Source organism: Streptomyces sp. HUAS MS02 (genome assembly GCF_055702265.1).
Window position 1 is genome coordinate 4,781,861 of the sequence record NZ_CM146747.1, and the last position, 55,606, is coordinate 4,837,466.

Annotated in this window: 51 protein-coding genes and 1 pseudogene (2 of these 52 cut by a window edge); 27 read left to right on the plus strand and 25 right to left on the minus strand. The window is 71.7% G+C overall.

Annotation, left to right across the window (positions count from 1 at the left end; genetic code table 11):
* The 3 genes from ACZ9QC_RS20470 to ACZ9QC_RS20480 all read left to right on the plus strand — a co-directional run.
* Window positions 1-1,698, plus strand: partial view of an SdrD B-like domain-containing protein gene (locus ACZ9QC_RS20470; protein WP_472921457.1) — the 3' portion only. 963 nt of this gene lie to the left of the window's left edge; 1,698 of the gene's 2,661 nt are visible here — the last part of the coding sequence; the start codon falls outside the window, past its left edge; the stop codon is at window positions 1,696-1,698.
* Window positions 1,699-1,877: 179 nt separating this feature from the next.
* Window positions 1,878-2,678 carry a L,D-transpeptidase family protein gene (locus ACZ9QC_RS20475; protein ID WP_472921458.1) on the plus strand — a complete coding sequence of 267 codons (801 nt, stop codon included), beginning with the start codon at window positions 1,878-1,880 and terminating at the stop codon, window positions 2,676-2,678.
* Window positions 2,679-3,195: 517 nt separating this feature from the next.
* Window positions 3,196-3,708, plus strand: a complete 513-nt coding sequence (locus tag ACZ9QC_RS20480; protein ID WP_472921459.1) for a DUF3515 family protein — start codon at window positions 3,196-3,198, stop codon at window positions 3,706-3,708.
* Between the two features lie 20 nt (window positions 3,709-3,728).
* Here ACZ9QC_RS20480 and ACZ9QC_RS20485 read toward each other — a convergent pair whose 3' ends face one another.
* On the minus strand, window positions 3,729-4,187 hold the full coding sequence (locus ACZ9QC_RS20485) for a hypothetical protein (RefSeq protein WP_472921460.1): 459 nt from the start codon (window positions 4,185-4,187) through the stop codon (window positions 3,729-3,731).
* Window positions 4,188-4,307: 120 nt separating this feature from the next.
* On the opposite strand from ACZ9QC_RS20485, the gene ACZ9QC_RS20490 reads away from it, so the two are divergent.
* Window positions 4,308-4,925, plus strand: coding sequence for a TlpA family protein disulfide reductase (locus tag ACZ9QC_RS20490; RefSeq protein WP_472921461.1), 618 nt, complete (start codon window positions 4,308-4,310; stop codon window positions 4,923-4,925).
* Here ACZ9QC_RS20490 and ACZ9QC_RS20495 read toward each other — a convergent pair.
* The 3 genes from ACZ9QC_RS20495 to ACZ9QC_RS20505 form a co-directional block, all read right to left on the minus strand.
* Window positions 4,900-5,961 carry a hypothetical protein gene (locus ACZ9QC_RS20495; RefSeq protein ID WP_472921462.1) on the minus strand — a complete coding sequence of 354 codons (1,062 nt, stop codon included), beginning with the start codon at window positions 5,959-5,961 and terminating at the stop codon, window positions 4,900-4,902. The genes ACZ9QC_RS20490 and ACZ9QC_RS20495 overlap by 26 nt on opposite strands.
* 136 nt (window positions 5,962-6,097) lie before the next feature.
* Window positions 6,098-7,045: a L,D-transpeptidase family protein gene (locus ACZ9QC_RS20500; protein ID WP_472921463.1), complete on the minus strand. Its 948-nt coding sequence runs from the start codon at window positions 7,043-7,045 to the stop codon at window positions 6,098-6,100.
* On the minus strand, window positions 7,035-7,538 hold the full coding sequence (locus ACZ9QC_RS20505; protein WP_472921464.1) for a SigE family RNA polymerase sigma factor: 504 nt from the start codon (window positions 7,536-7,538) through the stop codon (window positions 7,035-7,037). Before ACZ9QC_RS20505 ends, ACZ9QC_RS20500 begins: the two co-directional genes overlap by 11 nt.
* A 194-nt stretch (window positions 7,539-7,732) precedes the next feature.
* Between ACZ9QC_RS20505 and ACZ9QC_RS20510 the strand changes: the two genes are divergently transcribed.
* The 4 genes from ACZ9QC_RS20510 (at window position 7,733) to ACZ9QC_RS20525 (ending at window position 10,524) form a co-directional block, all read left to right on the plus strand.
* The gene (locus ACZ9QC_RS20510) at window positions 7,733-8,197 is read left to right on the plus strand and encodes an Ig-like domain-containing protein (RefSeq protein WP_472921465.1); all 465 of its coding nucleotides are present in this window, start codon (window positions 7,733-7,735) and stop codon (window positions 8,195-8,197) included.
* 396 nt (window positions 8,198-8,593) lie between these two features.
* Window positions 8,594-8,959 carry a hypothetical protein gene (locus ACZ9QC_RS20515; RefSeq protein WP_472921466.1) on the plus strand — a complete coding sequence of 122 codons (366 nt, stop codon included), beginning with the start codon at window positions 8,594-8,596 and terminating at the stop codon, window positions 8,957-8,959.
* Between the two features lie 108 nt (window positions 8,960-9,067).
* Window positions 9,068-9,670, plus strand: a complete 603-nt coding sequence (locus ACZ9QC_RS20520; protein WP_472921467.1) for a SigE family RNA polymerase sigma factor — start codon at window positions 9,068-9,070, stop codon at window positions 9,668-9,670.
* Window positions 9,667-10,524 (plus strand): hypothetical protein, encoded by an 858-nt coding sequence (locus tag ACZ9QC_RS20525; RefSeq protein ID WP_472921468.1) that lies wholly within the window; start codon window positions 9,667-9,669, stop codon window positions 10,522-10,524. Before ACZ9QC_RS20520 ends, ACZ9QC_RS20525 begins: the two co-directional genes overlap by 4 nt.
* Window positions 10,525-10,582: 58 nt before the next feature.
* Here the strand turns inward: ACZ9QC_RS20525 and ACZ9QC_RS20530 are convergent, their stop codons facing one another.
* The 3 genes from ACZ9QC_RS20530 to ACZ9QC_RS20540 form a co-directional block, all read right to left on the minus strand.
* Entirely contained in the window at window positions 10,583-11,926 is a 1,344-nt protein-coding gene (locus tag ACZ9QC_RS20530) for a helix-turn-helix domain-containing protein (RefSeq protein WP_472921745.1), read from the minus strand.
* Window positions 11,927-12,206: 280 nt separating this feature from the next.
* A complete protein-coding gene (locus tag ACZ9QC_RS20535) occupies window positions 12,207-12,851 on the minus strand; it encodes a Uma2 family endonuclease (RefSeq protein WP_472921469.1) in 645 nt (214 codons plus the stop codon).
* A 300-nt stretch (window positions 12,852-13,151) separates the two neighbouring features.
* Entirely contained in the window at window positions 13,152-13,922 is a 771-nt protein-coding gene (locus tag ACZ9QC_RS20540; protein ID WP_472921470.1) for a membrane protein, read from the minus strand.
* Window positions 13,923-14,253: 331 nt separating this feature from the next.
* Between ACZ9QC_RS20540 and ACZ9QC_RS20545 the strand changes: the two genes are divergently transcribed.
* The 3 genes from ACZ9QC_RS20545 to ACZ9QC_RS20555 all read left to right on the plus strand — a co-directional run bounded on the left by ACZ9QC_RS20545 (window position 14,254) and on the right by ACZ9QC_RS20555 (window position 18,671).
* Window positions 14,254-16,215 carry a YncE family protein gene (locus tag ACZ9QC_RS20545; protein ID WP_472921471.1) on the plus strand — a complete coding sequence of 654 codons (1,962 nt, stop codon included), beginning with the start codon at window positions 14,254-14,256 and terminating at the stop codon, window positions 16,213-16,215.
* A gap of 253 nt (window positions 16,216-16,468) precedes the next feature.
* A complete protein-coding gene (locus ACZ9QC_RS20550) occupies window positions 16,469-17,212 on the plus strand; it encodes a response regulator transcription factor (RefSeq protein WP_472921472.1) in 744 nt (247 codons plus the stop codon).
* 43 nt (window positions 17,213-17,255) lie between these two features.
* Window positions 17,256-18,671, plus strand: a complete 1,416-nt coding sequence (locus ACZ9QC_RS20555; protein ID WP_472921473.1) for a sensor histidine kinase — start codon at window positions 17,256-17,258, stop codon at window positions 18,669-18,671.
* Window positions 18,672-19,026: 355 nt separating this feature from the next.
* Here ACZ9QC_RS20555 and ACZ9QC_RS20560 read toward each other — a convergent pair whose 3' ends face one another.
* Together ACZ9QC_RS20560 and ACZ9QC_RS20565 are read right to left on the minus strand one after the other, a co-directional pair.
* Window positions 19,027-20,238 (minus strand): hypothetical protein, encoded by a 1,212-nt coding sequence (locus ACZ9QC_RS20560; protein ID WP_472921746.1) that lies wholly within the window; start codon window positions 20,236-20,238, stop codon window positions 19,027-19,029.
* A 119-nt stretch (window positions 20,239-20,357) separates the two neighbouring features.
* Window positions 20,358-21,584, minus strand: coding sequence for a PP2C family protein-serine/threonine phosphatase (locus tag ACZ9QC_RS20565; protein WP_472921474.1), 1,227 nt, complete (start codon window positions 21,582-21,584; stop codon window positions 20,358-20,360).
* Window positions 21,585-21,906: 322 nt separating this feature from the next.
* Here ACZ9QC_RS20565 and ACZ9QC_RS20570 point away from each other — a divergent pair, with 322 nt between their 5' ends.
* Entirely contained in the window at window positions 21,907-22,383 is a 477-nt protein-coding gene (locus ACZ9QC_RS20570; protein WP_472921475.1) for a hypothetical protein, read from the plus strand.
* Between the two features lie 35 nt (window positions 22,384-22,418).
* Here ACZ9QC_RS20570 and ACZ9QC_RS20575 read toward each other — a convergent pair whose 3' ends face one another.
* Window positions 22,419-22,808: an SH3 domain-containing protein gene (locus ACZ9QC_RS20575; protein ID WP_472921476.1), complete on the minus strand. Its 390-nt coding sequence runs from the start codon at window positions 22,806-22,808 to the stop codon at window positions 22,419-22,421.
* Window positions 22,809-23,173: 365 nt separating this feature from the next.
* On the opposite strand from ACZ9QC_RS20575, the gene ACZ9QC_RS20580 reads away from it, so the two are divergent.
* The gene (locus ACZ9QC_RS20580) at window positions 23,174-24,112 is read left to right on the plus strand and encodes a hypothetical protein (protein WP_472921477.1); all 939 of its coding nucleotides are present in this window, start codon (window positions 23,174-23,176) and stop codon (window positions 24,110-24,112) included.
* On the opposite strand, the gene ACZ9QC_RS20585 is transcribed toward ACZ9QC_RS20580, so the two are convergent.
* Window positions 24,027-25,538, minus strand: a complete 1,512-nt coding sequence (locus ACZ9QC_RS20585; protein ID WP_472921478.1) for an aminotransferase-like domain-containing protein — start codon at window positions 25,536-25,538, stop codon at window positions 24,027-24,029. The two genes, ACZ9QC_RS20580 and ACZ9QC_RS20585, sit on opposite strands and share 86 nt — an antisense overlap.
* A 214-nt stretch (window positions 25,539-25,752) precedes the next feature.
* Between ACZ9QC_RS20585 and ACZ9QC_RS20590 the strand changes: the two genes are divergently transcribed.
* From ACZ9QC_RS20590 to ACZ9QC_RS20610, 5 genes are all read left to right on the plus strand, one after another.
* The gene (locus ACZ9QC_RS20590; protein ID WP_472921479.1) at window positions 25,753-26,550 is read left to right on the plus strand and encodes an alpha/beta fold hydrolase; all 798 of its coding nucleotides are present in this window, start codon (window positions 25,753-25,755) and stop codon (window positions 26,548-26,550) included.
* A gap of 186 nt (window positions 26,551-26,736) precedes the next feature.
* Window positions 26,737-27,192 (plus strand): DUF7144 family membrane protein, encoded by a 456-nt coding sequence (locus ACZ9QC_RS20595; RefSeq protein WP_472921480.1) that lies wholly within the window; start codon window positions 26,737-26,739, stop codon window positions 27,190-27,192.
* A gap of 245 nt (window positions 27,193-27,437) precedes the next feature.
* The gene (locus ACZ9QC_RS20600; protein WP_472921481.1) at window positions 27,438-28,475 is read left to right on the plus strand and encodes an endonuclease/exonuclease/phosphatase family protein; all 1,038 of its coding nucleotides are present in this window, start codon (window positions 27,438-27,440) and stop codon (window positions 28,473-28,475) included.
* A 57-nt stretch (window positions 28,476-28,532) separates the two neighbouring features.
* Complete coding sequence (locus tag ACZ9QC_RS20605) at window positions 28,533-30,488, plus strand: FUSC family protein (protein WP_472921482.1); 1,956 nt, start codon at window positions 28,533-28,535, stop codon at window positions 30,486-30,488.
* Window positions 30,489-30,629: 141 nt separating this feature from the next.
* The gene (locus ACZ9QC_RS20610) at window positions 30,630-30,845 is read left to right on the plus strand and encodes a hypothetical protein (RefSeq protein WP_472921483.1); all 216 of its coding nucleotides are present in this window, start codon (window positions 30,630-30,632) and stop codon (window positions 30,843-30,845) included.
* Window positions 30,846-30,942: 97 nt separating this feature from the next.
* Here the strand turns inward: ACZ9QC_RS20610 and ACZ9QC_RS20615 are convergent, their stop codons facing one another.
* Window positions 30,943-33,024 carry a PhoX family protein gene (locus ACZ9QC_RS20615; protein WP_472921484.1) on the minus strand — a complete coding sequence of 694 codons (2,082 nt, stop codon included), beginning with the start codon at window positions 33,022-33,024 and terminating at the stop codon, window positions 30,943-30,945.
* 252 nt (window positions 33,025-33,276) lie between these two features.
* On the opposite strand from ACZ9QC_RS20615, the gene ACZ9QC_RS20620 reads away from it, so the two are divergent.
* The gene (locus tag ACZ9QC_RS20620) at window positions 33,277-35,505 is read left to right on the plus strand and encodes a VWA domain-containing protein (RefSeq protein ID WP_472921485.1); all 2,229 of its coding nucleotides are present in this window, start codon (window positions 33,277-33,279) and stop codon (window positions 35,503-35,505) included.
* Between the two features lie 95 nt (window positions 35,506-35,600).
* Window positions 35,601-37,217, plus strand: coding sequence for a methionine--tRNA ligase (gene metG, locus ACZ9QC_RS20625; protein ID WP_472921486.1), 1,617 nt, complete (start codon window positions 35,601-35,603; stop codon window positions 37,215-37,217).
* Between the two features lie 70 nt (window positions 37,218-37,287).
* On the opposite strand, the gene ACZ9QC_RS20630 is transcribed toward metG, so the two are convergent.
* The gene (locus tag ACZ9QC_RS20630; RefSeq protein WP_472921487.1) at window positions 37,288-37,497 is read right to left on the minus strand and encodes a DUF397 domain-containing protein; all 210 of its coding nucleotides are present in this window, start codon (window positions 37,495-37,497) and stop codon (window positions 37,288-37,290) included.
* Window positions 37,498-37,589: 92 nt separating this feature from the next.
* Window positions 37,590-37,826 (minus strand): annotated as a pseudogene (locus ACZ9QC_RS20635) (helix-turn-helix domain-containing protein); the annotation flags it as partial.
* Between the two features lie 499 nt (window positions 37,827-38,325).
* Here ACZ9QC_RS20635 and ACZ9QC_RS20640 point away from each other — a divergent pair.
* The 3 genes from ACZ9QC_RS20640 (at window position 38,326) to ACZ9QC_RS20650 (ending at window position 39,930) form a co-directional block, all read left to right on the plus strand.
* Window positions 38,326-39,297 (plus strand): helix-turn-helix domain-containing protein, encoded by a 972-nt coding sequence (locus ACZ9QC_RS20640; RefSeq protein WP_472921488.1) that lies wholly within the window; start codon window positions 38,326-38,328, stop codon window positions 39,295-39,297.
* Window positions 39,298-39,323: 26 nt separating this feature from the next.
* Window positions 39,324-39,503, plus strand: coding sequence for a hypothetical protein (locus tag ACZ9QC_RS20645; RefSeq protein WP_472921489.1), 180 nt, complete (start codon window positions 39,324-39,326; stop codon window positions 39,501-39,503).
* Between the two features lie 61 nt (window positions 39,504-39,564).
* A complete protein-coding gene (locus ACZ9QC_RS20650) occupies window positions 39,565-39,930 on the plus strand; it encodes a PH domain-containing protein (RefSeq protein ID WP_472921490.1) in 366 nt (121 codons plus the stop codon).
* 48 nt (window positions 39,931-39,978) lie between these two features.
* On the opposite strand, the gene ACZ9QC_RS20655 is transcribed toward ACZ9QC_RS20650, so the two are convergent.
* The 4 genes from ACZ9QC_RS20655 to ACZ9QC_RS20670 all read right to left on the minus strand — a co-directional run bounded on the left by ACZ9QC_RS20655 (window position 39,979) and on the right by ACZ9QC_RS20670 (window position 43,848).
* Window positions 39,979-40,404, minus strand: coding sequence for a universal stress protein (locus ACZ9QC_RS20655; RefSeq protein WP_472921491.1), 426 nt, complete (start codon window positions 40,402-40,404; stop codon window positions 39,979-39,981).
* Window positions 40,405-40,409: 5 nt separating this feature from the next.
* The gene (locus ACZ9QC_RS20660; protein ID WP_472921492.1) at window positions 40,410-41,927 is read right to left on the minus strand and encodes an APC family permease; all 1,518 of its coding nucleotides are present in this window, start codon (window positions 41,925-41,927) and stop codon (window positions 40,410-40,412) included.
* Between the two features lie 80 nt (window positions 41,928-42,007).
* Window positions 42,008-43,252, minus strand: coding sequence for a saccharopine dehydrogenase family protein (locus ACZ9QC_RS20665; RefSeq protein ID WP_472921747.1), 1,245 nt, complete (start codon window positions 43,250-43,252; stop codon window positions 42,008-42,010).
* 437 nt (window positions 43,253-43,689) lie between these two features.
* The gene (locus tag ACZ9QC_RS20670; protein ID WP_472921493.1) at window positions 43,690-43,848 is read right to left on the minus strand and encodes a hypothetical protein; all 159 of its coding nucleotides are present in this window, start codon (window positions 43,846-43,848) and stop codon (window positions 43,690-43,692) included.
* Window positions 43,849-44,539: 691 nt separating this feature from the next.
* Here ACZ9QC_RS20670 and ACZ9QC_RS20675 point away from each other — a divergent pair.
* Together ACZ9QC_RS20675 and ACZ9QC_RS20680 are read left to right on the plus strand one after the other, a co-directional pair.
* Window positions 44,540-45,391, plus strand: a complete 852-nt coding sequence (locus tag ACZ9QC_RS20675) for a CAP domain-containing protein (protein WP_472921494.1) — start codon at window positions 44,540-44,542, stop codon at window positions 45,389-45,391.
* Between the two features lie 190 nt (window positions 45,392-45,581).
* Window positions 45,582-46,505, plus strand: a complete 924-nt coding sequence (locus ACZ9QC_RS20680) for a hypothetical protein (RefSeq protein WP_472921495.1) — start codon at window positions 45,582-45,584, stop codon at window positions 46,503-46,505.
* 146 nt (window positions 46,506-46,651) lie between these two features.
* Here the strand turns inward: ACZ9QC_RS20680 and ACZ9QC_RS20685 are convergent, their stop codons facing one another.
* Genes ACZ9QC_RS20685 through ACZ9QC_RS20695 form a run of 3 tightly spaced genes read right to left on the minus strand, consistent with a single transcriptional unit; the run spans window position 46,652 to window position 49,991 of the window.
* Window positions 46,652-48,538: a carbohydrate-binding domain-containing protein gene (locus tag ACZ9QC_RS20685; RefSeq protein WP_472921496.1), complete on the minus strand. Its 1,887-nt coding sequence runs from the start codon at window positions 48,536-48,538 to the stop codon at window positions 46,652-46,654.
* Window positions 48,535-49,365, minus strand: coding sequence for a polyphosphate polymerase domain-containing protein (locus ACZ9QC_RS20690; RefSeq protein WP_472921497.1), 831 nt, complete (start codon window positions 49,363-49,365; stop codon window positions 48,535-48,537). Before ACZ9QC_RS20690 ends, ACZ9QC_RS20685 begins: the two co-directional genes overlap by 4 nt.
* On the minus strand, window positions 49,362-49,991 hold the full coding sequence (locus tag ACZ9QC_RS20695) for a DUF4956 domain-containing protein (RefSeq protein WP_472921498.1): 630 nt from the start codon (window positions 49,989-49,991) through the stop codon (window positions 49,362-49,364). The genes ACZ9QC_RS20690 and ACZ9QC_RS20695 overlap by 4 nt, the downstream gene beginning before the upstream one ends.
* 364 nt (window positions 49,992-50,355) lie before the next feature.
* Here ACZ9QC_RS20695 and ACZ9QC_RS20700 point away from each other — a divergent pair, with 364 nt between their 5' ends.
* Both ACZ9QC_RS20700 and ACZ9QC_RS20705 read left to right on the plus strand, forming a co-directional pair.
* Window positions 50,356-51,024 carry a pathogenesis-related family 1 protein gene (locus ACZ9QC_RS20700; RefSeq protein ID WP_472921499.1) on the plus strand — a complete coding sequence of 223 codons (669 nt, stop codon included), beginning with the start codon at window positions 50,356-50,358 and terminating at the stop codon, window positions 51,022-51,024.
* A gap of 47 nt (window positions 51,025-51,071) precedes the next feature.
* On the plus strand, window positions 51,072-51,794 hold the full coding sequence (locus ACZ9QC_RS20705) for a hypothetical protein (protein ID WP_472921500.1): 723 nt from the start codon (window positions 51,072-51,074) through the stop codon (window positions 51,792-51,794).
* A gap of 92 nt (window positions 51,795-51,886) precedes the next feature.
* On the opposite strand, the gene ACZ9QC_RS20710 is transcribed toward ACZ9QC_RS20705, so the two are convergent.
* The 4 genes from ACZ9QC_RS20710 to aspS all read right to left on the minus strand — a co-directional run.
* Window positions 51,887-52,612: a GOLPH3/VPS74 family protein gene (locus ACZ9QC_RS20710; protein WP_472921501.1), complete on the minus strand. Its 726-nt coding sequence runs from the start codon at window positions 52,610-52,612 to the stop codon at window positions 51,887-51,889.
* A 70-nt stretch (window positions 52,613-52,682) separates the two neighbouring features.
* Window positions 52,683-53,219, minus strand: coding sequence for a hypothetical protein (locus tag ACZ9QC_RS20715; RefSeq protein ID WP_472921502.1), 537 nt, complete (start codon window positions 53,217-53,219; stop codon window positions 52,683-52,685).
* Window positions 53,220-53,447: 228 nt separating this feature from the next.
* Window positions 53,448-54,473, minus strand: a complete 1,026-nt coding sequence (locus ACZ9QC_RS20720) for an intradiol ring-cleavage dioxygenase (RefSeq protein WP_472921503.1) — start codon at window positions 54,471-54,473, stop codon at window positions 53,448-53,450.
* Between the two features lie 306 nt (window positions 54,474-54,779).
* Window positions 54,780-55,606 carry the 3' end of an aspartate--tRNA ligase gene (aspS, locus tag ACZ9QC_RS20725; protein ID WP_472921504.1) on the minus strand. Its footprint extends 937 nt past the window's final position, so the window shows 827 of its 1,764 coding nt (coding positions 938-1,764); its start codon lies beyond the right edge, outside the window — the gene reads right to left on this strand; its stop codon occupies window positions 54,780-54,782.

Sequence of the window (55,606 nt, forward strand, 5' to 3'; positions counted from 1 at the left end):
GACGGGGTCTACCCGGGCACCTACCGCTCGCACGTCATCCCCCGGCCGGAGGAGTGCGCCGGCCACTGGCACCCGTACGGCATCGGGGTACGCGGCGGCCGTGTGCTCGTCGGCGGGGTGTGCGGCGCGGAGAACACGGTCACCAGGACCGCCCCGTGGGGCGACCCCTCCCAGGTCACCTCGCACGTCTACGAGTTCACCCGGGGTTCGTTCCGCCCACTGTTCCAGGCGGCGATGAACTACCCGCGCGGCTGCGCGTACCGCTTCACCGGTACGCCCGCGACCGCCCCCCGCTGCTCGAAGCCCTCCAGCGTCGGCACCCCGCTGAGCGCCATGTGGGAGGCGTGGAACCAGCGCGTCCCCACCCCCGGCCGCCTCTCCTTCGTCTCCGCGCCGCAGCCGATCCTGTCCAACATCGAGATCGCCGACAACGGCGACCTGATCCTCGGCTTCCGCGACCGGTTCGCCGACATGCAGGGCACGGCGACGTACCCCTTCAACGCCCCCCGGGTCAGCCCCAAGGTCAGGGCCGTCGCCGCCGGTGACGTGCTGCGGGTGTGCGCGACCGGTACGACGTACACGCTGGAGAACAACGCCCGCTGCGACGCGCTCCACGGCGCGCTCCCCAACAACGACGAGGGGCCGGGCCACGGCGAGTTCTACGCCGACTCCACCAGGCTCGCGGACGCCCACGAGGACCAGGTGACCCTGGGCGGCACGGCCCTCCAGCCGTACCGGAACAAGCTGTGGAGCACGGTCCACTCCCCGTTCGACGAGCACCCCTGGGAGCAGGGCGTACGCCGCTGGAACGCCACCAAGGGCACGACCGAGGGCAACCTGCTGGTGCAGCGGACCTGGAGCCCCGACGCCGCGCAGCGCGCCATGCTGTTCGGCGAGGGCAACGGCCTCGCCGACCTGGAGCTGATCTGCGACCGGGCACCCGTCCAGGTCGGCAACCGCGTCTGGTTCGACACCGACGGCGACGGCATCCAGGACCCGTCCGAGCCACCGGTCAAGGGCGTGAAGGTGACGCTCCACCCGACGTCGTCACCCGGCCCCGACCTCGTCACGCGCACCGACGCGAACGGCGAGTACTACGTCGGCAGCCTGGACCAGGGCGGACTGCGGCCGAACACCACCTACCGGGTCTCCTTCGACCACAGCGGCGTCGACACCAACGCGCTGCCGGGGCGGCCGAGCCGCGCGTCCCTCAAGTGGACGGTCAAGGGCGCCGGTTCGAACCGTGCGATCGACTCCGACGTCGACCCCTTCGGCCGGACCACGGTCCGCGTCGGCGACCCCGGCCATGTGAACCACACGGTCGACGCCGGTATCACCCAGTCGGTGCGGCTGACGCTCCTGAAGCTCGACAAGAAGAGCGGCAAGCCGCTGCCCGGCGCGGTGTTCGAGCTGTGGCAGGACACCAACGGGGTCCGCGGCCTGCAGCGGAGCGGACCGAGGAAGGACCGGTTCGTCAACGACTGCGCCACCGCCCGCACCGGCCGCTGTTCCTTCGGCTCGCTGCTGCCCGGCACGTACCACCTGGTGGAGACGGACGTCCCCGAGGGCTACCTCAAGCCGAGGCGACCGGTCACCGGGCCGTACGTCCTCACCCCGCGGAACGCCTCCCAGGGGCAGGGGCTGTTGGTGAAGCTCTCCAACGCGCGGGGCGAGGCCTGCAAGGGCAAGAAGTGCTGACGCCGGTGCCCGTTCGGCCCAGCAGGACGTCTCCGGGGCGCACCGGATGCCGTATCTCTGGGAGGGGGTTCGGCGAGTGAGCGAGTGAGCGAGTACCGGAGGCCGCGTTGACCAGACGAAGGACACGGAAGGCCCGCAGGACGCAGAAGAGCCGGATACATCGGATACACCGGATACGTGTGGTCGCGGTGCTGTCGTCCGCCCTGGTGGGCTGGACGGCGGCACCCGCCGCCACGTCGGCAACGGCCACCACGTCGGAGCCCGCGGTCACGACGGAGCCCGCGGTCACGACGGAGCCCGCGGTCACGACGGCATCCGACGCCGAGGCGGCTCCCGCGCCGGAGTGCACGGCGCGGACCGGGCCCTACCAGTGGGACCTGGAACGCCACCTCAGGCTCCCGGCGGACGGCCGGCAGTCCACCGCCGACTGCGTGGCGATCCGTGCCTTCCAGCAGCGCACGGGCGTGAAGCCGGCCGACGGCTACGCGGGCCTCGCCACCTACCGCACGATGCTGGTGGTGCAGGCCCGCGCCAACCCCAACGCGGCCGGGAAGTGTCCGGTGCGCACGTACCAGGTGACGTGCGTGGACCTCGATCGGCAGCTGGTGTGGGTGCAGCAGGGGAAGCGGGTGATCTACGCGCCGGTGCCCGTGCGCACCGGCAAGGACGGCGAGGAGACCCGCACCGGCTGGCACACGGTGTACTGGAAGCACCGCGACCACTTCTCCGACCTGTACAACAACGCCCCGATGCCGTTCGCCCAGTTCTTCAACGACGGGCAGGCCTTCCACGGCGTCCTCGACGACCTCTTCCGGGGCGGCTCCCACGGCTGCGTGAACCTCCGCTACGCCGACGCCGAACGCCTGTGGCGCATCATGCACGAGGACGACGCCGTGTACATCTGGGGCGCCAAGCCGGGCACCTGGCGCTCACTGGGCCCGCCGTCCGAGGCGCCCGCACCCGACCCCGCACAGGGCTGAGCCCGCGCGGCGCCCCCCGTGGCCCCTCCGCTGCCCCTCCTCTGTGACGTGCCCGTGTCATTACGGGGGTGCTTCATGTCAGTAGCGGGCGCTAAGTTGGGGGGTAGATCGCCGCCGCACCCGGGGCACGGGGCTCTGTCGGGAATGCGGCATCGGGAAGGGCCGACCAATGACCAAGAGGTCTGACGCAGGAGACACGGCCTGCGCCTACCGGCGCACGGGGGCCGATCCGGTTCGGGACCTGTCCCGGCTCGTCGGGGCGTCCGCAGTCTGATCCACCGCCGCGTTATGGCGTTCACTTGTGGAAAATTCGACCATTCACCGAGACGCGGCCGACCACCGATCCGAACGACCTACGGGGTGAATGTGGACATGCGGGTCCGAGCGAAGGGTCCCGGCCGCGGGCCCCTCCCCCCGCCTGCACCACGACACACCGCAGACAACCCGGACAACGCAGACACCGCAGACACCGCAGACACGACCTACGCAAGAACATGACCTACGCAGGAGTTGACGGATGAGACGCCCTTCGAGGCGTGCCCGGATCGCGATCGGGGCGGCCATGGGCGCGGCGGTGGTCGCCGGACTGCTCGTGGCCCGGGAGGTCTCCTCACCGGCCCTGGACCTACGGCCGGCCGCCCGCGCCGGGGACCCGGCCTGCACCCGGATCGCCGACCACTACCCCGACCGGATCGCGGGCGAGTCCCGCGACCCCGTCTCCGTCACCGGTGTGACGTCCTGGGGCAACGGGGGCGTGGTGCTGCGCTGCGGCCTGGAACCGCCGGCCGAGACCGTCGACCCGTGCGTCGAGGTCGACGGCGTCGACTGGGTGTTCCGGGAGGACCGCTCCACCGGTTCCGGCTACCGCGTCCTCATCACCTACGGCCGCGACCCGGCCGTCCAGGCCTTCGTCGACGACCGGATCACGGCGATCGACGGCGTCCTGGTGGACCTCAGCGACGTGGTGAGACCGATCGAGCGGGCGCCGGACGACGAGTGCGTGTCCGCCGCCGACGCCGCCCCGCGCTGACCACTCCGGCGCGACCGTCGTCAGACCATGCGGGGGCCACCGCTCAGGCTGCCCGAGGGGGCCGTCGGCACCAGACGGCCGTAGCGCCAGGCGCACAGGCCCAGCGTCATCAGGAACTGGAGGTCGAGCAGGGCGACGGTCATCATCACGAAGGCCCAGTCCACCGCGTCGGCCGGTCCGGACCCCGCCCACAACCCGGTCGCCACCAGGGTCAGCAGATACAGGACCGCGTAGACCGACGTGTCGATCGTCGCGGTGCGCCAGCGCGACAGGGCGGGAAGCGCCTTGCGGACCACCGTCAGCACGGGCACCGCCACCAGCGGGAAGAGCAGTCCCCCGCCGTCGACCAGCCCGAGAGCGGTGTCGTCGGCCGATGTGTCCCCTCCGGTCCCCACGGTCAGCACGACCAGCCCCCACAGCCATGAGGGAAGGGTCACCACGGCCGCGTACTCCACCGCTCTGCGCCAAGGCGTGATCATCTGCGCTCCTCGCATCCCCGTACGTCACCGGCGGTCAACCGGTGACCACAGCAGTGTCCCAGCCGCCTACGAGGGGCCGATCGGCAGGCCTCCCGGGGGAGTTGCCTAAGCTGTACGGCGATGAAGACGAACCCCCGTGCGGTCCTGTGCGTGGTGGTGGCCGGGCTCGCGATGACGGGCTGCGCCACGCCGAAGCCGCTGCCGACCGACGTGGAACAGGCCGAACGGGCCAAGGGAGACGGGCAGTCGGGTCAGTCGGGGGACGCGGGTGGGGGCCGGCTGTTCAAGAGCATCCCCGTCGGCGAGCGGCCCGCCGCGCCCGACTTCGCCGGCGACGGCGTCGACGGCGGATCCGTCCGGCTCTCCGACTACCGGGGCCAGGTCGTCGTCGTGAACGCCTGGGCCTCCACCTGCGGCCCCTGCCGGGTCGAGTCACCCGATCTCGACCGTGTGCAGCGGGAGTTGAAGGGGCGGGACGTCCAGGTCCTGGGCGTCAGCATGGACGTGTCGCGGTCGAACGCGCTCGCCTTCCAGCGGGACCTCGCCCTGTCCTACCCGAGCCTGCACGACCCCGGCGGCAAGCAGTTCCTGAAGCTGCCGAACGGCCTCGTGAATCCGCGGATCCTCCCCTTCACCCTCTTCGTCGACCGCGCGGGCCGGATCGCCGGGGCCGTGCAGAGCACGGTGACGGAGGAGGACGTGCGGAGCGTCGTCACGCCGATGCTGGAGGAGGGCTAGCGGAGGCGGGGAGGGCTTCGGTGCGGGCGGTGGACCGGCCCCGGGCCTCGTCCGATGAGCCCTGTTCGTCGGCGTCCGTGGACTGCTCGTCGGTGTCCGTGGACGGCTCGTCGGACGCGCCCTCCTCGGCGGAGTTCTCGTCGGACGGTGACGGCTCCTTCGTGTTCTTCTTCTCCCGCTGCTCGGTGTCCTGCTTCGGCTTCGGGTCCTTCTTCCCCTTCTTCTCCGCCTTCTTCTCCGCCTTCTCCTGCTTCTTCTTGTCCTTCTTCGCCGCCTGTTCCTTCAGGAGGGTCTGGAGGCGTTTGATGCCGGCCTGTGCCGCCTCGGTGGTGGCGGTGTCGTCGATGCCGTAGAGGCCGCCGTGGGTGAGCAGGGCGGCGGTGTCGCCGACGCGTACGGTGGCGAGGTCGAGGGTGAGCGCGGTCTCCCCGCCCTCCAGGTCACCGCTGACGATCAGCCGCAGGCCCTGGCGGGCGTCACCGAGGTCGCCCGGCAGGTCGACGGGGGTGACCTCGGCACCGTACTCCCGGCCCTGGACACCGGTGATGGTGAACTCCTCGCAGGTGCCGACGAGTTGGCCCAGGCGACGGAGGCGGGCGTCGACGTCGGCCTTGTCGTACGCGCCGACCTGGTAGCGCATCTGGGCGCCGTACTCGTAGTCGTCGAAGCCGGTGACGGCGGTGCCGCCCTTGGGCTCGCCGAGGACGTCCTCGGCGTAGACCGCGTCGAGGAGCGCCTGGCACTCGGGGCGGTCGGTGCGGCCCTTGAGGAGGCCGTCCCGCCAGGTCGCCGCGCCCTGGGTGCCGGACCAGGCGTCGCCCAGGTCGTCCTGGCGCAGCAGGGCGCTCCGGGCCCGTGCGTCGGTGAGAGCGGGGGTCGCCGGGGCGGTGGGCGAGGCGGAGGTGGTGCTCTCCTCGACGGAGGCGGCCTCGGGGAAGCCGCGGGGGTGCCCGGGGTCGTCCACGACACAGGCCGTCGCCCCCGCGAGCATCCCTAGGGCCATGACCCGGGCGAGAACACGGAACGGACGACGCATGGCGGAGCCTCCCGAGAGCACGACGTTGCCGTTCCCACGCCAACACCGCTCGGGCCCGCCCACCAGCGCTCGCGGGCGTACGGGTGAGGTGGTCCCCCGGACAGCGGCAGGGGCCCTCAGGTACGGGGCCGCCCGGTCATCCGAGGGACGTGAACGTGGGCGAGGCGGAGGGAGTGGGGGCCGTCGAGGTCCGGGGCGAGGTCGTGCCCCGGATCTCCACGAGCGCGCCCTCGGTGAGGCGGCCGTACAGCCAGCGGGCGTCCGTGGTGCGCAGGCCGATCCAGCCCGAGGTGATGTCCTGGTTGCCGGGGGCCTGCTCCTCGGCGGAGAGGGCGGCGATCCAGAGCGCGCCGGCGGCCGGGCCCCGTGTGGGAGCTTCGCTCGTCCGCTTCTCCGCGCCGGTCACGTCGGTCGGTCCGCTCGGGCCGGTCGGTTCGGTGGGTCCACTCGGTTCGGTCGCGTCGGTCGGGTCGGTTGGGTCGGTCGGGTCTGCCGCGGCGGCCTCGTCGGTCCCATCGGCTCTGTCGGCCCCGTCGGTCACGTCGGGCGTGACGTCGGTGGCGGGTCCGTCGGTCGTTTCACCGCCGTCCGACTCGCCCGTGGCACCCGTCGCCGCGGGGGACAGTTCCAGGACCCACGCCAGCTTCTCGCCGTTCTCGTCGCCGGGGCCGGGCGTCAGGTAGGGCACGATCTTGATGTCGACCTTGGCGGTGACGGTCATCAGGCCGGTCGGGGTCGATGCCGCCGGCCTGCCCGCCAAGATGGGCAGTTCGCGGCCGTCGACGGTGATGACGCGGCGGGAGAGGTCCACCGTGGCGTCGGCAGCCCCGGCCACCTCGGCCGTCGCGCTCGGCGGGATGCTCGCGGTGGTGGACGGGCGCTGCTCGGTACCGTGCGAGACGGCGTTCAGGGTGAGGACGGCGGCCAGTCCCGCCGCCGCACAGCCGCCCGCGACCGCGGCTGTCGTACGGCGCCGTCGACGACGGCGTCCGGCGGTGGCGCGGACCTCGGCGCCGGACCCGGGCGGCAGGCACTCGGCGGACTCGGCCAACTCGCGCAGTCGGACGGTGAGTTCATCGGACACGGCCGTCCTCCTTCGCACCCTCGCCGGGGGCCAGTTCGCGCGCCAGCGCCGCCCGGCCACGGGACAGCCGGGCCTTGACCGTGCCCACGGGGGCACCGGTCTCGGAGGCTACCTCCTCGACACTCAAGTCGCACAGATGGTGCAGAACCACTGCCATCCGCTGGGCCTCCGGAATCCTGCGCAACGCCTCGACCAGCACCGCCCGCTCGGGATCGGGGCCCGGCGCGTGCTCCGGGGGCGGCTCGTGGCGCACCAGCTCCAGCCAGCGGCGCGCCCGGCGCCACCGGCTCACCGCGAGCCGCATCGCCACGGTCCTGATCCATGCCTCGGGCGCCCCCTCGGCGAGGAAGTCACGCCGCCGGTCCCAGGCCCGTACGAAGGCCTCCTGCACCACGTCCTGCGCCTCGCCATGGTCCCCGGTGAAGGCGTACAGCTGGCCGGTCAGGCGGGGGAACGCGGTGGCGTAGAACGCGTCGAACTCTTCCTCGGTCATGCCCCCGCCGTTGTCAGAAGTGCCGTGCATCGCTATGCAACCCGGTCGCCCCCGTCGTGCGTACAGGTCTCGAACGTACGCCGCAGCCCATCGAAACACATCGCCGTCAGTGACTGGGGGAGACCATGACCACGGGGAGCAGGGCCAGGGGGAGCCGGGGCGTCGGGACGGGATCACGCCGGCGTCCGGTGCACATGATCGTCGCGATGGCCGCGTGCGCGGTCGCGCTCACCGGCTGTGCGGGGAGCGGGGAGGGAGTGCGGGTCGAGGGGCCGAGCGAGATACCCAGAGCCCTCGCCCGGGCGGACGCGGAGGTTCGCGCCACGCCGCCGGCCTTCGACGGTGTGCGGGTGAACATCACGGAGGGGCAGACCCTGGGCGTCGGCATACCGATAGCGGTCACCTTCGCCCGCCCGGTCCCGTCCTCCGAACGAGTCTCTGTGGAGGGGCAGTTGAAGGTCACCGCCCTGGGCGACGGCGCCGAGGGCACGTGGAGCTGGGTCGAGGACCCGGCCCTCGCCGGCGGGCAGCGCGTCGACTTCCGCCCGCGCGCCTCCTGGCAGCCCGGCACGAAGGTCACCGTCGAGGTCGGCACGGCCCTCACCCGGCACTTCACCGTGGGCCGCTCACAGATCGCCGCGAGCGCGCCCGGCCACTGAGAGAAGCCGGTGAGAAGCCGCAAGGAGAAACCGGAGAGAGAAGCCGGAGGGAGAAGCCGGAGAAGGCGTAGGGGGCCGGAGAAAAAAGTGTTCCCGGCGGTGTCATCCGTCCCGTACGCCTCGCGGGTTTCAGGAGTGTCAGACCAAGCACCTGGACCAACACACCTTGGGGGGCCGTCCGTTCATGACCATGACACGGATGCACACACTCGTCGCCGTCGCAGCGCTGACCACGCTGCTGGCGGGGGCGTCGACGACGTCGTACGCCGCCTCGCGGGGGGGGAGGCGGCGCACGGCGTCGGCACGGCGGTCGCGGCGGCGGCCAGGAAGGCGCCGACTCCGCGGATCCTCCAGCCCGGTGAACACCTCGTCGTCGCGCCGGGATTCGAGTTCTGGATGACGGAGGAGGGCAAGCACTGGATGGAGCCGGGCCTGCCCGACTTCCCGCAGTTCCGGAGCGTCGTCGACGGCAACATCGACCGGAGCCGGCCGGGCGTCTCGCTCCAGGCGTCCGCCTTCGAGGGGCGCTACTACCTCTCCGGCGTCTACTACGGGGGCAAGGGAACCGCCTCCCGCGTGGTGGTCCGCACGAGCACGGACACGGTCCACGGCAAACTGATCGAGCTGCCCGGCAAGCCGGGCTGGGGCGTCTGGTACGCCATCGCCGACCTGCCCACGGTGGACGACGGGCAGGAGTTCCTGCGCGGTGTGACCGTCCTCGACACCAAGGGCCGCGTCTACTCCCGGCTGCGCCTGCGCTGACCCGACCATGCGGGAGGGGGGGGTGACCGCCCTCCCGCACGACACGCTCCCCCGTCGTGGTTCCCGTTCCTGTTCCCGTTCCGATCCCGATCCCGAGGACCGTCGCCCGTGCCGCAGGAGAAACCCGGAGCACCGGAGGCCGGCGACTTCGCCGCGTACGCCACCGCCGCCTGGCCCCGTCTGGTGCGCACCGCGCACATGCTGACCGGCGACTTCCACGAGGCGGAGGACCTCGTGCAGACCACCCTGGCGAAGGTGTACGCGCGCTGGCGGCGCATACCGCGCGACGACGTCGACTTCTACGTACGGCGCTCGCTGGTGAACAACAACATCAGCCGCGTACGGAAGAGACGCGTGGCGCACCTGCTGACCCCGTTCCTGCCCGAGCGGGTGCACGAGCGGCACGCCGGGCACGACGAGTCGATCGCCCAACGGGCCGCCGTCACCCAGGCGTTGGCCGCCCTGTCGGCCCGCCAGCGGTCCGTGCTGGTGCTCCGCTTCTGGGAGGACCTCAGCGAGAACGAGATAGCCCAGCTGCTGGGCTGCTCGCTCGGCACGGTCAAGACCCACGTGCGCCGGGGGCTGCAAGCCCTGCGCGCCCACCCCGAGTTCACCGGCGCGGCCCAGGCGGACCGCCGTGGCCACGGCTCCGCGCCCTCCCTCCCGTTCGTTCCGGCACCACCCTCACCCGTCCCCGGAGCCCGCCCATGAACCACCCGACCTCCGGGACCGGCCCGGACACCGCCGCCCGACCAGGGGCTCATCGGGGGGTCCTCGACACCGACGACACCACCGACACCACCGACGACACCGGTGACGCCGGTGACACCGGTGACACCGGGCGGCGGCTGCGTGCGGCGTTCGCCGAGGCCGCGTACGGCCTCACGCCCCCGCCCGTGCCGCTGGAGGCCATCGAGCGGGAAGGGCGCAACCGTCGCCGACGGCGGCGGGCCGCCGCGCTGAGCACGGGCTGCGGGCTGCTGCTGCTCCCGCTGGTCGCGATGCTGGCCCTCCGCCCCGACGGCCCCTCCACCTCGGTGCGGCCCATGGCCCCGCCGCAGCCGAAACCGAGCGCGAGCGCCTCGTCGACGCCGTCGCGTCCGTCCACCCCCGTCGCCGGACAGGTCCGGGTCGTCGAGCAGGGCGAGAAGGTGTACGTCGGCGACGGCACGCGGATCTGGCTGACGAAAGAGGGCAAGTACGGGGACACACCCGGTGTCTCCGAGGTACCCGAGTTCCGCAGCGTGGTGGACGGCAACATCGACAGGAGCAGACCGGGCGCCTCGGTGCAGGAGACGTCGCGGGGCCCCAGGCAGACGTTCCTCACCGGCGTGTACCACGGCGGCCGGACCGTGGCGGCGGGCGTACGGATCGAGCTGTACGACGGCAGGACGCTCGACGGCACGGTCGTCCGGCTGGCCGGCAACAAGGAGTGGGGCGGGTGGTACGTGCTCGCCGACGTCGAGGAAGGCGTCTCGAACCCCGAGCACATGCGGGGCATCACCCGCAAGGTCACGGTGTACGACAAGGACGGCGGTGTGGTCGCCTCGCTGGATCTCGGCTGAGTGCCGCCGGGGTCACCGCTTCTCGTACGGGTTCTCGGGCTCGGCCACCCGGGAATCGTCAGAGAGGCGGCTGTGCGGGCGCGGGGCCGAGTGTCGTGGTACCGGGGGCCGTGCGGTGGCCGAGGCCCGTGCGGTAGGCGTCGAGGGCGGCCTCCACGCGGCCGGTGCGGCGGTACAGGTCGCCCAGCAGTCGGCACAGGTCGGCCAGGTCGCCGGCGGCACCGGCCCGCTCCAGCAGGCTCAGCGCCCGTACGTAGTGCTCCTCGGCGGCGTCCGCGTCCCGCCCGTCCTCGGCGATGATGCCGAGGAGACGGTGCGCGGCGGCGGAGTGCAGGGCGCCGCGCTCGGAGCTGAGGTCGCTGAGGACCTCACGGAGCAGTTCCGCGGCCTCCTCGGACTTGCCCCGGCGGTGCAGGACGTCGGCGAGTTCGACGGCGACCTGGCTGGTGTAGAGCGCGGCACGCTTGGCGGAGAGCATCCGGCGGGCCTCGCGCAGTTCCTCCTCGGCGCGGACGTAGTCGCCGTTCTGCGCGTGGAGGTAGCCGCGCATCCAGTGGCAGTTGGCCAGCTCGGTGCGGATCTGGAGCTGGCGGTAGAGCTCGGAGGCCTTGGCGAGGGAGGCGTCGGCCTCGGCGATCCGCCCTTCGGCGATCATCGTCCGGGCGACCGAGCGGTGCATACGGGCGACGAGGGCCGGGTCGCCGGACTGCGGGGCGAGCGCGAGGGCCAGCTCGGCGGCCTGGGCCGCGCGGGCGTGGGCGCCCATGTCCATGTAGGGGGCGATGACGCCGGTGTAGAGGAGGAGCAGGGCGTCGGGGTCGTGCATGCCGTTGCGGTTCAGCTCGTCGAGCGTGGACTCGTACAGGTAGCAGGAGTAGCGCAGTTCACCGGCGAGGTAGTGGGCGGTCGCGCGGCCGCGCAGGGCGGGGACCCGGGCCGGCAGCGGGGCGTCGCCGAGCCGCTGCTCGACCTGCTCGAACCGCAGCTGGGCGGTCTCCAGGTCACCGGTCTCCAGGGCGCATTCACCGAGGCCGAGCAGCGCGTCGGCCTGCTCGGTGACCAGGCCGTACTCCTCCGCCTCGGCGAGGACGGCCGTGAACCCCTCGGCGGCGGCCTCGCCGGCACCGCTGGCGAGCGTGCGCTGGGCGCCGGTCAGCCGGAGCCGCAGCTCGGTGGCGAAGCCCGCGGGGCGGCCGGTGGCCAGCTCGTCGTAGCCGACGCCGAGCCGTTCGGCGATATGCCGCAGCGCGGGTTCCGATGCGCGTACCCGGCCGGCCTCCAGGGTCGAGATGTATGCCGGGGTGTACGCCGGTTCCGCCAACTGCCGCTGTGTGAGGCCCCGTTCCGTCCGCAGTTGTTGCACTCTGCGCCCGATGACCTCGGGGTCGTCACGCTCGGCCATACCTGCCATGACGTAAAGCATGCCAGTAACTCCGCTTACACCGGCCGTTTCACCCAACTCCCCAACAACCTCTTGCCGTTGGTAGGCCAAAGCCTTACGTTAAGCGACGCGTTAAGCGTGCTTAACCCACCCGGTCAGCCGCAGGGAGGTCGCCGTGATCCGAGACCTGCTCACCCGCCATGCCCGCGCCGCCGCGGCCGCGCTGCTCGCGATCACGGCCCTGATGACAGCGGCCAACGCGCTCCCCCGATGACAGGGCGCGCATCATCTTTCCGTCGGCTCAGAACTCGGCGGTGTCCAGGTCGAAGCCGAGGGGGCTGGGCAGGGGGACGACCATGCCCAGTTTGCACTTCACCGCCTTCGCGTACCTGTCCGCAGAGGGCTCCGAGAACACCGTGACCTCGGCTTCCTCGCGGTCGATGAGGAGGTAGACGGGGATACCGGCACGGGCGTAACCGAGGATCTTCGTCTCGCGATCACGGTCCCCGGTGCTGGTCGAGGTGACCTCGGCCACGAGAAGGACAGCGGAGGGATCGTGCCACTCCTGCTCGTCGTCGAAGGTGCCCTTGGGGGCGACGGCAAGGTCAGGGACCACGTGCCCGGTCATGGAGCCACCGGGGACGTCCAGCCCGATGCCGGTGTAATTGCGCAGGGATCGGTCCCGGCGGCGGTCGATGACCTGTTCCGTCAGCTCCGCCACGATCTCCTCGTGCTCCCCGTTGGCCGGAGGCGTCACGCAGATCTCTCCTTCGATCAGCTCTACGCGCCACCCCCTGGGGGCCGTCGCACTGAAGAGCTGGAAGACCTGCTCGGCGCTCGCACCTGTGTGGTCGGGCACGTCACTGTCACCGTCAGGGTCGTCGAAGGGACCGCTGATGTACTCGCCCTGGTACCCCGGCATGATGATCGGCTCCGCCGTCGCCATGACAGACCTCCTTCGCTCAGCGCGACGCTCCCAGAGTAGACCGCAAGCCCGCGCAGGGAATCCGGTGCCGTTCACTCGAACGAGCGTGCTGTTACGTTTCCGCGCGGCGGGCTCGTCAGTCGGTCAGGGCCGTTGCCGTCGCGCGGACGAACGCCTCCGGGTTGTCGAGCATGACGTCGGGCATCGCCTTCGACCCGGACGTCGGGGGCTGATCCCGCACGGACGCGCAGGTGCCCGCGCCCCTCGATGAGGCGCGGGCACCTGTGTGAGTACGGCGACACGCTGACGGTCACATGCCGGTCACCTGTCGGCGGTGGCCGGCTCGCCCTCGCGGCTCGCCGGGACGCTCTCGCGGCCCGCCCGGTACGCCGCCACACTGCCCCGCGCCTGCACGGTCTCCCGCTCCACCGTCGTCAGCATCCGCTCCCAGCGCTGCCGCATCGGCCCGATCAGGCCGCCGCCGACACCGACGACGAGGATGCCGGCGACCGTGCCGAGCGCGGCGTAGAGAACCGGCCGGGTGACGTCCTGGGCGATGCCGGCCTGGCCGAGCGCCGCGATGACGCCGAGGCCGACGACGCAGGCCCAGACGGCGGTCGCGAGGGCGCGGCCGTAGGAGAGGGAGGCGAGCGCGCCTCCGACGATCCCGCGCACCGCGCCGGCGACGGCCATCGCGACGACCACGAGGACCACGGCGACGACCGCGCGCGGCAGCCAGCCCACGATGTCGTCGATCAGCGCGCTCACCGGGTTGGGACCGAAGACACCCAGCGCGAACTGCAGGGTCATCAGCATCAGCGCGTAGTACACGATCCGGCGGAGGATGCCGGTCAGGTCGTAGGAGGAGTCCCGCAGCAGCCGTGACGTTCCGGCACGTTCGGAGAGGCGCTCGGAGCCGACCTTGCGCAGGAGGCGGTCGACGGCGCGGGAGACCAGTTTCGCGACGAACCAGCCGACGACCAGGATGACGAGGAAGGCGACGAGTTGCGGTACGAACTGCGCGACCTTGGACCAGGCGTCGTTCAAGCCCCGGGCGAAGTCGACGGACAGGTCGACGGACAGGCTGACCATGGGTGGTTCTCCCCTTCGCGGGTACGTCGGATACGTCCCCTCCCCTTGTGGATAGCAGTGGGCCGACCGGGTGACGGCGCACCTCAGGGCCGTTCGGGTGACCGCGCGCGGGGTGCGTGGAGGGCGCGCACGCCGGAGTGGACGTCCGCTCCGTAAATCCGTTGAGTTCCCGGCCACCCCCTGTGACGCTCTTGTCAGTGGCATGACTTACTCTTCGCTCACGCGTCACAGGAGTCACACGCGCGGCACAGGTCGAACACACCGGCCCCGCGCGACGGCATACGGCGACGCGCCCATTTCTTTCGTTCCGGGGGGTTCGAAACCTGTGCGTATGCGCACTCTTCCGGCTGCCACCGCGCTGGCAGTCCTGTTCAGTTCGGCCGCGCTCGCGGTCGGTACGGCCGCACCGGTGGCCGCCGACAGCAGCAGGCCCGTCGCCGTCTCCGATCCGTCCGACACGGTGGTGGACGCCAAGCACCAGCGGCTGTTCATCAGCGACCCGGGCTACAGCAAGATCGTCGTCACCACGTACGCCGGTGTGGTCGTCGGCCAGCTCACCGGTCTGCCGCAGGTCAGGGATCTCGAACTCAGCGCGGACGGCACCACCCTGTACGCGGCCGTGTCCGGCGCCGACAGGATCGTCGCCATCGACACGGAGACGCGGACCCAGACCGCCGAGTACCCGACCGGCGCGAACACCGACCCGTCGCGGCTGGCCCTCGCCGGCGGCAAGCTGTGGTTCGCCTACGGCGACCAGTGGGACTCTGGTCTCGGCGCGGTCGACCTGACCGCCGAGACCCCCACGGTCACGCTGGACCTCGCCGGGGGCCACGACTACGCCAGCCCGCCCCAGCTGTACGCCGACCCGGACAACCCGGGCACGCTCGTCGCGCTCGACGCGGGCATCAGCTCCGGCCCGGTCATCGTCTACGACATCTCCTCCGGTACGCCGGTGATCCGGGTCTCCGCGGACAAAGGCGGCTTCCCCAACGACGCTGCCCTCACCCCGGACGGCACCCACCTGGTGGTGGCGGGCAACAACAGCCGCGCGCTCACCGAGTACCGCCTCTCCGACCTGGAGCAGACGCGCACCTTCCCGGTGGCGGACGAGCCGATGGGTGTCGACATCGCCCCGGACGGCACGGTCGCTGCGACGATCTTCGACTTCGACAACGAGGGCGACACGTACGTCTTCGCCAACGGCTCGGACCAGCCCGCGAGCGTCCGCGATCTGCACCCCTCGGTGCTGTGGAACGACAACGGCGTGGCGTGGGCCCCCGACGGCCAGAAGCTGTTCGCGCTGACATCGTCGTCCGGCGCGACCACGTTCCACGTCGTCGACGAGCCCCGCAAGTACACCGGCAAGCTCTCCGTGACCGCTCCGGCCACCGCCACCCGCGCCAAGTCCCTCACCGTCAAGGGCACGCTCACCTCGAACCTGGCCCTGCCCGCCGGCACCCCGCTCACCGTCACCCGGACCGACGTGGAGTCCCCCACGGGCAAGTCGCTCGGCACCAAGACGCTGGGCACGGGCGGCAAGTTCTCCTTCACGGACACCCCGCCGGCCGGCGGCAAGGTCACCTACAAGGTGTCGTACGCGGGCGACGCGCAGCACACCGCCGCGTCCGCCTCCCGCTCCGTCGAGGTCTCCCGGGCGACGCCCGCGCTGACGCTGGACAAGAACCGCAAGACCTACGCGTACGGCGCGGACGTGAAGTTCACCGCGCACCTCGGCACGACCTACAAGAACCGCAAGGTCGAGATCTGGGCCGACCCGTACGGCTCGGACAAGCCGAACAAGCTGGTGAAGTCGGGGACGGTGAACTCCAGCGGCAACCTGTCGGTCACCGTCGACCTCAAGCGTGACACCAAGCTCTCGGTGAAGTTCGCGGGCGACGCGCGCTACAAGGCGAGGACGGTCACCAACACCGTCTACACCAAGGTCGCCATCTCGTCGTCGATCTCGGGCCATTACAAGACCCGGACGGCCTGGGGCCAGAAGTACCACTACATCCGCAAGTCCAAGGACCCGGTCCTGAAGACCACGATGTCGTACTACCCGGACCGCAAGCAGCGCCTCCAGCTGCAGTTCCACTACGACGGCGCCTGGCGGGACTGGGGCAGCGAGTACTTCCCCCTCGGCACCGCGGGCAAGTCCGACGTGACCCTCACCGGCACACCGACCACGAACGTCCGCCTCCGCTTCCGCTCGGAGTACCACGACACGACATCCGGCGACAACGTCAACACCACGACGTACGGGGCCTGGAAGTACTTCATCTACACCAGCTAGCCCGCGGGGGCGCCCCGCCCGGGCGCCCTCCGCACCGGTGGCCCGCGACGTCGTACGTCGCGGGCCACCGGCGTGTACCGGTGTGTCATGCTCAGACTGCTCAGACGCCTCGCGACGGCGAACGGTCCGCCAGGAACGAGCCGTTCCGAATGATGTCGAAAGCGGTCTCCCTTACCTGCCGGTACGTGTGACGATACGGCCCTGTTCGAAACTTGAGTCCTCGATCGAGGCCACGTTCGCAAAGGAACAGGACATGACCACGCCTGTGCCCTCCGCCCACTCGGCAGTCCAACACGCGCCCTCGGGCGGGCAGTTGCTCGTCGTCGACGACGAGGAGGGGATCCGCTCCATGCTGACGATGGCGCTGGAGTTCCTCGGCTATCAGGTGACCGCCGCGGCCACCGGCCGCCAGGCCCTGCAGGCCGTCACCCGGTACGACCCCGATCTGATCCTCCTCGACATCAGCCTGCCCGACCTGAACGGCTTCGAGGTGTGCCGGAACCTGCGCGACCGGGGCAACGCGGTCCCCGTGCTGTTCCTCACGGGGCTCGGCGGGGTCGACGACCGGGTACGCGGGCTGGACATGGGCGGCGACGACTTCGTCACCAAGCCGTTCGAACTGAAGGAGATCGCCGCCCGGGTCCGCGCCCTGCTGCGCCGGGCCGGCGGCGCCCACCCCACGCCCGACGGCAACCGCAACCGCAACCGCCTCCGCGCCGGCGCGGTCCAACTGGACGCCGACGCCCACCAGGTCTGGGCCGACGGCCGCCCCGTCGACCTCACCACCACCGAGTTCGCCCTGCTGCGCTACCTCATGGAGAACCCCGGGCGCGTCCTGTCCCGGCGCCAGATCCAGGAACGGGTCTGGAACCACCGCGACGAGGGGTCCGGCGTCGTCGACACGTACATCTACTACCTGCGCCGCAAACTGGGCGAGCCGGGTCAGTCCCTCATACGAACGGTCAGAGGAGTGGGCTACCAACTGTGCGCCAACTGAACGAGAGCACCGTTGCCGGGCCGGCCACGGGCGGGTTGTGGCCATGAGTGGGTTCACCGGGCTGGGGGAGAGCATCCGGGCGGTCGGGCTGCTCGCGCCGGGTGACTCATCCTCCCGGCCCCTGCCCGGTCGCCCGCTCCCGCCCGTCGAGCAGCCGATCCGCCCCCACCGCACCGGCCAACGCACCGTTGGCTTCTGGCTGATCGCCACGATCGCGACCCTGGGCGCCGTCGCCGCCCTCTCCGCCCACACCCTCGCCCGCCACCTCACGGCCCGCACCGACCAGGAAATAACCAGGGCCAGCGCCTTCGGCGGCGCGATCGCCTTCGACAGATTCGACGGCTTAGAGGGTCAGGGTGTCCTTCCGTACACGGCATCGACACCCTCTTCCTCGCCCCTCACCTCACCCCCACCCCCGCCCCTCGACAAGAACGGGCTCGTGCTCGTGTTCGATCTGCGGGGGCGGGTCGTCGCTCGTCACCCCGGGTCCGACGATCTCCCCGCGTTTCCGGTGCTCACCGCCGACCGGCTGAAGGCGTACGCGGACCGGTCGGCGCCCTCCGCGTTCGGGGAGAGTTACCGGGCGAAGGTGGTGCGCACGGCGGAGGTGGGCCGGGACCGCCAGGGCGGGTACGTCGTCACCGCGAGATCCACCGCGGACGACCGCCGGGCCGTCGAGCGCCTGCTCCAGGTCGAGACGGCCGCCGCCCTTCCCCTCCTGGCCACCGTCCTGATCGGCGCCCGCCGCCTCGGCCACCGCGAGGTCAGGGAACTGCAGGACACCGAGCGGCGGCTGCGCGAGTTCATGGCCGCCGCGGGGCACGAACTGCGCAACCCGCTGACCACGATCTCCGGTTACGCCGAACTCGCCCGGCTCGGCGACGCCGCGTACGAACCGATGCGGCAGGAGGCGCTCGGCCGGATCACCACCGAGGTCGGCCGCATGAGCACACTCATCGACGAGCTGGTGCTGCTGACCCGCCTGGACTTCGGCCAGCCGATCCGGCTGACCTGCGTGGATCTGGCCCAACTGTGCCGCGACGCGGTCTCCGCCGCCCGCGACTGCCACCCCGACCGTCCCGTACGGCTGCTGCTGGCCCCCGGCGACCACACGGTCACCGGTGACCCGTTGCGGCTGCACCAACTGGTCGCCAACCTCCTGGCCAACGCCCGCGTGCACACGCCGCCGGGGACCACGACCACTCTGGGCCTCGGTACGGAGGACGGCCACCGGGTCATCGAGGTGCTGGACGACGGCCCGGGCATCCCCGACGAACTCCGCGCCCGGCTCTTCGACCCCTTCGTACGCGGCGAGGAGACCCGGGCCGCCGGCAGCGGACTCGGCCTCAGCATCGTGGCGGCGATCGCGACGGCCCACGGGGGCGTGGTCACCCTGGAACCGTCCGAACCCTCGCGCCGGGGAGCCTGGTTCAGAGTCCGCATCCCTGCGCCGTCGTGAGCCGCCCGGCCCGGGGCCCCTGCGACGGGCTCTCACCCAAGGGTGGTGACCGGAGGTGGACTTTGCCAACGGCTGGGGAGTTTCTGATCGATCTCTGATGCGGCTCCGACCCGTTTCGGAGCACCGAGCGCTTAAGTGATCGACGTGCGGTGCCGCACCGTGTACGCACGGTACGACCTCGTACAACTCCCCTCCGAGGTCGGCCCGGTATGCGCCCTGATCGACGGCTCATCGATCTACGACGAACGGAACGACGGCTCATCGACCGGCTCGGCTCAACCGGGTACGTGCGGGGCCGACCTCACTTGGACCCCACCTTCTGACCCCACCTTCTGGCCCCACCCCCGGCCCCCGCCTACGCGGGCTGCCGCCGCAGTTCGGCCAGGTGCTGCCGGGCGTGCTCCACGGCCCCGGCGCGGCGTCCGGGGACCCTGCCCCGCAACTCCACGAACTCGACGCCCAGTTCATGGGCGCGTGCCGTGTCCGTGATCAGGCTCCACTGATGATGCGCGCGGTCGACCGCGGCCTCCACCACCGGGTCCTGGGCCGGCCGCCCCGCCGCGAGCCGCGCCCGGGCGACCCCCATCCAGGCGGCGCAGCTGCCCGCCGGGTCCCCCGCGAACATGGCGAGATCGGCCCGCACCTCCCGCCAGTGCAGCACCTCCTCCGACCCGTCCCCGAACTCCCGCAGGGCCCCCTGCTCCCACCGAGCGGCGAGAGCGTCGGCCTCACCGTGCCGTCCCGCCCCGACGGCCGCGCTGATGGCATCGTGCGGATCGACGCCGGCCTCCCCGGCCTCACTCGCCGCCGGAAGCACGGGCGCGGGCGAGGGCTCGGGGCGGCTGACGGGGACCGGGGGCACGGCCCCCTGGGGCCGGGGACGGGCAGCGGGCGCGGCAGGGGCGACACCACCGAGCGTGGCACCCGCCCGGGCGCCCGTCGCGTCGTAGGAGAGCACCAGGTCGCCGTAACCCCCCGTCCTGGCGAGCACCTGCTCGTGCAGTACGGCCGGCTCCGGCCGCTGCCCGCTCCGCAGTATCGTCGCCAACGCCCTCATGTACGCCGGCACGGCCACCCCTCGCCGCACCCCACCGACCGGCGGCGCGACCCGCCCGTACACACTCACCCCCGGCCCGAGCGCCAACGGCTGCCCGGCCAACTGCTGCCACACCTCCGCGTCGGCGTGCAGATCGACGAACAACGTCGTGGACCCGGGCGTCCGCAGCCGCAGCTCCTCCACGATCCAGTGCCAGGGGAACGCGGTGTACCGCACGGTCGCCGGAGTCGTACGCGCCAGCGCCAGATGCACGAGCCGCTGCTTGCGGTCGAGTTGCAGCTGACCGGCGAGATACACGGTGAGCGGGCCGGGCGCGGTGGCCGCCGCGCGCAACCGGGTCAGGACGGCCTGGGGCTCCAGCGGGTCGGCCAGCTCCACGACGTTGGCCGTGGCCGTGCCGGACAGCACCTCGGGTGTGACGGCCGCCAGTACGGGGAGCACGGAGGCCGCGTCCACCAGGCACCCCTTGCCCATGGGCGAGGCCGCGAGCAGCAGCACCGTTCCCGGCATCGTTCCCTCCCCGTCGATCACGTGCACCAGCCAGCACGGTAACCGCTGCGCGTGCAAAGGGGGAAAGGAGCGGGGCGAAAGCGGAGGCGGGAGCGGGGCGAACCGGGCGGGGGCCGCGCTCACTTCGGTGCGCCCGGCGCCCGCCGTACCGGCTCCGACGCCCTCCGCACCGCGAAGATCGTCGTGTCGTCGTCGAGGAAGCCGCCGGTGTGGGCGAGGACACCGTCCCGGACGAGGCGGACCAGGGACTCGGGGGCGAGCGCGGGCGTCCCGGCGGCGAGGGCGCGGGTGAGGTACTCGCGGAGCGGGAAGAAGACCCCGCGCCCGTCGCGCGCCTCCGTCACCCCGTCCGTGACCAGGAGCAACGTCTCGTCGGCGGCGAGCCGCACCGTGGCCGCCCGGGTCTCCGGCGGGGCCAACTCGCCGAGCCCCAGCGGCAGTCCGTCGGGCAGCGGGAGGAAGCGCACGCCGTGGGGGGAGAGCAGCAGCGGCGGTTCGTGGCCGAAGTTGACGACGCCCACGGTGAGCGCGTCGAGCCCCGTGAGGTCCGGGCCCCAGTCGGTGCGCTCGCTGCGCAGTTCGGGGAAGTCCAGCAGGACGGCGGTGGCGAAGCGTTCGGCGTCGTCACGGCCGACGTGCGCGCAGTAGCGCACATGGCGGACCATCCGGGTCTCCAACCGCTCGGCCACGGTGACCGGTTCGGCCTCGTGGTAGGCGGCCTCGCGGAACGTGCCGAGCAGCACGGAGGCCGCCTCGACCGCCGCGAGCCCCTTGCCCTGGACGTCGCCGACGACGACGCGCGTGCCGTAAGGGCTGGGCTGGATGTCGTAGAAGTCGCCGCCCACGCGGGCCTCGCTGTCGGCGGCGAGGTAGATCTCGGCGTGGTCGAGGCCGCCGACGTCCGGCGGGAGCTGGCGCAGCAGGATACGGCGGGTGGTGTCGACGACGGCCCGCATGTGCAGCATCCGCTCCTGCCCGCGCAGCCGCACCGCGCAGGCCAGCACGGACAGGATGCCGCCCACGGCGACGAGGATGAAGTCGGGCAGGCCGGTGCGCTCCTGGTGGGGCCAGGCGCTGTCGCCCACGATGTACATGAGCATCGCGAGCGCCGCGAACAGCGCGGTCGTCCACACCCGGCAGACCGCGGCGGCCGTGCCCGGCACGAGCACCAGCCAGGAGATGATCCGGAAGTCGCCGCTGGTGAACCAGTCGACCACCGGTACGGCGAGCAGCACGACCAGCGGCGGCAGCCAGGCGACGTTCCGCCCGTGGATCCGCAGCGGCTGCTGCCGCGCGACAGGGTCCGGCTCCCGGCGCCCGAGCGGCACCGGCATCCGCATCCGCATGCCCCACAGCGAAACACGCGCCCACGCCCCCCGCATCCCGACCCGCCACGGCCCTGCCCCTGTACACGGCCGCAGGCCGAACAGGCCGAACAGGGGCGCGGGGAACCGCGCGACCAGCCACAACGCACCCGCAGCCGCCCCGCTCAGCTCCCCCCCGAGCGGTCAGACGCCCCCACAGCTCCCCCGAGCCGTCAGGCGCCCCCCGGCCGCCCCCGCACCCCCTGTCACAACCTCCACCCCCCGACTTGCCAGCGGCCCTCCCCAGGTGTGCCCTGGAAGACGGGGCGGAGAGTGACGGGGGAGGGAAGAGAGGAGTGCTCCCATGGCTCAGACGGCACCCACTCCGGGGCGGCCGGGGATTCCGGGCGGGCCCTCGGTCCCGGGCAGGTCGGCGGCGCCGGCCTCGCCCGATGTCTTCAGTGAGCGCACCCACCGGCTCACCAACCTGATCCTGCCCGTGGCCCTCGGCCTCGTCTACGGCTACTGGGCCGCGGCGATGAACCGTGACGCCGGCCCCATCACCGGCTGGAACGTCCTCTTCGGCTTCGTGACCGCGTTCGTGTTCGCGGCGCTCTACATCGCCGTACAGACCGTGGCACCCCGGCTGCGCCGCGAACCGCACGCCCTGCTCTGGGCCGCCTTCGCGGGCTGCGCCTTCGGCTTCCTCTACAGCCAGGCCACCCAGCACACCGTGGTGCGCTCGACGCTCATGTCCCTCGGTATCGCGGCGGCGGTCTTCGCGGTGGCCTTCTACCGCTACTACACCCACGAGGACGCGACCGGCCACCGCCTGCGCTGACCGGTCCGGTCAGCGCGAGCGGTGCGTCGGCCCGCTCACTCCTCCTCCCACTCCCAGGTGCCGGAGGCAGTGAACGTCCAGGTGAACGAGACAGACCCGGAACCGTGCCCGTCCTGGCAGGGATCGCAGTCCTTCCAGCTCGGGCACGGATCCGTGCAGTTGGGCACCGAGCGGCCGTGCGTGTCGACGTACACCGCGCTCGCCCAGCCGCGGACGTCCCCGAGCCAGTACCAGTGCGGGTCGCCGAACACCTTCTGGCCCCGGACCTCGCAGTCGACGACGGCCCGGCTGCCGGGCGCGAGGGAGCCGACGACCCGGGAGTCCGTGGTCGGCTGTGCGCGGAGGTTGAGGTCACCGCCCGAGACGACCGTGCCGCGGACGGAGCCGTCGGAGGCGGCCGCCGCCGTGGTCCCGAGCGCCGTCACCGCGAGCACACCACCGGTGACACCGGCCGCGACGAGCGCCCGCAGGGCCGAAGTGCCCAGGGACCTGGGGGAACTCGGGGAACAGGGGGTACTGGGGGAGCTCTGGGAACTCGGGGAACAGGGGGAAGCGGACGAATTCGGAGTACGCGGATCACTACGCATGCCTGGCCTCCTCGACACCCCCTTCGCCAACCCCCTGTCACTCTTCCTCCAGGTAACACCCGTTCGAGTGAGCGCTCCACCGGAGAGGCACCGCCACCGCCCATGCCGCCACCGAACCCGTTCGGCTTGTCCTGGGGGGCCATTCGCAGTCACGTCCGTCGGGAGCGCTCGCGAGGTCGTGGGCGGGGGTCTTGCCTGGAGGGGTGTCCCACCGAGTCCGCGGCGCCCTGTCGGCCGTACTGACCGCGCTCGCCTGCCTGCTCACGCCGGTGGGCGCGCTGTCCGCGTGGGCGACGTACGAGCTCGCGGACCGGACGCGGTACGAGGCGGTCATGGCACCGCTGGCCACCGACCCGGCCGTACGGGAGGCGCTCGCGGACGCGGTCGCCGCCGGGATCCTGCGCGAGGTGCGGGTCGGGCCGCCACTGCGGCGGCCGGTACGGGAGTTCACGCACGACGCGGCGCACTCCTTCACCCAGACCGAGGCGTTCCGCACGGCCTGGCACATGGTGAACCGGGCGGCGCACGACGCGGTGCTGAAGGCGGTGCGCGCCGAGGACACGGACGGCGCGGGCGCGGGCGGGCCCGGCGTCGGCGGGCCGCGGGGGGTGACGCTCGACCTCGCGCCGGTCGGCGAGCGGGTCAAACGTCAACTCGTGCGCGACCACGTGCCGTTCGCCCATCGCATCCCGGTCGCGCGCACCGAGGTCGAGGTCCTGTCGGCCACGGAACTGGTCCAGCTTCGAAAGGGGTATCGCGTGCTGGAAATCGCCGCGTTCTGGCTTCCGGTCGGTGCGCTCGCACTGGCCGCCGGTGGTGTGCTCGTCGCGACGCAGCGCCGTCGGGCCGTCTGTGCGACGGGTCTCGGCGCGGCGCTCGGCGGCGCGCTGCTCGGCGTCGCCGTGGCCCTCGGCCGCCACCTCACGCTCGCCGACCTGCCCCCGGACGTCTCCCCGGCGGCCGCGGGTGCCGTCTACGACGCACTCACGGCCACCCTGCGCACGGTGACCTGGGGGCTGGTGCTGCTCGGCACGACCGTGGCCGCCGCCGCCTGGCTCACGGGCCACCTCGTGCGACATCGCCGAGCGTCCGCAGCGCCCCCGCCAGCACCGACGGAGGAACCGACGCGAGCCCGAGCCTGACACAGTCGGCGGCGGCCGCGGCCGCGCCCGCGAGCACCCCCGACCCGCGCCGCACCCCCGCGACACGGAACGCCGGCCCCGGGGTCACCGCCACGCCCCGTGCGGCCGCCGCCGCGCGGAACGTGTCCGCCCGCCAGGGCTCGGGCAGCTCCCACCACGCGTAGTAGGCCCGCGCGTCCCCCCGTACCGCGAACCCGGCGAGGTGCTCGGCGACCAAGCGCTGCCGTGCCGCCGCGTCGGCCCGCTTCGCCGCGACCAGCCGCGCGACCGTGCCGTCCCCGATCCAGCGCGCCCCCGCCTCCAACGCGAACCGCCCCGCCGTCCAGCCGCCCGACCGCAACGCGTCCGCCGCGCCCGCGACCCGTCCCTCCGGCACCACCAGGAACCCGACCGTCAGCCCCGGCGCCACCCGCTTGGACAGCCCGTCCACGACGAACACCCGCTCCGGCGCGTACGCGGCCAACGGCGGCAGCACGCCCACATCACCGACGGCCACATCACCGACGCCCACGCCACCGACGGCACCGCCACCGACGCCCCCACTCGCGTTCCCGCCCGCGTCACGACCCGGCGCCCCTCCCAGGGCCCCGCCCAGCTCCCCACCCGGCTCCCCACCCGGCTCCCCGCTCGCCAGGAACGACCAGATCCGGTCCTCGATCACCGGTAGGTCCAACTCCCGCACCACACCGGCGAGTTCGGCCCGGCGCCCCGCCCCCATCGTCACGGACGTCGGGTTGTGCAGCGTCGGCTGGACGTACACCGCCGACAGCGGTGCCGCCCGGTGCGCGGCGGCCACGGCCTCCGGCCGGAGCCCCTCCCCGTCCGTCGCGAGCGGCACCAGGGTGATCCCCAGCCGCCCGGCGATCTCCTTGACCAGCGGATACGTGAGGGACTCGACACCGACGCGCCTCCCGGGCCGTACGAGGTGGGCGAGGGCCGCGGCGATGGCCTGGCGGGCGTTCCCAGCGAAGAGGAACCGGCCCGGATCCGGGCGCCAGCCGGCGGTGGCGAGCAACCCGGCCGCCGCCTCGCGCGCGGCGGCCGTACCGGTCGCGCGGGCGGTGCCCAGCGCGTCCGTCAGCACGTCCGGCCGTAGCAACGGCGCCAGCCCGGTGGCCAGCAGCTCCGACTGCCCGGGCGCAGAGGGGTAGTTGAGTTCCAGGTTCACCGGTGCCGAGCCGGCCGGCTCGGCCAGGGCCCGCCCGGCCGGTGCCGTCGGCGCCGCCCGTACGAACGTCCCGCGCCCGACCTCCCCCACCACCAGCCCGCGCCGCACCAGCTCGGCGTACACCCGACCGGCCGTCGACCCGGCGATGCCCCGCCGCCGCGCGAACACCCGCTGCGGCGGCAGCCGGTCACCGGGCTGCAACCGCCCGGTGGCGATGTCGTCCGCGATGCGATCGGCGATACGCCGGTAGTCGGCCACTGTCTTCCCCTCCCCTCGCCTCTCCGTCCTGCCTCCGAGTCCTGCCTTCGCGTGTTCCCTCTCCGGTTCCCTCTCCGGGTCCTGTTCTCGCGTGTTCCCTCTCCGCGTCCCGCCACCACGCGGTTCCCTCGCCGCCTCCGCCCCGACCACCACATTGCACCGAGAGCAAAGATCTTATTGCACCGAGGAGTTGGGGCGTCCTAGGGTCGATGCCATGACCACCTTCCTCGCATACGAGGACAAAGGGGAACCCGTTCCCGCGGGCCGTCCTGCCCGCCTCCCCCTCCCCCTCGTCCTCATCCACGGCCACCCCTTCGACCGCACGATGTGGGCCCCGCAGATCAGCGAGTTCTCCGCCTCGCGCCGCGTCATCGCCCCCGATCTGCGCGGCTACGGCCGGTCCCCCGTCGTCCCGGGCGTCACCCCGCTCTCCGCCTTCGCCGAGGACATCGCGGCACTCCTGGACGACCTGGGGGTCCCGGAGTTCGTCCTCGGGGGCCTCTCCATGGGCGGCCAGATCGCGATGGAGTGCTACCGCCTGTTCCCGCACCGCGTCCGCGGCCTGCTCCTCGCCGACACCTTCCCGGCCGCCGAGACCGAGGAGGGCAGACGGACCCGGAACGCCATGGCCGACCGGCTGCTGCGCGAGGGCATGGCGGGGTACGCCGACGAGGTGCTGTTCAGGATGGTCGCGCCGTACGCCGACGCGGAGGTCGCGGCCCAGGTGCGCCGCATGATGACGGCCACCGATCCCGAGGGCGCCGCGGCGGCGCTGCGCGGGCGGGCCGAGCGCCCCGACTACCGCGAGCTGCTGACCCGCGTCACCGTCCCGGCGCTGGTCGTCGTGGGTGCCGACGACGACTACACCCCGGTCTCCGACGCCGAGGCCATGCACGCCGCCCTCCCCGACTCCACCCTCCACGTCGTCGAGGGCGCCGCCCACCTGCCGAACCTGGAACGCCCCGAGGAGTTCAACAAGGCACTGGGGGCCTTCCTGGCCCGCCTGGACTGACCCGCCTGGACCGACCCGGGCCCGCCGGAACCGAGCCGCCTGGACCGAGCCGCGCCGCGTTCCCCGTCCCGGCCCTCCCACACCTCCCACCACCCCCTTTCACCCATTCGGCCTACACCACGTGCGGCCCCCTCCCTGCCGCGTGAGCATGCGGGTGAGCTGTCCATCCGTACGGAGGAGGCCCTCATGGCCCAGCACAGCACCGCACCTCGCTCGAACGCCACGACGCAGGAAACGACCATGTCCCACCGGGGCACCGACTCGGGTATGGCCCACGGCGGTACGATCTTCGCCGGTGTCCTGATGATGGTCATCGGCGTCATGGGCATCCTCAACGGCATCGCCGGGATCGCCACGGACGACGTCTACGCGAACATCGGCAACTACGTCTTCGAGTTCAGCCTCACCACCTGGGGCTGGATCCATCTGGTGATCGGACTCTGCGTCCTGGCCACCGGATGGGGCGTGGTCCAGGGCCACGACTGGGCCCGCGCGGTGGGGATCGCCCTGACCTCGCTGTTCGCCATCGAGTACTTCATGTTCCTGCCGTACGCGCCCGTCTGGTCGGTCGTCTGCATCGGCATCGCGGTCTTCGTGATCTGGTCCCTGGCGACGTCCCCGGACTTCAGTCACTCCGGCTGAACGCCGAGCGCCTGAGAGCTCGCGAGGACAACGGACCCACGGCACCTACGGCTGAGGGGCGAGCCGGGCGCAGCCCCGGCTCGCCCCTCAGGGGCGCGGGGAACTGCGCGAGAACCCCCACGAACCCGCACCTGCCCACGCACCCCACCCCACCCCACCCCACCCCGATCCCACCCCGGCGCAACCTTCCCCCCACCCCACCCGTCCTTAAAAGGACCCGCCAAGAACAGCGAAAGGCACCGGCCGTGGAGAGCGCGACCATCGAACGGCCGGACCCCGCCCCGGAACCCGCACCGCCGGCCGGGCCGCGCCCGCGCAAGCGGCACGGCGGCAAGGCCTTCCTCGCCACCTTGCTGCTCCTCGGCGTCACCCTCGTCGTCGGCTCCCGCGCCGCCGGCATCGACGCCTTCACCCCGGTCCCCCAGCTCCTCGCGTTCCTGCCCTGGCTGCTCGCCCCCACCGGCCTCGCCCTCCTCCTCTCGCTCCTCGCCCGCCGCTGGATCGGCCTGACCTGGGGCGTGGTGCTCCTCGGCGCGCTGGCCTGGTTCATCGAGCCGTACGGCAAGGCGAGCGAGCCGACCGGGCCGGTGCTCGCCGAGGTGCGGGTGATGACGTCGAACGTGCAGTTCGGCCGTGGCACCGACGCCCTCGTGAAGGCCGTACGCCGCGAGCGCCCCGACATCGTCTTCGTCGAGGAGTGCGAGCTCACCTGCTCGGCCGAGCTGCGCGACAAGCTCGGCGACCTGAGCGGCCGGACCCCCGACTACCCGCACCGGCAGTCCGTCGAGGGCTACGGCTCCACCGGCTCCGTCATCCTCAGCCGGTACCCCCTGAAGTCCACCGACCCGATCCCCGGCTCGATGGGCATGCCGGGTGCCGTCGCCGATGTCGAGGGCCACCCCGTCCGGCTTCAGCTGGCGCACCCGATGCCGCCGCTGCCGGGGCAGCTGGACACCTGGCGGCGGGAGCTCGGCGCGCTGCGCGCGTACGCGGCGAAGGACCCCCGGACGCCCACCATCGTGGCCGGCGACTTCAACGCCTCCCAGGACCACGCGGCCTTCCGCGCGATCCTCGACACGGGGATGAACGACGCCGCCCGGCTGACCGGACAGGACCGCAGGCCGACCTGGCCCTCCCGGACGACCCCGAGGTTCGGCGCCCAGATCGACCACGTCCTCGTCTCCGAGGAGGACTTCTCCGCCCGCGAGGTCCGCTTCCGGGAGCTGTCCGGCACCGACCACAACGCCGTCACCGTGGACCTCTCACTGCACCGGCGCGGGTGAGCCGAAGGGGCACAAACACGCCCGGAAGCCCCGATCACCCCCGGCCATAATGGGCGTATGCCCCGCACGCTCCCCATCGGTCTCACCCCGCCCGACTGGCTGGTGCGGAACCTCCGGCCGCAGCCCGCGCCGGTCAACCGTCCGGCCGTCGCGCGCGCGGCGATCGCGCTGACGCTGCCGCTGGCGCTCGGCCTCGCCGCGGGCCGGCCCGAGTACGGCGCGCTCGCCTCGATGGGCGCCCTCTCGGGCGTCATCAGCGACACGGCGGCCGCGTACCGGATGCGGCTGCTGAACATCGCGGTCCCGCAGGTGTTCGCCGCCGTGGGCATCACGCTCGGGTCGCTGGTGTTCGGGCATGGCTGGGTCACCGTCGGGGTCCTCACCGGGGTCGCGCTCGTCTCCGGGATGATCTCGTCGATCGGCGCCGTGGCCTCCGTGTCGGGGCTTCTGCTGCTGCTCAACTCGGTGATCGGGGCGGGGCTGCCGATGCCGGGCCAGTGGTGGCTGGCCCCGCTGCTGATGACCGGCGGCGGCTTCCTCGTCCTCGCGCTGGCCCTGCTCGCCTGGCCCCTCCGGGCGGGCGTACCGGAGCGGGCCGCCGTCGCCGACACCTACCGCAAGGTCGCGGACCTGCTCGCCACCATGACACCGGACACCCCCACCAAGGACGCCTACGACGACGCGCGGGTCCTGGTCACCGAGTCCCTCAACCAGTCCTACGACCTGGTCCTCGCCCGCCGCGCCCGGCACCACGGCCGCAGTCCCGAACTCGTGCGTCTGCTGGCCCAGTTGAACGCGGTCACCCCGCTGGTGGAGGCCGCCCCGGCGGTACGGCTGTCCGGTCGCCCGCTGCCCGCGGAGATCCCGGTGGCCGTACGGCATCTCGCGGAGGCCGTCGAGACGGGGTACTCGGGGCCGCTCGCGCTGCGGCTGCCCCAGCCCGGCAGCGCGACGGGACGGGCGGTCGACCAGGCGCTGCGGCACGCCGCCGACGTCGCCGCCGAGCAGTCGCCGGACGCGCTGCGGAAGGCCGGCGACCGGGCCGGCCGCCCCGCGCCGCTGGGCGTGCGCGCCGTCCGGGTCGCCCGGAACGTCGCCCTGTCCGGCACCTCCTGGCGCTACGGGCTGCGTCTCGCGCTGTGCATCGGCATCGCCCAGGCCCTGGTGTCGCTCGTGCCCGTGCCACGCTCGTACTGGGTGGCGCTGACCATCACGTTCGTCCTGAAGCCGGACTTCGGATCGGTGTTCTCCCGGGCGCTGCTGCGGGCGCTCGGCACGGTGGTGGGGCTGGTGGTCGCGGCCGGGATCCTCACCGAGGTGCCGCGCGGCTGGTGGGACGTGCCGGTGATGCTGCTCCTCGCACCGCTCATCCCGGTGCTCACGCCCCGGGGCTACGGCTACCAGACGGCCGCCATCACCCCGGTGATCCTGCTGCTCTCCGACATCCTCAACCACCAGGGCACCGACCTGCTCGTCCCGCGTCTCGTCGACTCCCTCATGGGCTGCGCGATCGCCCTCGTCGCCGGCTATCTGCTCTGGCCGGAGAGCTGGCACGCCCGGGTCGGCGACCGGCTCGCGGACGCCGTCGCCGACACGGCCGCGTACGTCGAGCGCGCCTTCGGGCAGACCCCGGCGGACCCCGCCGACCGGGCCCGGACCCGCCGCCGCCTCTACCGCGACCTCTCCACGATCCGTACGGAGTTCCAGCGGGCCCTGACCGAACCGCCGCCCGTCGGCCGGCGCGCCGCCGCCTGGTGGCCGCTGGTGGTGGCGGTCGAGCGGATCGTGGACGCCACGACGGCCGCCCGGGTCCGGATCAAGCAGGGCGCCGCACCGCCGTCCGCCGCCGAGGTCGACCAAGTCACCTTGCAGTTGCGGGAGTTGGCGGACGGGCTACGGGAAACCGAGACCCTCTACGCCGTCCGCTCCGACCTCAGCGGACCGCCGGACAGTGTGCTGGAGCCACTCCGCCAGGAGGTGGCGGCGGCCCGGACGATCGCCTCGCCCCGCTGAGCCACGGTCTCTCCAGGTCAACCCGGCGCAGGGCGCCGAATCGTTACGTCATCCCCGCACGGGTGACGGGGGGCGAATTCGCAGCCGGAAAGCAGTCATGATCAATCCTGTTCAACCGCCCTACCTATAAGGGGATTTTTCATGCGTCGCACCGCGACCGTCCTGCTCGGAACCCTCGCCCTCGCCGGCGCCGTCGCCCCGGCGGCCCACGCGATCCCGGACCCGGTTGCCACCGTCACCTGCGTCACCGAGACCCCGGCCGCCTTGGCGGAGCTGGCCGACCCGGCCGCGCTCCTCGACCCGGCCGCCCTGCTGGACCCGGCCGCCGCCCCCGGCGTCAGCTGCCTGGCTCCCTGAGCCCCGCTCCGCGCGAGGACGTGCGGGCCGCCCTCTCCGACAGGAGGGCGGCCCGCATTCGTATGTGTGTACCTGTGTCGCTGTGTACCTGTGTCGCTCAGACGCCGATGTCGCAGCCGTCCGCGCGCCACACGGCGACGACCGCCGGGCGGACGTACTTGCCCGGTCCGTCGGGCCAGGTGCTCTTCGGGTTCTCGACGGTGGCGCCGTCCAGCTCGCCCGGGTGCTGCACGGCGACCAGGACACGGCGGTCCTGGATGATCGGGCCGCAGGTCTCGGCACCGCTCGGCACCGTGAGGAACTGCTTCAGCTCACCGCGCCGCTCACCCCGGGTCGCGACGCCGAAGAGGCCGTCGTGCGAGCCGAGCTGGGCACCGTCTGTGGAGATCCACAGGTTGCCGTACCGGTCGAAGGCGACGTTGTCCGGGCACGAGATCGGGGAGACGTCGTCCTTCGGGAAGCCGGCGAAGTAGGTCGCCGGGTCGTTCGGGTCGCCCGCGACGAGGAAGAGCAGCCAGGCGAACTTGGTGCTCTCGGGCCGGTTCCAGCGCTCGGTGAGCTCCAGCACGTGGCCGTGCTTGTTGGCGTTGCGCGGGTTGGCCTCGTCGGCGGCGGCGAAGCCGGTCTTGCCGCGGTTGGAGTTGTTGGTGAGGGCGACGTAGACCTTGCCGGTGACCGGGTTGGGCTCGATGTCCTCGGGGCGGTCCATCTTGGTGGCGCCGACCTTGTCACCGGCGAGCCGGGTGAAGACGAAGACCTCGTCGGCGGTCATGCCCTCCACGTGCGAGACGGCGCCCTCGGCGGTGGCGGTGGCCAGCGGGATCCACTCGCCGCTGCCGTCGAACTCACCGTCGGCCGGCAGCTTGCCCGTGCCGTCGATCTCGATGGCCGGGGAGTCGCCGGTCAGCTTGGCGACGTAGAGCGTGCCCTCGTCCAGCAGCGAGAGGTTGTGCTCGCGGACGGCGCGGCTCGACCCCTTCTTCATCCGCTTGCTGCTGACGAACTTGTAGAAGTAGTCGAAGCGCTCGTCGTCGCCGGAGTAGACGACGGGACGCCCGTCCGCGGTCAGCCGGATGGTGGCGGCCTCGTGCTTGAACCGCCCGAGCGCGGTGTGCTTGCGCGGCGTGGAGGACGGGTCGTACGGGTCGAACTCGACGACGTACCCGAAGCGGTGCACCTCGTTCGGCTCCTGGGCGACGTCGAACCGCTTGTCGAACTGCTCCCACTTGCGCTCGCTGGCGCCGGTGCCGATGCCGTACCGCTTGTCGGTTGTCCTGCTGCTGTTGGCGAAGTACTGGTTGAAGTTCTCCTCGCCGTGCAGCGTGGTGCCCCAGGGGGTGGTGCCGCCGGAGCAGTTGTTGAGGGTGCCGAGGACCTTGCGGCCGGTCGGGTCGGCGGAGGTCTTCAGCAGGTCGGAGCCGGCGGCGGGGCCGGTGAGCCGGAACTCGGTCGTCGCCGTGACCCGGCGGTTGAGGTGGTGGCGGGGCACGGCGGTGAGCTTGCCGGTGCGCCGGTCCTCCTCGACCACGACGGCGGACAGGCCGTGGGCGGCCCAGGCGACCTCGACCTGGTTACGGGTCGGGTTGGCGGCGTCGTAGCCGCGGAACATCAGGACCTCGTCGGTGTACTCGTGGTTCGCGACGAGCAGCTGGCGGCCGCGCTCACCGGGGAGCGGGAGCAGGGCCAGGAAGTCGCAGTTGTACCCGAACTGGCCGGCCTGGGCCTTGCCCGTCTGGTTCTCCGGGTCGAAGGCGGGGGCGCCGCGCAGGATGGGCTCGCCCCAGCGGATGACGACGTTCTGCTTGTACCCGTCGGGGACGGTCACCGCGTCGGCGGTGTTGGGCGCGACGGAGGTGTAGCGCAGACCGCGGGCGGCCTTGGGCCTGGTCTTGGACGCGGCGGCTCCGGCGGACCCGGCGGCGTCCGCCGAGGTGGCCGCGGTGGCGGGGTGGGCGGTGCCGAGCGAGACGGCCGTGCCGGCCGCGCCTGCCACGGAGACGACGGCGGCGGCCCTCATCACCGAGCGACGGCTGAGCGCGCTCGCGATCACGTCGCCCACGTACTCGTTGGTACTGGTGTTCGGCACCTCGTGGAAGCAGGCGTCCCCACAGCGGAACCGACAGGTCAGGGCGGAACGGCCGCCGGGATGCGAGCCGATCATGGGCAGCAGCTTGCGCACAGCGCGCTCCTCGATGCTCTTTGTGCCTTTTTGGTGTGAGCGCGACGCTAGGGGGGCGTGTGTTCGAGCACGGGGACGCGAGATGAACGGGGGGTGAACCTGCGGCAGTTGGGGCGGTGTTGACAGCGCGGGGTGGCGGAGATAGTGAAAGGCCCCTGCCCCACCCCAAGATCGCCACGCCTGGCCGCTAACCTTACGTGTCCGTCCTGGCCAGGGATTGACGGGCTTCAACTCACCCGAAGGGTTGCGCACATGGGCATTCTCTCTCTCCTGCGGAATGCGTTCAGCCGCTCACGCAAGGGGCGCGACACGGTTCCTTCGCAGGAGGCGGAGCGGGATTCCGCCCCGGAGGACACCTCCGCGGCGGCGGCCGAGGGGGCCGCGACGCGGCAGGCCGCCGAGCCGAAGGTCCCGGCCCCGGCGACCGAGCCCGCGACCCCGACCTCATCCTCACCTTCATCCTCCTCAGTCGCCGACGAACTCGTCTCCGCGGCCTTCGACAACGTGACGGTCCCGAAGCCGCGAACCACCGAGCCGACGGAGAGAAAGCCGGAGGCGGGGGCGGACGCCACGCCTTCGGACGCGGCCGCCGAGGCTGCGAAGACTGAGGCTGAGGTGCCGGCTGAGGCGTCCGCCGAGGTCGCGCCGGAGACCGAGGCCGGGGTGCCCGCCGAGGCTGCGACCGAGGCGCCTGCCGAGGCTGCGGTGGAGGCCGAGCCGAAGGCGGAGCCCACGGTGGCCGAGCCGGAGCCGGTCGCCAAGGAGAAGACCGAGGCCGAGGGGCCTGCCGAGGCTGCGGTGGAGGCCGAGACGGAGACGTCGTCGGTGGTCGAGGCGGAGCCCGTCGTTGAGGTGGGCGCCGCCGACAAGGACGAGCCGAAGCCGGTCACCGATACCGCCGATGAAGCGGATGCGGCGGATGAGGCGGAGGCTGCCGCGCCGGTCGCTGACGCGGAGCCCGCCGTTGCCGCCAAGGCCGAGGTGGGGACTGCCGACGAGGCCGAGCCCGAGGCGTCGGCTGCGGCAGACGCGAAGGCCGCCGACGAGGAGCCCGCCGCGCCGGAGGCGGTCGCCGAAGCCGCGCCCGAGCCGGTGGTCGAGGCCGAGCCCGTGGCGGCGGACACCGCCCCGGAGCCGAAGGCGGACGCCGAGACCGTGGCCGCGTCCGCGGACGCGGAGCCCGAGGCCGCTGCGGATGTCGACGTCGATGTCGACGTCGAGCCGGTGGCAGCGAAGGAAGCCGAGGCGGAGCCTGCCGCCGAGCCCGAGCCCGAGCCCGAGGCCGCTGCTACGGCGACGCCCGAGGCCACCGAGGTGGCTGCGGACGCGCCCGTGGCGGAGGAGGCGGAGCCCGCGTCCACCCCGGAGCCGGAGGCCACGGAGGAGCCCGAGGCCGCAGCGGAGCCGAAGGCTGCCGCCGAGGCCGCGCCGGAGGCCGAGGCTTCTCCTGAACCCGAGGCCGCCCCGGCCCCGGCGGCCGCCGCCGAGCCGGAAGCCGCTCCGGAGCCGACCGCGCCCCCCGAGCCCGAAGCCGCAGCCGAGCCGGCCGTGACCCCTGAGCCGGAAGCCACCCCGGAGCCCGAAGCCACCACCCCCGACCCGATCGCCGACGAACCGGCCGTGACCCCTGAACCGGAAGTCACCCCCGAACCGGTCGCCGCCGAGTCCTCCGAGGCCGCTGACCTCGTCGTCGTGGCCGATGAAGCCACCCCCGAAGCCGCGGACGCCGACGGCGCGGTCGCCCCACAGGTGGCACCCGCGGCCGACGACGAAAGCGGCACGGGTGGTGCGGGTGGGAAGACGGACACGGCCGACGGCGAAGCCGAGGCCGTGCCGACCGCCACCGTGCCGGCAGGCCTCCGCACCGCCTACACCGCCGCCCACGAAGCCCTCGCCAAGCAGAACCTCACCACCACCCGCGCCAAGGTCTACCTCGTCCTCGACAGGTCCGCCTCCATGCGCGGCTACTACAAGGACGGCTCCGCCCAGGCCCTCGGCGAGCAGACCCTCGCCCTCGCCGCCCACCTCGACCCCGAGCAGCCCCCCACCGTCCCCGTCGTCTTCTTCTCCACGGAACTGGACGGCACCGGCGAGCTCACCCTCGACGCGTTCGACAACAAGGTCGACGACCTGCACGCCGGCCTCGGCCGCATGGGCCGTACCAGCTACCACGTGGCCGTCGAGGAGGTCCTCGCCCAGCACCAGAAGGCGGCCCCCGGCACCCCCGCCCTCGTCGTCTTCCAGACCGACGGCGCCCCGGACGCCAAGACCCCGGCGAACCAGGCGCTCGCGGACGCCGCGAAGAACCACCCGGCCGTCCACTTCGCGTTCGTCGCGTTCGGCGACCCGGAGAACAAGGCCTTCGACTACCTCCGGAAGCTGAAGACGCCCAACACGTCCCACTTCCTGGCCGGCGAGACCCCCCGCGAGCTGACGGACGCAGAGGTCTACGAGGGCATCCTGTCCACCTGGCGCCCGTAGTCACCGGCAAGCGGACGGACCCCGGGCGATCCGGGGCCCGTCCGCCACCCGAAACGCGTGTGAGTCGATCTTCACCGGGCCAGTAGGATTTCGGCATGGCGGCCACTGGAACCGAGAAGCAGGGTGGCAAGGCGTTCTACGTCTCCACCCCCATCTATTACGTCAACGACGCTCCTCACCTGGGCCACGCCTATACGACCGTCGCAGGCGACGTGCTCACCCGCTGGCACCGTCAGCGTGGCGAGAAGGTGTGGTACCTCACCGGCACGGACGAGCACGGTCAGAAGATCATGCGTACCGCCGATGCCAACGGAGTGACTCCGCAGGAGTGGTGCGACAAGCTCGTCGAGGAGGCGTGGAAGCCCCTCTGGGAGCACCTGGAGATCGCGAACGACGACTTCATCCGCACCACGCAGAAGCGGCACACCGACCGCGTCCAGGAGTTCGTGCAGGACCTGTACGACAAGGGCGAGATCTACAAGGGCGGTTACGAGGGCCCGTACTGCGTCGGCTGCGAGGAGTACAAGCTCCCCGGCGAGCTGCTCGACGGCGAAGGCGACTTCGCGGGCCAGAAGCTCTGCCCGATCCACAAGAAGCCCGTGGAGATCCTCAGCGAGGAGAACTACTTCTTCAAGCTGAGCGAGTACGGCGACAAGCTCCTCGCCCACTACGAGGCGAACCCCGGCTTCATCCAGCCCGAGTCCGCGCGCAACGAGGTCGTGAACTTCGTCCGCCAGGGCCTGCAGGACCTGTCGGTCTCCCGCTCGACCTTCGACTGGGGCATCCCGATCCCGTGGGACGAGAAGCACGTGATCTACGTGTGGGTCGACGCGCTGCTCAACTACGCGACGGCGGTCGGCTACAACGAGAACCCGGAGAAGTTCGAGGCCACCTTCCCGGCGGACGTCCATCTCGTGGGCAAGGACATCCTCCGCTTCCACGCGGTGATCTGGCCGGCGATGCTGATGGCGCAGGGCCTGCCCCTCCCCGGCAAGATCGCGGCGAACGGCTGGCTTATGGTCGGCGGCGAGAAGATGTCGAAGTCGAACCTGACCGGCATCAAGCCGCAGGACCTCACCTCGCACTTCGGTGTCGACGCCTACCGCTGGTACTTCCTGCGCGCGATCGCCTTCGGCCAGGACGGCTCGTTCTCCTGGGAGGACTTCTCCGCCCGCTACACGAGCGAGCTTGCGAACGACTACGGCAACCTCGCCTCCCGGGTCGCGGCCATGGTCGGCAAGTACTTCGGCGGCACCCTGCCGGAGGCCACGGCCGACGGCGAGGCCGAGAGGGCGCTGCACGAGGGCCTGGCCAAGGCCGTCACCGAGGCCGACCGCAAGATCGGCGACGAGCTGGACTTCCAGGGCGGCATCCTCGCCGTCTTCGACTTCGTCAAGCAGGTCAACGGCTACATCACGGAGCAGGAGCCGTGGAAGGTCGCCAAGGACACGAGCGACGAGGGCAAGGCCCGCCTCGCGACGATCCTCTACACGGCCGCCGAGTCCCTCCGCGCCGTCGCCGTCCTGCTCAACCCGATCATGCCGGACACCTCCGCCCAGCTCTGGGACTCCCTGGGCGCGGAACCCACCCTCGGCGCCCTCGCGGACCAGAAGGTCCAGGACGCGGGCGAGTGGGGCATCCTCCCGTCCGGCTCCACGATCACGAAGGGCGCGATCCTCTTCCCGCGCCTGGAGGAAAAGCCGACCGCGTAGCGCACAGCCACCACACAGCGGGGGCCCGGGAACGACAGCCGTTTCCGGGCCCCCGCTCTGCCATGAGGGGTCAGGTCCCCGACGTGTACGTCACGAAGTCCGTCCAGGCTTCCGGGGCGAAGCCCAGGCGGGGGCCCTCGGTGTTCTTGGAGTCGCGGACGTGGATCGTGCCGGGGGTCGTGGCGATCTCGACGCAGGAGTCGCCCTCAGGGCCATCGCTGTAACTGCTCTTGAACCACGCCAGTTCGGAGGCGTCCCCGGAAGAGGCCTTGCGGATCATGTGTCTCCCAGCAGTTGCTCGATGAAGGCCAGCGACTCCCGTGGAGTGAGAGCCTGTGCCCGAATGGTGCTGTACCGCAGCTCAAGGATGCGGTACTCAGGCCGAGGGATCCGCTTACCCCCCTCGATCTTGTAGACAAGGTCCTCCCCGTACCCCACCGCCTCCCCGAACTCGGCGGCCCGCATCCCCACGGCCTCCCGCCGCAGCTTCAGCTGCCGCCCCACGGTCGCGACGACCGCCACACCCCAGTCGTCGTCCGGGTCCACCTCCCAACCCGGCTCGTCCGCCTCGGTCTTGAGCCGACCCGCGTCACCGTCAACCCGCTGCATCCCGCGCCCCTCCGTCGTGCCGCTGTGCCGCAACGCCCCTACCCGTACGCCCGCCGCCGACAGCCCGGGCACCACCGGACAGACTCCGGACAGTCACCGCGCGAATCGTCATGGTCACGCTTCACGGTAGGCACTCACGGACACGCACGACGACCGCCCTGCCCGCCCCACCGCAGGTGGCACCGTGACCCAGGGCTCCATGCTTCGGTGCCGCCGGCGCTCTTTCCCAAGGACCACGGGAGAGAAAGAACCCCACCAAGCCCCACCCCTCCCGCCCGCAGCGCAAACTCACTCCCGCGAGTGAACATCGCCAACTCAGCTGGATTCGGGACCGGTTGTCTGGCCTAGGCTCGGCGCGGCACCACCACAGCCACGGACGTCCGCAGCAGGCATCCGCAGCGGACATCCGAACCAACAACCGCAGACATGCGACGGCCCCCGCCGGGACGGCAATCCCAAGGGCGAGGGCCTGACCACCGAGGAAGAAGAGAGCTTCCCGATGGATACCCAAGACCCTAGCGCGCCCCCGCGCGCCCAGTCCCGTACAGCGGGCAAAAACCACCCGCGGTGGGACCGGTACCCAGCCGCCGACGGGAAGCCCCGCCCCGGCGGCGTCATCCATGACAACGCCCGCCACACCACCCGCTTCACGGTGATCGGCAACCACCTCGCCCAGCACCCGGCGCTGTCGCTGCTGGCAATCGGGCTCGCCACGCACATCCAGTCGCTCCCCACCGGAGCTCCGGCCGACATCAAGAGTCTCGCCGCCCGCTTTCCCGAAGGCCCGGACCGTATCGCCGCCGCCCTGCGCGAACTCGAAGCCCACGGCTACCTCCGCCGCACCCGCGAACGCGTACCCGGCGGCCGGATCGTCACGCGCACGGTCTCCTGCAACAAGCCCGGACACCACGACACGACGACGTCCGACACGCCCCGGAAGCCCGCCCGCCGTGCCGCCACGGACGAGCGCCCACCCCGCAAACGCCTGCCCGCCGTCCCTCAGCCCGCCTACTCCTCACCCACCCTCCTCCGCACGGCCACCGACCTCCTCGCCGGCCTCCGCCGCCACGACCCCCGCCTCCTCCTCTCCGAGACCGACGCCGAGCACCTCGCGCCGGGCGTCGTGGCCTGGCTGGAGCGCGACGTCGTCCCCACCGCCGTACGCCATGCCCTGGCCTCGGACCTCCCCGACGAACCCCTGTACCGCCCGGCGGCCTTCCTGGCCCATCGCCTGGGCGCCCAGCTCCCGCCCCTGCCACCGTTCCGCGCCCCGCAGTCACCACCAGCGGTCCTGTACCCGGTCCGGAACTGCCGTGCCTGCGACCGCGGCTACCGCGGCCCTGATCCCCTCCGCTGCGACGAATGCGCGACCAGCGGCAGGACGGACCCGGTATCTGGCCGACTTCCCGAAGTCGCCGACAGCCCCGACACACGCGCCGAGCGGGCCGGAAACGGGGGGCGAAGTGGCTGACAACCGCATTTCAGAGCCGCGCCAGGATGAGAGCCCGATTCGAGGAGCCCGAGGAACTGCTACGCATGCGGCCCGGCCTCGGAGACAACGTGCACTTCCTGGTCCGCTTCCGCCAGCAGCTGGACTCCCTGGGCATCGCTCGATCCGCCGAGTACACGTATCTCGGCCAGGCCGCCGAACAGACATCGCTGCCCTTCGAGCCATAGGCAGCGGCTACACACATCGGGAAGAAGCAACCCGTATGTCCAGGTGTGCGTCTCTGTGTGCATGGCACTGTTCGGAAACGCGCACACCGTCAATCCCGGCAAGGCCCAGCAGGACTACGGACGTCTGCTGGGTCACGGGGAGCAGGTTCACGCCGCGTTCCTGCTGATCCGCGACACCATCCTGTTCACCGACCGCCGGCTGATCCTGATCGACAAGCAGGGGCTCACCGGCAAGAAGGTGGAGTACCACTCGATCCCGTACCGCAGCATCACGCACTTCGCGGTCGAGACGGCCGGCCACTTCGACCTCGACGCCGAACTGAAGATCTGGCTCTCCGGCACCCACGAACCGATCGAGAAGACGTTCACCAAGGGTGTCGACATCTACGAGGTGCAGGCGATCCTCACGCAGTTCGTGGCCCGCTGACTCGGTGAACCGATGCCCCGATGACCCACCGGTCGCCTCCCCTCGCCCTCATTCCCTCTCGTCCTCGCCCGGGACGCAGAGCACCGGGAGACGGGACAGGTGCAGGAGTTTGTGCGGGGTCGAGCCGAGGAGGGCGCCACGCATCGGGCTCTCACCCCAGGTGCCGACCACGATGAGCCGGCCGTCGTGGCGTGCGGCGGCGTCGAGCAGGGCCTGGGCCGGTTTCTCGTCGACGAGGTCGACGAGGGTGGGGACCCCCGCCGCGTCCGCCGCCGCCACCGCGTGGTCGAGGGCGATACGTCCGGCCTGGTGGAGGGCCTCTCGATGGGCCCGGTACTCCTCGCCCATGCCCCCGGGTGCCGCCGCCGCGTAGACGAGGATGAGGGGTTCGCCATAGACGGCCGCCACCTCGATCGCGACCCGCAGCGCACGCAGCGCGCCCGGTGACTCGTCGTATCCGAGAACGATCGCCATCTTCCTCAGTCCTCCCTGCCGTTGACGCCTTGGACGCCGTGGACGAGGTCGGGGTCGGGCACGCTCGGCCGTTCCGACCAGAAGGCTGGGGTCGTCACGCGGAGTACGACCATGATGACCACACCGGTGAGCGCGATGCCAAGGCCGATGACCAGTGGCGGGCCGAGGCCGAACCAGGAGACGCCGCTGTAGGAGTTCTCGGGGTCGGACATGTCGGAGACCGACTCCACCAGCAGCCAGGCCAGGAGCCCGGCACCGACCAGCGGGCCGAGGCCGATGAGCAGGAAGTGGTGGAGGCTCTCGGTGAGATGGCGGCGGTAGTAGACCGCGCAGGCGAGGCCGGTGAGGGCGTAGTAGAAGGCGATCAGCAGGGACAGCGCGGTGAGCGAGTCGAAGAGGGCGTTCTCGCTGATGAGGTTGACGACGACGTACCAGGCGATGGCGATGCCCGCGACCCACCAGGTGCTCACGTCGGGGGTGCGGAACCGGTGGCTGATGTGCCCGAAGTGCCGGGGCAGCGCGTGCCGGCGGGCCATGGACAGCGCGGTGCGGGACGCCGGGATGATCGTCGTCTGGGTGGAGGCCAGCGCGGACGTGGAGACGGCCAGCAGGACGACCCAGTCCCAGCCGCCCATCACCTCACCGGCGAGCAGCGCGAAGATGTACTCCTCTTCCTCGGCGTTCTCGGTGAGGTAGTCGGTGCCGGCGTAGGCGACGACCGCGTAGGCGACCGACACGTACGTCACCAGCAGGATGACCGTGGACCAGACGCCGGCCCTGCCGGGGGCGGTCGCCGAGTCCTCGACCTCTTCGGTGAGGTTGACCGCCGACTCCCAGCCCCAGTAGATGAACACGCCCAGCAGCAGCGCGCCGGTGAGGGCGGAACCGCCGGGGCCGAAGGGGTCCAACCAGGTGATCGACGGGTCGATGGAGTCCAGGGTGCCGGTGTCGGCATACACGCGGTAGAGCGCGACGGCCGCGAAGGCGAGGAGGCAGACGACCTGGGCGAGGATGAGGACGTTCTGCACCCTGGCCGACAGTTCGGTGCCGATGACGCAGACGGCCGTCATGACGAGGATGAGCAGCACGGTGAGCGACTGGCGTACGAAGTCGTCGTCGACCCAGCTGTCGAGGCCGAAGGCGAGCAGGCCGAAGCTCACGGCGACGTCCGCCAGCGAGCCGACGACCAGGACGCCGGTCATGGCGATGGCCCAGCCGCCGAGCCAGCCGGCCCAGGGGCCCATCGCCCGGGTGACCCAGGAGAAGGTCGTGCCGCAGTCCTGGTCGACCTTGTTGAGGTAGTAGAACGCCGAGGCGATCAGCAGCATCGGCACGAACGACGCCACCAGCACTCCGGGGGCGTAAATGCCGACGAGCGCGACGACCGGGCCGATGACCGCCGCCAACGAGTACGCCGGGGAGGTGGAGTTGAGCCCGATGACGAGTGCGTCGAGGAACGTGATCGCGTTCGGCTTCAGCCCTTCGTCGTCGGGTGGGCGGGCTTCGGCGGTGACGTCGGCCATCAAACGGTCCCTCGCTCCGGCTGCTCGTGGGTGGTTCCGGACAACAGAGGGCTCAACATGGAGCCAAGGGACTTTCTACGCTATCCGGGCGCTCCTGCCGTCTCCTCACGCATGCCCCACGGCGAGCCGTACTCCGTCAGCAGATCGAGGAAGGGGCGGGGCGGCAGTGCCTCAGGGCCGAGCACCCCGGTTCCCCGCCACGCTCCGGTGGCGATGAGTTCGAGGGCGACGACGGGGTTGACGGCGGTCTGCCAGACGACGGCCTGGGAGCCGTACTCCCGCATCGACCACTGGTTGTCGACCACGTGGTACAGGTACACCTCGCGGGGCCGTCCGTCCTTGACTCCCTTGACCCAGGTGCCCGCGCAGGTCCGGCCGCGCATACGGTTCCCGAGGCCGGCCGGGTCCGGCAGACAGGCGGCGACGACGTCCCGTGGGGAGACCGCGGCCGGGCCCGCGGCCGAGGCGACCGTGACCGGGTCGGTCCGGTCCAGCCCCAGCTTGTGCAGGGTCTTGAGCACGCCGATGAACTCGTCCCCCAGGCCGTACTTGAAGGTGACCCGCTTGGTCTTCACCCACCGGGGGACCAGCAGCACTTCCTCGTGCTCGACGTTGACGCACTCCACCGGGCCGATGCCCTCGGGGAAGTCGAAGACCTCCGGCTCGCTGAACGGCGGTGTGGTGAACCAGCCCCGGCCCTCCTCGTAGACGACCGGCGGGTTGAGGCACTCCTCGATGGTGGTCCAGATGCTGAAGGAGGGGGCGAAGTCGTAGCCGTCCACGACCAGATCGGAGCCGTCGCGGATACCGATCTCCTCGATGCCGTCCTCGTCGAAGAGTTCGTCGGCGGCGTAGCGGGCGAAGACGTCCGACAGGCCCGGCTCCACACCCATGCCGACCAGGGCGAGCCGGCCGGCCCGCTCCCACTCGGCGGCCCGTTCGAACTGCGCGTCGCCCAGCTTGACCCCGCACTCCTCGTAGGGGCGGGTCGGGTGCGGCCTGGACAGGGACATCGCCATGTCCAGGTAGTGGGCGCCGTGCGCGAGCGCCGCGTCGAACAGCGGCGGCACGAACCGGGGATCGGCGGCGTTGAGCAGTACGTCGCAGCGGTGGCCTTCCAGCGCGGTCCGTACGGCGCCGGTGTCCGAGGCGTCGAGCCGGACCGCCGCGAACCTCCGCGCCTCCGCGCCGAGGGCGGCGACCGTCGACTCCGCCCGGGTCACGTCGTAGTCGGCGACCACCAGATGCTCGAAGAACGCCCGCCGGGCCGCGATCCTGGCGACCGCCCCTCCCACGCCTCCCGCCCCGACCATGAGAACTCGCACCACGCAGTACTCCTTCGTCCGGTCCGCCCTGCTAGGCCCGTCCGCGGAAGCAGTTCCCTGCCGGTTCGGCGGATCTGGGCGACATCAGCCGAATTCTCCCGCGAAGCAACCGATTCGACCATTCCTCACGCACCGCACGATCGATCCCACGAATACCCGATCACACGTCGGCGCCCCAGCGCACGGCAGTCGCCGACCACGAGGACTCTCTCGGCACCCGGACCGGCCGGGAACGCGACATCCTGCGCCGGAATCCGCAGGGGAGTCGGCGGCCTGCCGGGGACCAGGTCCACGTGGTTCCACCGTGGAGAACGGATGAGGCTTCAGATGTCGCACGGCCTCTGTGCCCGGGCGCCCGGGACCGAGCCCTCGGGAAGCGAGGTTGCGGTATCGCCGTACATCTGCCCGCCTAGTGCTCGCAGGACGTCAGGAACCTTCTACTTGATGTGCTCCATCACCTTCTTGAACTCCTCGGTCGGGGAGAACTCGACGACCTCGACGACCTCGACGTCCTCCAGGGCTTCCGGCGAGTGGCCGGGGGCCCAGTAGTAGGCCTCTCCCGCCTCGTAGAAGTCCTCACCGTCCTTGGTGCCCATCCTCAGCCGTCCGCTGACGAGGTGGCCCCAGTGGGGGCACTGGCACAGGTCGTCGGGGAGTCCTTTTGAGCGCCGGGGCCATGTCGGTGCCCTTGGGGAGCTTGATGAAGGCGACGGTCATGCCGCCGCCGATCTCGTGGACGCGTACCTCAAGACCGTCGCCCTCGATCAGCACGGAGGTTCCCGTCCGCGTGGCTGCCGTCATGATTCCTCCACGACCGGATCACTGCGGGCTCCGTGCGATCTCCGCTTCTCCATCCAGTCTGTGCCCGTCCCGCACACACCTCGAATCGGGGTGACATGCGTCACGGCCGAATTGCCCATGATGGAGCCGATCGATCCGTTTCAGCAAAGCGACAAATGCCGACCCTCGAAGCCCCATCCGGCATTTGTCGCACAGGCGGCGAATCCACCTGGCCATCCACCCCGGGGACGCCCGCGCCAACGCTGTCGGGAGAAACGGCTTTCCGCCTGATCCCAGGGCGGGTTCGGGCGCGGGGAGCACCATGGCGGCCCACCACACACATGCGCTCTCACCCCCTCCGAGGGCCTCGTCGACGCACTCCGAAGCCAGCACACGTGTTCGTTGCCCGGTGCGGTGAGGGGTCCCCATAATGACCGGGCTCACCAGAGGCCACGGCCTGCCAAGGGGTCGATTGCGTCGAAGTCGGACCATTCAGTGAGGCCACGCATGTCACGCACGAGACGAACGAACAGTCACCGCCGCAGGACGAAACGGTCGGCGGCGCGGCAGCCCAGGACGACGCGCCGGAAGATAGCCGTCGCCACCGCTCTCGTGGTGGCCGCGGGCGCCGTGGGCATCCCGACGGCCGCCTGGGTCGGCGGTGTCGGGCCTGGCGACTGGAGCAGTGTGGCCTCCTCGTGGTGGGGAGGGCAGAAGGCGGACACTGATCTTCCCGAGTCCTCGCGCACCCCCTCCACGTCCGCGACGCCTTCCGCCGAGAGCACCCCGGACACTCCGGAGAGCTCCCCGAGTCCGGCCCGTTCCAAGGCCAAGGCGAGCGCGTCTCCCTCCAAGTCCGCGAGCCCGAAGCCCAAGTCCACCCCGGAGGCCGCCAAGACCCCGGCCAGGACCACGCCGCCGCCGGCCCCGAAGGCCACCCAGGCCGACCGCACCCCCGCCGCCTCCTCCGGCAACACGGCCTCCGGCCCCACGGCCCAGGTGCTGAACCTGGTCAACGCCGAACGCCAGAAGGCGGGTTGCTCGCCGGTGACCGTGGACGCCAAGCTCACCAAGGCGGCCCAGAACCACAGCCAGGACATGGCCGACCACCAGAACATGTCCCACACCGGCTCCGACGGCTCGGACATGAGTGTGCGGCTCTCCCGTGTCGACTACCGCTTCAGCACGGCGGGCGAGAACGTCGCCGCCGGGTACGGCACCGCCGCGAGCGTCATGGACGGCTGGATGAACAGCCCCGGCCACAAGGCGAACATCCTCAACTGCGCCTTCAAGGAGATCGGCATCGGCCTGGCGGGACCGGGCAACTACTGGACCCAGAACTTCGGCTCACAGGCGTAACCGCCGAGGTGCCGTGGGAGGGCGGCGGCGCCGTGGCGGGTGACGAGGAGTATGCGGGCGGGGTCACGGACGGCAAGTTCGTCTGGTGCGAGCCGACCACGGCGGTGTGAACGTTTCTTCCTTACTCGAAAGAGCGATCCCGCCTCAAGTGACCCCACAACGGTGCAAGATGGCCCGTAGGTTCCACCACATGGTCACTTCAGCCCACGAGGGCCTGCACCGCATCTTCCAGGAAAAGCCCGAGATACTCGCACCCGTCTTCGGAGTGCTGGGCCTCCCCTTTCCGGAGAAGGCGACCGTGGACGCGCTCACCACCGACGTGACGGAGACCAAACCGATGGAGCGGCGCGTGGACACCGTGCTGCGCATCGGCCCGTCCGACGGGGAGGACTTCATGCTCGCCGTCGAAGTACAGGGCGAGCGAAAGCCGGACAAGGAGAGGAGCTGGCCGTACTACGTCGCATACCTCCAGTCCAAGTACCGTCTGCCCGTACTGCTGCTCGTCGTCTGTCAGGATCGGCGCACCGCGAAATGGGCGTCAGGCCCCTTCGACTGCGGTACGCGCGGCTGGATCACTCAGCGAACCCACCCCATGGTCGTCGGGCCGGACAACCTTCCGGCGATCATCGACCCGAGGACCGCGGCGAACAACCTCGCCATGGCCGCCTTCTCCGCTCTCGCACACGCCCGCAGCGCTCAGATCAACGACATACTGGACGCGATGGGCCGCGCCCTTCAGGAGACGGACGGGAAGGCAGCCGACTACTTCTACGAATTCCTGGAAGTCAATCTGCGGGGCACTCCCGCCGGAGAAAAATGGAGGGACATCATGAGCTTCGTCAGTTACTTCCCCGGTCGTGGGACAGTCCGCGAGACGGCTTACCTGGAGGGGGAGGCCAAGGGCGAGGCCAAGGGAGTCCTGCGCGTCCTGGAGGTGCGTGGCATTCCCGTCACCGACGACGTCCGCGAACGCATCACCACATGCTCCGACCCCACCCGAGTCAGCGCCTGGCTCGACCGGTCCGGCACGGTCACGCACGCGGAGGAACTCTTCGCGGAGGACCCGGAGAACTCAGGAGCCGCCGATGCCCCGTCCGGTGAGGGCCTCGTATGAGCCCTGGTCTGCCCCCTGCGGGGTAATCGGGCCATCGCGGCATCGAGCGGCTGAGTCCGGTCACGTGCGGCAGCACCACTGTCGCCGCCAGGCCGACAGGGCCCGGCGGCGATGGCGGATTGCCGGCTCCCCTCTCCGTTCAGCCCTCAGCCCCGGTTCCCACCCCCGCCCGGACCGCCCCCGAAGCCGCCGCCCTCCGGGGCCTCGCCCGCCGTGACCGTGGCGATCTTCTCCGCCGAGCCCAGCTTCCCCGAGCCCGCGAGACCGCCGGTGTCGGATCCGGAGGCGGAGCCGCCGGAGAACACGCCGTACTCCTCGCCGCTCTTGATCCCGGCGGCCGAGTACACGACGTTCTGGATGGTCTTCGAGGTGACGTACGACGCCACGACGTCGCCGTCCGCGTCGACGATGTGCAGGGTGGTGCCCGCCTCCACCGACGCGTCCAGGGTCGCCGACAGCCACCCCTGTTCCGACTCCTCGTCCGGTGCGACGACCATGCCGGCGCTGCCGGAGGCCAGCAGCGTTCCGCCGCTGACGGTGAAGCTGCCGTTGACGTCGAGCGCTCCGTTGCCGCCCGCCTCGGGGCCGTTGACGACGATCGTGCCGCCCGTGATCTCGGCGGTGCCGTTGGAGTCGAAGCCGTCGCCCTGGGAGTTGAGGACGAGCGTGCCGCCGGTGACCTTGGCGGAGTAGTCGCCGACCTCCATGCCACCGCCCCCGCCACCGGGACCGCCGCCCGGGCCGCCCTGCGCGTCCTCCTCGGAAGTCGCCTCGCTGCCGGAGGCGTTGACGCCGTCGTCGTCGGAGGTGACCGTCGACGTACCGCCCCTGACCAGGATGTCCTTGCCCTCCAGGCCCTCGTTGGAGCCGGTGATGTCCAGAGTGCCCGCGCTGATGACAAGGTCGCCCTCGGCGTGGATGCCGTCGTCCCCGGCCGCGAGGGTGACATCGGCGCCGTTGAGGTGGACCGCCGCGTCACCGTGCAGCGCGTCGGCGGAGGCGTCCACGTCGACCGTGCCGCCCTCCAGCACCGTGATCACCCCCGACTTCAGCCCGTGCGCCGAGGTGTCGTCGGACGCCTCGGCCTTCACGGTGAGCTCGCCGCCGGTGACGACGAGGTCGGTGGCGGCGTCCACGGCGTCCCCGCCCGCGGTGACGGAGACCGTGCCGCCCGCGACGGCGATGTACCCCGCGTCCTCCTCGTCCGCGTTGTCGGACTTCAGCCCGTCGCCCTTCGCCGTCACGGTGACCGTGCCACCGTCGACCACCAGGTAGTCCTTGCCCCGGATGCCGTCGTCGGCGGCCTCGACGGTGATGTTCCCGCCCTCGACGACCAGACCGTCCTTGCCGGCGATGGCGTCGTTGCCGTTCCCCCGCACCGTGAGCGAGCCGCTGCCGCCGATCGTGAGGTCGCCCGCGCTGTACAGGGCGGCGTTCGCCTCGGCGTCGTCGGCGTAGGAGTCGGTGTCGCTCAGCTTGTTCTCGCTGCCGTCCGCGAGGACGACGACCAACCGCTCGGCCTCGGTCGCGGCGATCGCCGCCCCGGAGGAGCTGGAGATGTCGACGCCGTCCAGGACCAGCTTCACGGTCGCCTCGGGGGCGGTGATCACGATCTGTCCGTCGTCGAGGGACCCGCTGAGCACATAGGTCCCGCCGGCGGTGATGGTGACGGTGGCCCCGTCGACGTCCACCCCCTTGCCCTCCACGGAGGCCGAGTCACCCTTCAGCTCGACGGCGACGGCCTCCGACGCCTCGGACTCCTCGTACTCCGTGTCGCCGTCCTCGGCGTGCGTCTCCTCGTTGTCGGCGAGGACGGCCGCCGCGTCCCGCGTCCCGTCCACGGCCGCCGCCGCGCTCGCGCTCGACGAGGAGTCGGACGACGCCGAGCCGGAATCGCTCCCGGCGGAGCACCCGGCCAGCGCGGCGGTCGCGAGAACGACGGAGGCGAGGGCACCGGCGGTCTTCGTACGGAGCCCGCGCGCCCTTCTCGTCCAGCCGGTCCACGTGGTCCACGAGTTCCTACGGAGGTTCATGCGGGGCTCCCGTTCGGTGCAGGTGCGGTGGGGAAGTGGCGCCGCAGGACGGGCAGCCAGCGGTTGGCGGGCAGGTCGGGCCGCAACGCGGCGAGCCCGGTGCCGTACTTGGAGACAGGGCGGGGCCGGTGCCCGAGCGACCACAGCAGCCGGTCGGCGCCCGAGCCGGCGCGGCCCGCCTTCGTCTCGACGATGGTCCGTTCGGGGGTGCGCAGCTCGGTGCCGTCGGGCAGCGCCCAGTTCAGGTCGGTGTCGACGGTGACCCGGCTGCCGCTGCCCGGCAGGAAGAGGGTGGTGCGCAGGTAGCGGGTGGTGAGCGCCGGCACGAGGTGGAATCCGTGCGGGTCGATGCCCGCCGCACGGAGCACGTCGTCGGCGTACGCCCGTGCCTCGGGGCCCAGCCGCCCCAGCTCCCCGTCGTACGGGACGCGCTGTTTGACGGTGGTGCCGCGCGGGCCGCGCGTCTTGACCTCCAGAAAGTGCTGCCCGGACGCCAGGTAGGTCCGTATGCGCAGTTTGAAGCGGCGGCGACGGCGGTGGGCGGCGGCCAGATAGCCGTCCATGTCCGGGGTGTCGAAGTACACGGACCGGTACGCGAACCGCCGCTCGCCGTCGACCTCCAGGACCCGAACTCCCCCGGTCTCGACTTCGCCCGACCGGGAGGGGTCCCCGCCCTCCAGCCCGCCGACCACGAAGGGCAGGTCGGTCAGGGGCAGCATGTACTTGCGGTCCAGCCGGGTCAGCAGCTCGGCGCGGTCGACGAGTTCGTCCAGGCCGATGGGGCGCAGCGCCCCGACCACGGGGGCCACGGAGTCCAGGGCCGTCATGCCCGGACCCCTTGCTCCCGTCGGCGCTCCCGCTCGACCCGGCCGCCGGCCTCGCGCGACTCGCGCGGTGCGCGCGGGCCCGCGCCGGTGACGAGGTACCGGACGTCGACCAGGGTCATGTCGTTGACCAGGTCGACGCTCTGCACGGAGAGATTCACCACGCGCCCGCCCAGCAGTACTTCGAGGTGGGCGCGCAGGGCGTCCTCGTCGGTGTAGGCGGCGTCCAGGCGCATGCTGCGCTGCCGGTACCGGCCGAACAGCCGGGGGTGGTCGCCGACGTACATCGTGGCGACGATCAGTGCCATGAGCAGCGTCGACAGGAGGTTGACCCGCTCCGGCAGCCCGGCCAGCAGACCGAGCGCGAGTGCGGAGAAGTAGTACGCGATCTCGTGCTGGGCGATCTCGTTGGACCGCAGCCGGATGATCGACAGGACGCCGAAGAGCCCCATGCCGAGGCCGATGCCGACGGACAACGAGCTGAGCGTCATCGCCACCGCGAGAACGCCGACGTTGACGCCGAGGAAGGCGGCGATGAGGTCCCGGCGGTGGTGGCGCGGGAAGTAGACCGCGAAGGTCAGCACGGAGATGGCAGCCAGATCGGCGACCACGAGAAGGGTCTGGTCCATGTCAAAGGACGATCGTGGGTCAACCTTTGAGCGCGCTTTGCCTGGCCTTAACCGAACTTGAGAAGTCCCACGGGCCAACGGGGGGTGAACCCGGTGCCGCCCTGCGAGGCCCGCTCGGTCACGGCTCGCCGCCTCCGCCCTCCGATCGGACCGTCTCGGCGGGCACCCATCCGGAGGTCACGGTGCAATGGCCTGGGCCCGACGAGTCCCATGGGCGCCGAAACCCACCCCGGCTCCGATTCCCCCGATGGGGTGGCAGGTGATCCGGTCCGCACCCGTCCGGAGCCCGTCCTGCCCTACAAGTAGCTCCGCCGGTAAGGCAGTTGAAGAGGTCGAAGAGTCGGAGCAGAAGGAGGCACGAGTGGTGCGACGGGACAGGGCGCGGACGATGGCCGCGGCGACCGCGGCGGCGACGCTGGCGCTCACCCCGGGGGCGGCCCAGGCCGTCGGCCCCCGGCCCCCGGTCGTGGAGACGGTCACCCCGCTCACCGCGACGGCGGCCGGGGTGACCGGTGCCGGGGTGACCGGAGTGGCTGGGGTGCCCGGGATGCCCGAGGTGACCGGCGTCGAGGTGACCGGAGCCGGGTCGGTGGCGGCGGCGACCCCGACCGCACCGAAACCGGAGATCAGAGCCTTCCTGACGGTCGTCAACCAAGCTCGGGCGGATGTCGGCGTCCCCCCGCTGGTCTGGGACGAGTCCGTCGCCGCGCAGGCCCGCTCCTGGGCGAGGGTGCGGGTCGCCGACTGCGCGCTCGTCCACTCGAACAGCCGCTACGGCGAGAACCTGGCCAAGGGGTCGAACCCTCGCTACTCGCTGGCGGACGCGGCCCGCCTCTGGCTCGACGAGAAGGCGGACTACGACCGCCCCTCCAACTCCTGCGTCAACGACCGGGAGTGCCTGCACTACACGCAGCTGGTCTGGCGTGGCTCGACCCGCGTCGGCGCGGCCAAGGCGAAGTGCGGCAACGGCTGGACCTATGTGGTGGCCAACTTCGACCCGCCGGGGAACTGGGTGGGCCGACGGCCGTACTGACCGGGGAAAGACCGGAGAAAGACCGCGGGGGCCGTGATAATCCCTCCATGGCCCCGCCCCCACCCGCGCCCCTCCCCGAACAGCTCCAGCAGCTCCTCGACGACGTGTTGGCCGTCGGCGCCCCCTACGGGCTCGCTCTCACCGGCGATCACGCGGCGCAGGCGCACGAGCTGGTCGAGGCGCGGCCGCCCGGCCGGGACCTGGAGGCGGCGACGGAACACGCGGCGCCGATGGAGGAGATCGCGGCCGCGGTCCACGCGGGTCTCGCGGAACGCGGCTGGCTGGTGCGCACGGTGGAGATGGCCCCGCTCAGCTCCCGCCTCCTCGTCACCGAACCCACCACGGAGGAGGAACGCGTCCTGGACCTCCTGAAGGAGACCCTCTGGCACCCGCCGGTGGAGACTCCGCTCGGCCTCGCCCTCTCCCTGGAGGACGTGGTCGGTACGAAGGTCCGGGCCGTGGCCGACCGGGGCACGGCCCGCGACCTGATCGCCGTACACGCGGCCACCGCCCACTGGACCGTCGTCGAACTGGAGGAACTGGCCCGCCGCCACACCTCCGCCACGTCCACCGCGTTCGACCTCGCCGACCTCCAGGCCCGGCTGGAGGGCACCGAGTGGCTCGACGACCGGGAATTCACTCGCCACGGCCTCGACTCCGACGCCGTCCTGGAACTCCGCCGCTGGGCCCAGAACTGGGCCGGCGACATCGCCGAACGCCTCCTGGAAGAGGAGGCCCTGGCATCCCCACCGGAGGAGGAACCCGAATGACGGGCACCTCCTGAGCCGACGCCCCTTCAGGGGCGCGGGTAACCGCGCGAAGAACCACGACGTGCGCGCGGCCGCCCTCGCGCACGTGATCCTCAGGTCACCGCCGTGATCACCACCACCGTCGTCACCATCGTCGCCGCCGTGAGCGCCGCAGCCGTCGCCGCCGCGGTCTCGGCCATCCGGCGCAGGGTGGGGTCGGCCCAATGCCGCTCCGCGATGTCGGCCATACGCTGCCGCACCGGTGAGTCCTCGGAGTCGGCGTCCGGGAAGGCGAGGGTGTGCAGGTCACCGTGGTGGAGCAGGCTGATCAGGGCGGCGGTTCGGGGATCGGGGTCGGCGCCCTCCAGCACCACCTCCGCCAGCCGCCCGCGCAGGGCCGACTCCACCGTGCCGTCGGCCTCCGGATACCGCGTCGTACGGAAGACGAGCAGGACCCGGCGCTTCTCCTCCCGGATCAGGCCCTTGTCCAGGACACCCCGCAGCGCGGCCTCGTACTCCGCCGTGCTGTGCTCGTGGATCCACTTCCCGACGTCGTCCGGCAGACCCACCCCGCCCAGCCCACCGGCCCCCTCGGCCCCCTCGGATCCCTCAGCCCCCTCGGATCCCTCAGCCCCCTCGGCTCCTTCGGCTCCCTCGACCCCGTCGCCCGCACCCGACAGTGTCCGCTCCAGCAGGCTCGCCGCCGCGATCGCGTAGGGCGTCCGCAGGGGGAGCCGGGCCTCACCCGTGGTGTCGTCGAGCGAGAGGAGGAGGATCTCCTCCCCGAGGGTCGTGGGGGCGGGCACCGGCGCGGGAGTGGAGTCGATCGACATGGTCATGATCGGTACGACGCCTGCGGCCGACCGGGAGTTCCGAACAAACCCACGGTGACACTGGTCCGCGTCGAGTTCACGAAGCGACAGTGACCGACCTGCTCGCGTCGCCGACGGGCCGACCGGACTTCCGCACGACCCGGCTGACCTGGTCGAGCGGCCCGCTGATCGCCGTACGGACCGACGCCACCGCCGTCACCTCCCCCTCCCCCTGACCACCGCCGTCAGACCCCGCACCCCCGCCCCCACCCGCCCCCGGGTCCATCCCCAACGCCGCACGGGCCTCCCGCACATGGCGCAGCCCCTCGACCGCCGTCCGCGTGACCCGCGCGTACTCGTCGGACGTGCGGGCCGTGCTCAGCTGGGCGCGGGCGGTGCGGAGGCGTTCGGTGGCGTCGGTCAGGGACTGGGCCGCGCTGCCGCCCGCCCGTGCCTGGGCCCGTACGTCGATACCGGCCAGGCTGCCGTCCAGCCGGACGACCCAGCGGTTGGCCTCGGCCTCCGCGTCCAGGTCGGACGACGGAGTCGGATCCTCCACCGACCGCCGCCGCGCGACGATCGCGACCACCGCCCCGACGATCAGCAACAGTGCCACCAGCACGGCCAGCTTCATGGCCCCCTCCTGCATCCCGACGTTCCGTCCCGTAGGCGGGCCTGCGCCCCGTACCGGGCCTACGTCCCGTACGGGTTCCTCACCCTGTACGTCCCATCACACCCCCTTCCGCTGTGACCGCCCGTCGAGAAACCTGTGCGTCCCCTGATGACTTCCCCGGCGAGTGCGCCGTGCACGGACCCGCGTACGCCCGTCGGCCGCTCGGCGACGGGCGTACGCGGGTCGGGGTCAGCTCGCCGAAGCCGACTCCGACGCGGTCTCCGACGTGCCCGGCTGGACGGAGTCGTCCGTGCCGGTGTTCGTGGCCTCCGGGTCGACGCCGACCGTGAGGGAGCCGACGACACCCTTGGCGATGTCGTTCTTCCGGTACTTCAGCTTCAGCAGTCCGCCCTGGGTGCCGCTGCCGTCGTAGATGGTGTCGTCGTCGAGGGTGGTGCGCTCGGTCGTGGAGGTCGCGTACGGCTCGACCTCAGCGGAGGCGAGGACGGACTCCTCGTCGAAGAAGAACTGGCCGGTGTGGCAGGTGGTGCCGCCCTCGTAACCGGCGTCCGTCCACTCGCCGTTGACGTGCACCTTGGTGTGAATGTGCACGCACCGGCCCCGGTACCAGCCGGGAAAGATCGTCGTGAAGGTGACGCGGCCCTGCTTGTCGGTCTTCCAGGTGCCGCGCAGATAGCGGGTGTCACTGGTCGGCTCCTCGTGCCCGCCGCCCCCGCCCCCACCGCCGGCCGGGGGCTCCCCGGTCGGGGTGCCGGAGGGTACGTCCGTCGGAGTTCCCGAGGGCGCGTCGGTGGGGGCGGTGCCGCCGCCCTCGGAGAAGCTCTCGTAGCCCGAGTAGAGCCCCAGCGCGTCGCAGTGCCAGATGTCGACGGCCGCGTCGCGGATCGGCTCGCAGGTCTCGGAGTCGATCACCTTGAGGCGCAGGGTGAGGGGGATGCCCTCCTTGTCCTCGGTGATGTCCTGTCGGAGCTTGTCCGCGTCGATGTAGTACGGGCCCTCGGTGGTCTCCGAGGTGAGCCTGTAGCACTCCTCGCCGGCGCTCGCGCCGGCGGAGGCGAGGGGCTTCCCGCTCGCCTTGGCGGTGCCCGTGGTGGTGCCCGCGCTCGCGGTCGCGACGACCGCTCCGCCCACACCCACGGCGGCCAGGGCGCCCGCACCCGCCACGACGACCTTGCGGCGCGTCAGATCCCGCTTGTGCCTCGGCCCCTGGGCCTTCTCGTTTCCGGTCTGGTCTCCGGTCTGGTTTCCCGTCATGGCCAGGAAATTAGGGAGCCGGGCTGTCAAAGCCGTGAGAAGGGGCTGTGGTTTGTCCGGCATTTCTGCGGCTGGGGAAAAGCGGCTGGAAACCACTGCCCCTTCACCCCGCCGGTCCGTCCCGCCAGGTGCCGCGTGGACAGCACGTCTCGCCGCTCGACCCCTGGTGAATTGGACCGTCGCCCGTCCTCGCTCTCCATGCGGAAAAGGTCCGTTTTCCCCGCACACGCGAAAGGGACCTGAAATCGACGGACGATTTCAGGTCCCTCTCCCGGGCCCTCCGGAAAGCGCTTCTAAAGGCTTGTCCTACTTCGGCTGCGGCTTGCGCACCGACAGGTGCAGCTCGCGCAGCCGCGCCTCCTCCAGCTCCGTCGGCGCGCCCATCATCAGGTCCTGGGCGTTGCCGTTGAGCGGGAAGGCGATGGTCTCGCGGATGTTGGGCTCGTCGGCGAGGAGCATGACGATACGGTCGACGCCCGGCGCGATGCCGCCGTGCGGCGGGGCGCCGAAGCGGAACGCGCGCAGCATGCCGGCGAACTGCTCCTCGACGGTGTCACGGTCGTAGCCCGCGATCTCGAAGGCCTTGAGCATGATGTCGGGCTCGTGGTTCCGGATCGCGCCGGAGGACAGCTCCACGCCGTTGCAGACGATGTCGTACTGCCAACCGAGGATGTCCAGCGGGTCCTGGGTCTCCAGGGCCTCCAGACCGCCCTGCGGCATGGAGAACGGGTTGTGCGAGAAGTCGATCTTGCCGGTGTCCTCGTCCTTCTCGTACATCGGGAAGTCGACGATCCAGCAGAACCGGAAGACGCCCTCCTCGAAGTGCCCGGCGCGCTTGGCGGCCTCGACCCGCACCGCGCCCATGATCTTCGAGACCTCTTCGAACTCGCCCGCGCCGAAGAAGACCGCGTGGCCGGCGGCCAGCGACAGCCGCTTGGTCAGCTCGGCGACGTTGTCCTCGGTGAGGAACTTGGCGATCGGGCCGGACAGCGAACCGTCCTCGGCGACCCGCACCCAGGCCAGACCCTTGGCGCCCTGCTCGATCGCGTACTCGCCGAGCTGGTCGAAGAACTTGCGCGGCTGGGCCGAGACGTCCGGCACCGCGAGGGCACGCACGTGCTTGCCGGCGAACG

Excerpts from the sequence above, each read along its gene's own strand:
- ACZ9QC_RS20480 (WP_472921459.1), top strand. The coding sequence starts at position 3,196 with ATGAGACGCCCTTCGAGGCGTGCCCGGATCGCGATCGGGGCGGCCATG.
- ACZ9QC_RS20485 (WP_472921460.1), bottom strand. The coding sequence starts at position 4,187 with ATGATCACGCCTTGGCGCAGAGCGGTGGAGTACGCGGCCGTGGTGACC.
- ACZ9QC_RS20490 (WP_472921461.1), top strand. The coding sequence starts at position 4,308 with ATGAAGACGAACCCCCGTGCGGTCCTGTGCGTGGTGGTGGCCGGGCTC.
- ACZ9QC_RS20495 (WP_472921462.1), bottom strand. The coding sequence starts at position 5,961 with ATGCGTCGTCCGTTCCGTGTTCTCGCCCGGGTCATGGCCCTAGGGATG.
- ACZ9QC_RS20505 (WP_472921464.1), bottom strand. The coding sequence starts at position 7,538 with ATGACCGAGGAAGAGTTCGACGCGTTCTACGCCACCGCGTTCCCCCGC.
- ACZ9QC_RS20510 (WP_472921465.1), top strand. The coding sequence starts at position 7,733 with ATGATCGTCGCGATGGCCGCGTGCGCGGTCGCGCTCACCGGCTGTGCG.
- ACZ9QC_RS20515 (WP_472921466.1), top strand. The coding sequence starts at position 8,594 with ATGACGGAGGAGGGCAAGCACTGGATGGAGCCGGGCCTGCCCGACTTC.
- ACZ9QC_RS20525 (WP_472921468.1), top strand. The coding sequence starts at position 9,667 with ATGAACCACCCGACCTCCGGGACCGGCCCGGACACCGCCGCCCGACCA.
- ACZ9QC_RS20530 (WP_472921745.1), bottom strand. The coding sequence starts at position 11,926 with ATGGCCGAGCGTGACGACCCCGAGGTCATCGGGCGCAGAGTGCAACAA.
- ACZ9QC_RS20535 (WP_472921469.1), bottom strand. The coding sequence starts at position 12,851 with ATGGCGACGGCGGAGCCGATCATCATGCCGGGGTACCAGGGCGAGTAC.
- ACZ9QC_RS20540 (WP_472921470.1), bottom strand. The coding sequence starts at position 13,922 with ATGGTCAGCCTGTCCGTCGACCTGTCCGTCGACTTCGCCCGGGGCTTG.
- ACZ9QC_RS20545 (WP_472921471.1), top strand. The coding sequence starts at position 14,254 with ATGCGCACTCTTCCGGCTGCCACCGCGCTGGCAGTCCTGTTCAGTTCG.
- ACZ9QC_RS20550 (WP_472921472.1), top strand. The coding sequence starts at position 16,469 with ATGACCACGCCTGTGCCCTCCGCCCACTCGGCAGTCCAACACGCGCCC.
- ACZ9QC_RS20555 (WP_472921473.1), top strand. The coding sequence starts at position 17,256 with ATGAGTGGGTTCACCGGGCTGGGGGAGAGCATCCGGGCGGTCGGGCTG.
- ACZ9QC_RS20560 (WP_472921746.1), bottom strand. The coding sequence starts at position 20,238 with ATGCCGGGAACGGTGCTGCTGCTCGCGGCCTCGCCCATGGGCAAGGGG.
- ACZ9QC_RS20565 (WP_472921474.1), bottom strand. The coding sequence starts at position 21,584 with ATGCGGATGCGGATGCCGGTGCCGCTCGGGCGCCGGGAGCCGGACCCT.
- ACZ9QC_RS20570 (WP_472921475.1), top strand. The coding sequence starts at position 21,907 with ATGGCTCAGACGGCACCCACTCCGGGGCGGCCGGGGATTCCGGGCGGG.
- ACZ9QC_RS20590 (WP_472921479.1), top strand. The coding sequence starts at position 25,753 with ATGACCACCTTCCTCGCATACGAGGACAAAGGGGAACCCGTTCCCGCG.
- ACZ9QC_RS20595 (WP_472921480.1), top strand. The coding sequence starts at position 26,737 with ATGGCCCAGCACAGCACCGCACCTCGCTCGAACGCCACGACGCAGGAA.
- ACZ9QC_RS20605 (WP_472921482.1), top strand. The coding sequence starts at position 28,533 with ATGCCCCGCACGCTCCCCATCGGTCTCACCCCGCCCGACTGGCTGGTG.
- ACZ9QC_RS20610 (WP_472921483.1), top strand. The coding sequence starts at position 30,630 with ATGCGTCGCACCGCGACCGTCCTGCTCGGAACCCTCGCCCTCGCCGGC.
- ACZ9QC_RS20620 (WP_472921485.1), top strand. The coding sequence starts at position 33,277 with ATGGGCATTCTCTCTCTCCTGCGGAATGCGTTCAGCCGCTCACGCAAG.
- metG (WP_472921486.1), top strand. The coding sequence starts at position 35,601 with ATGGCGGCCACTGGAACCGAGAAGCAGGGTGGCAAGGCGTTCTACGTC.
- ACZ9QC_RS20630 (WP_472921487.1), bottom strand. The coding sequence starts at position 37,497 with ATGATCCGCAAGGCCTCTTCCGGGGACGCCTCCGAACTGGCGTGGTTC.
- ACZ9QC_RS20640 (WP_472921488.1), top strand. The coding sequence starts at position 38,326 with ATGGATACCCAAGACCCTAGCGCGCCCCCGCGCGCCCAGTCCCGTACA.
- ACZ9QC_RS20645 (WP_472921489.1), top strand. The coding sequence starts at position 39,324 with ATGAGAGCCCGATTCGAGGAGCCCGAGGAACTGCTACGCATGCGGCCC.
- ACZ9QC_RS20650 (WP_472921490.1), top strand. The coding sequence starts at position 39,565 with ATGGCACTGTTCGGAAACGCGCACACCGTCAATCCCGGCAAGGCCCAG.
- ACZ9QC_RS20655 (WP_472921491.1), bottom strand. The coding sequence starts at position 40,404 with ATGGCGATCGTTCTCGGATACGACGAGTCACCGGGCGCGCTGCGTGCG.
- ACZ9QC_RS20660 (WP_472921492.1), bottom strand. The coding sequence starts at position 41,927 with ATGGCCGACGTCACCGCCGAAGCCCGCCCACCCGACGACGAAGGGCTG.
- ACZ9QC_RS20670 (WP_472921493.1), bottom strand. The coding sequence starts at position 43,848 with ATGGGCACCAAGGACGGTGAGGACTTCTACGAGGCGGGAGAGGCCTAC.
- ACZ9QC_RS20675 (WP_472921494.1), top strand. The coding sequence starts at position 44,540 with ATGTCACGCACGAGACGAACGAACAGTCACCGCCGCAGGACGAAACGG.
- ACZ9QC_RS20680 (WP_472921495.1), top strand. The coding sequence starts at position 45,582 with ATGGTCACTTCAGCCCACGAGGGCCTGCACCGCATCTTCCAGGAAAAG.
- ACZ9QC_RS20685 (WP_472921496.1), bottom strand. The coding sequence starts at position 48,538 with ATGAACCTCCGTAGGAACTCGTGGACCACGTGGACCGGCTGGACGAGA.
- ACZ9QC_RS20690 (WP_472921497.1), bottom strand. The coding sequence starts at position 49,365 with ATGACGGCCCTGGACTCCGTGGCCCCCGTGGTCGGGGCGCTGCGCCCC.
- ACZ9QC_RS20695 (WP_472921498.1), bottom strand. The coding sequence starts at position 49,991 with ATGGACCAGACCCTTCTCGTGGTCGCCGATCTGGCTGCCATCTCCGTG.
- ACZ9QC_RS20705 (WP_472921500.1), top strand. The coding sequence starts at position 51,072 with ATGGCCCCGCCCCCACCCGCGCCCCTCCCCGAACAGCTCCAGCAGCTC.
- ACZ9QC_RS20710 (WP_472921501.1), bottom strand. The coding sequence starts at position 52,612 with ATGACCATGTCGATCGACTCCACTCCCGCGCCGGTGCCCGCCCCCACG.
- ACZ9QC_RS20715 (WP_472921502.1), bottom strand. The coding sequence starts at position 53,219 with ATGAAGCTGGCCGTGCTGGTGGCACTGTTGCTGATCGTCGGGGCGGTG.
- ACZ9QC_RS20720 (WP_472921503.1), bottom strand. The coding sequence starts at position 54,473 with ATGACGGGAAACCAGACCGGAGACCAGACCGGAAACGAGAAGGCCCAG.